Genomic DNA, 57,671 nt, shown 5'->3' with positions numbered 1-57,671 from the left:
TTATTGCCAAAACTGCTGTGGTGTTGTGGGTTTAGTGTAGTGAATTGTCAAAATTTGGTTTTTTCGCGTCATGCAATCCAACAAATGTTTCTTCGTCAAATTAGTAAACAAGAGGTAATTAGAGTGATTGCTTATGGAGAAGTGATTGAAGAAAAACCAGATGATACTCCTTTCCCCAGTTATCTCATTCTTGATTTTGTTGACGGTCAACCGATTCACGTTGTTTTTTCATATGATGAAGTTAATGATACGGGCTATGTAGTAACGGCTTATATTCCTAACCCTAATCTTTGGACAGATAATTTTAGAAAGCGGAAATAAAGGTTATGCAATGCGTTATTTGTAAACACGGTGAAACTCAACCAGGATGGGTAACGGTAACATTAGAACGAAATAATACTATTGTTATCCTTAAAGGTGTCCCAGCAGAGGTTTGTAACAATTGTGGCGAATATTATCTAAATGAATCTGTTACTGACGAAGTTTTAAAACGAGCAGAAGAAGCTGTTAATAAGGGCGCAGAGGTAGAGATTCTTAGATATGCTGCATAATTCCTTCAACAAAATTATCCTAGCGCAATCCTAAATCATAAGCCCTACGGGCACGCTGCGCGAACGTGAGAAATTTGGAAACAATTGGGCGAATGGAATTCGCTACTACACAAACAAAGTCCCTTCGGGTATCTCCTGAGCCCTGAGTCCCAAAGGGACACGCTGCGCGTTCGCCCTCTGGGCGTGCGCTTTGCGCATACGGGCACGGCTTGAGGCCGAACGGAGACGCTTCGCGTAAGTCCCAAAGGGACACGCTTACGCGTATCTCCGTAGGAGACGCTGCGCGAACGCTCGATTCGTGCGCTTGCGCTTACGCCCAAGCCGCGTGCGCTTTGCGCTTACGCAGTCGCCTAGGTCGGGAAAGCCGTCATTCGCGCTGTCTCACCACCTGCGTGGACTTAAATAAAAATAGCGATCGCCTAATTTTCCCTCATAACTTCTGCGATACGCATGATTGCGTCTGCTCTTTGGGCGATCGCTCGTGGTTTGCAGCATTGATTACCCGATAGCAGGGATTCGGATTTCCCTACCAGTTCGGTAAAAGCTGCTATCCTCGGAATCGAAGATAGGCATATACCTGCAAACTATGCGATTCACATTTACAGCAGTTGTGCCGCGCAACTTGCCAGATTCACTGCGTCTATTATATAAACTGAAGCATTTTACGGAATAAAGATACGACTTGCGCCCATGTAATCGTTAATGTACATCACAATTTCTACGATACGGTTGGCGCAGCGTTCTCTATAGTCAGATAGAGGCGATCAACCTTCCCAATCGTAAGTACAGGTAGCGAAGTCGGTGAATTTTCTTCACGCATCATTGAACATAAAGAATGAAGGCATAAGGCTTTCAGCCACGCTGCGCGAACGAATATTACAAAACAATAACGGAAGGAATCCATTACTGCTGATGAAGTCTGTATAAGAACACCTACTCGTAAGAGAAAGGGGCAACGGTCAATCAAGTCGGAAGCTTACGCCGTAGCCCGTCAGGATTGGTGTTGGGTAGTTCACAGTAATGCCCTTCGTGTGAGGGATTTTTTGGCATTTTTTTCTATTTCTACCCCAGAAGTGCATAAGTTGATTGTGCCTGCACCTATTAAGAATATACGAGAAGGGAAAAGTTTCCAAACTTATGCTCAGTCTCAAATGGGATACTTAAGCGGCAGAATGATTGATTATTCCGTAAAGCTTTAAAGTATCTTACCATTAGTCGCCACGAGTCATAAATGTGGACAAGAACACGGTTGAAATCATGCAACTTGGTAAACAAGGAGAAAAAATGATGCACACTGATTTGATTGATGCAACTTGTAAAGAAATTCTACGCCTGATTAGCAATCAGAATGATCTTCTAGATGAGTTACTGGAAATGCCTGACTTACTTAAGGAAAATAGTGAGGACGGACAGCAAAGAACCGACAGCCACACAGTGAAAGAATGGAAAAAGATTATTAATGACGAAGCACAAAAGGTTAACGAGCAAGAAATGGTTTTGGCAGTGATAGGCACTATGAAAGCCGGTAAATCAACTACCATTAATGCCATTGTAGGCTCAGAGATATTACCCAATCGTAATCATCCAATGACTTCCTTGCCAACATTAATTAGGCATAAGATAGGACAAAAAGAACCTGTTTTATATTTTCCGAAATATCAGCCTATTGAAAAGATGGTTCATGATATCAAGGAAAAATTGTCTTATTTGAAAAAGAGTAACCAATTAGACTCAGTAGAACTGTATAAAGACAAATATGGAAAAGAGCTAATTCAAAGCATTCTTGAGGAAAAATTTTATCATTTTCAAGACCGCTATAAGGGGCAAGAGAACATATTCAATTTGTTAAAGTTTTTTAATGATTTGATACGGTTAGCTATAGACTCTAAGATCTCTGTTAATATTCCCATTGAAGACTATGAAAATATATATGATTTACCGATTATTGAAGTAGAGTTTTTCCATTTAGCTGATGTAAAGCCACTAACCACAGGAAAGTTTGCTGTATTAGATACACCTGGTCCTAATGAACTGATGCTGGGTGAAAAGTTACGCAAAGTACTAAGAACTCAAATAGCAAGAGCATCAGCAGTATTAGCAGTTGTCGATTACGCTCAATTAAGATCTGAAGCGGAAGGTCAAATTCGTGAAGAACTAGTAAGCCAGATTGAGCAGACTGGAGACCGTTTGTTTGTTCTCGTCAATCAGTTTGATCGAAAAGATCGTAACGGCATGACCTTTGAGGAAGTAAAGCGTTATGCTGCAGAAAATTTTCTGCAAGGGCGAATTAGAGAGGATCGAGTGTATCCGGTATCTGCTCTTAATGCTTACCTCTCTAATCGTGCCCTAAACGAGACTGAGGGAAATAAAGACTTACCAGATTATCGAAATAAAGAAAATTTTTGGGTGGAAGATTTTGCTTTACGGGCTTTTGGTGTTTCTTGGGAAGATGATATTCGGGATGTACAGGAAGTTCGTAACAACGCAAAAACGCTACTTACTCGCAGCAACTTTAACCAACTTCTCAACGAAGTAATTTTAAAAGCAGCAAGTACAGCTGCATTGATAAGTATGCAATCTGCTAGTGCAAAATTGTTGGTTCATGGAAAAGAACTGGAGAATTTTCTAGAGTTACGCCGTGGTGCTTTGACTAAAAGTGTAGAAGAGATTGAGCAACTGATAGATGGTTTGGCACAAGATATAGAAGAAATTGAAAATGCTGAAGCAAAAGCCGATCAAGAGTTAAAACAGTTGATAAATAAATTTTTAGAAGCTGCTCAACAAGAATATGAAACGATGAAGCAGGAGTTGAAATCAGCCTTGGAAGGCTACTTTAATGAGGGAAAAAAACAAGAAAAGCAGGAGTTAGAGCAAAAAGAACAAGAAAGACTTAAACAAGAAACTGAAATAGAAAGAATTCAAAAACGACTTAATGAATTTTGGATCACTCCATTCTTCGGTAAAAAATTACGTCTGATAGAACATCTGAACAAAATCCAGAGTGATAATGTACAACAAAAATATTATACATTTAATCCGGAGAATCCAAAAATTCGATTCGATTATAAAAACGAAGCGAATGAGTTTTTAGCACAACTAAATCAAACGATTAGTTATATTATCGATGATTATCTAAAACAGCTAGAATCAGCACTAAATTATTTATCAAATAGCTTTGAACAAACAGTTACTCAAACAATGACATACAGGGTGGGAAAAATACTAGATAATGCCAAAGATCGATTAAAAGATCAAGGTTTTTTAGTTGATTTTAATGTTCCAAACTTAGATTTTGAGAGTAACGATATTGATGTTGCTGAACTTTTGCTATCGAGCATAGAAAATTCTAGTCAAAAAATATCAGAAACTAGATCTAGGAAGGTTAAAGGTTTTTGGCGGGGTCGTGTATCGCGATTTTTTGGTAGTTTTTTTAGTAAGCCTGATTGGGGATACGAGTCTTATGAACATTCACAAGATATAAATTACTACGTTGTTGATGTGGCAGATATCGGGAAAAAGGTGCTGACAAGTTTGGACAGTAGTATTCAAGAACTAAGCACAAACAACCAAGCTTTACTTAATCAAAAAATTAAACCTCTATTAGACGACTATTTCAATGATTTAAGATATTATCTTGAAAGATTCCGAGGAGACTTGAAAGATAGTATTGATAATCATCAACTGAGTGTTGAAGAAAAGAATAAGCTAAAGCAACGAATTAGTGAATTGAAAGACCGGGCAGAGTTGCATAAACAAGATGTTGAATCCATCAAGCAGAATTTGGAGTGACATGAGAGAATTTAATCAAAATGATGGAGACAACCCAACTAAACTGGATCAACTGCGAAAGCTACATCCTCAGTTAACAGAAAAAGCAATAGTCGATTATGTCAACGGTCTTGAGGTTCTTGATGATCATTTGCGATTCCGTGACCGAACTAACAATAAGTTCTTCATAAGAATCTGGGATTCCATCACTGGTAAGACAGCACAACGTCAACAAATCATTGACCATAATATAATTACTAGCCTCAACACAGTTTATGTTTGGCTACAGGATATTCAACTCCATCAAGGTGAAAGTGATATTGCTGTTACTAGCTTGGCAGGTAAGTTAGCAGAAACTCGTACAGGTCTGATGCGCTTACAAAAGCGACACAACGAGCTAGCAGAAAATGTGCAAGCGATTGAACAACGCCTTGAACAATTTGAAATTCAAGTTGAGAACCGTTGGACTAGATTAGAGTCTGAAGTTCAATACCTCTCAGCTCAAGCTCATTTGGATCAGGTATTTATCAAATGGCAAGCAAGGTACTCGAAGAAATATCCACCGCTAGCAGGACTCTATTTAATGATAGATGAACTTTACTGGGGTAAGTTTGGGATCTACTGCCGAAAAAAATTTGGAACAAGCGAAGTGTGTCAACTGATGGAACAGTTAGGTGATAAAGCTTTAATTCTGATGGAAACGGATTTAAAAGGTGATGTTTCTCAGTTAATGTTTCCAAAAGAATGGTTATCTCCCATTCAGAATTTACCTGAAGAATCGCGTGAAGCGCTGAGCTATTTGAGCAATTGGGCAGATCGACAAACTACTCCTGTTACTTGGGCGATTAGAAATGCTGCCTTACTTGAATCTGGACTTCCTGATGATTTTCCTCGCGTTTTTTCAGGAGAACACGCAATTAACCATTTAATGTATGAAAACAAAAAACGAATACAGGGCAACAATGACTACTAAACCTTATCGAGTAGGCTTGGTTTTATCTGGTGGTGGTGCTAGAGGTGCATATCATGTAGGCGTGATTAAATACCTAGCTGACATGAACATTTCAATTGATGCCGTCGCTGGTGCTAGTATTGGTGCTTTAAATGGTGCAGTTGTAGCAGCAGAACCCAATCTCAAAATAGCATTTACACATTTACAGGAAATTTGGGATTCACTTGCTGCTAATAGTCCGATCAAGATTAATAGTACAGAAACAATTAACTACATTGGTCGGATATTGCTTGGTCAAATTGCTCCACTAATAGCTGGAACAAGTGATCCATTATCAAGTGTAGCCAATCTTGAGACTCTATTTTCGGAAAACATAGGTTTGGGGGATGAAAGTTCTATCCATAGGTTGTTAGATAAATATTTAGACTTAGAAAAACTTCAGAAAGGTTTACCTTTATACGTTTCCGTATATCGAAGTCAAGGTAGCTTGAATGATTTATTTTCTGCAATTATAGCTTCAGTAAACTTAAATAATACGAAACATTCTGAGTTTTTACATATTCAATCCCTGAAGCGAACTCAACAACCCATAGCCATTCTTGCTTCAGCTGCTCTTCCCCTGTTATTTAAGGCTAAACAGATCGAGGTGAATGAAACTAACTATTTCTATTCAGATGGTGGTCAAGGAGGTATAAAAAATGTTCAAGGTAATACTCCTATTACTCCATTGCTTGAATTAGCAAATTGTACCCATATTATTGTCAATCATTTAAGTGATGGCAGTTTATGGGATCGTAATGCTTTTTCAAAGGCTTTTCCAAACACTACTGTTTTAGAAATTCGTCCAGGAAGATTTATAAAACGTCAACAAGGTCTAGCAAAAGACTTAATAGACTTTGATGCCAAAAATATTCAATCTTGGATTGAACAAGGTTATGAAGATACTCAACGTTGTTGTGAAAGCGTTGCTCGTGCCCTCCATATTCATGAAATAGCAAATCAAGCTAGGAAGCAACGAGATGACGCGATAAATGAATTAGACAATGATGATTTCCATATTGACTAAACCTAACAGGCGTTGCGACTGTTGTGTTGCAAAAATTTCTTGAGATAAACGTGCTATTTGGCAAGCTTTGATTATGCAGCGACTCCAAAAATTTGAGCAAGAAATTTCACTTGATGTGTCTTACCCCTCTGCGTGTCTTTAGACCGCAGAGGGTTCAATTTACCAACACTTGATAAAAATTTCTTGTATCGTACGTTTAATTACGATTAATTATAATGATTATGTCTAGTGATGCAATGACTCAACCAGAATTATCGACTTCCTCAGCCGATAAGCCCCACAATCCCCGCCAGATTCTGAGTGTACGAGAATTAAGTGCTTTGAATACGCGCTCTAACTACAAAGGGCTGGTTCAACTGGCTTTTCATCTAACTGTCATCGGATGCAGTGGCTACCTGTGGGTAACAAACTTTGGCAATTGGTCGCTAGCAATACCTGCACTGGCAATTTACGGCTTTAGTATTGCTGCCATGTTTGCACCTATGCATGAATGCGTTCACAGGACTGTTTTCATGAACAATTCTGTGAATGATGCTGTTGCTTGGTGTGCGGGCTTGCTCTCATTTTACAACAGTACTTTTTTCCGTCACTACCACAAATGGCACCACCTCTACACTCGCGTTCCTGACAAAGATCCGGAACTAACTGACCCCAAGCCGAGCAATCTGGGTAAATACTTGTTAATAATTAGTGGTTTACCCTGGTGGAAAGGAAAGATACGCGGGCATTTTCGCGCTGCACTTGGTCAACTTGACGATTGTCCATTTGTGCCAGAAACAGCACGAGGTGAAGTGATTCGCTCGACTCGCTGGCAATTAGCTGTTTATGCAGTGGTAATTATCCTCTCATTTGCAGTCAGACAGCCTTGGTTTATCGTTTATTGGCTACTACCGCTCGTTGTTGGTCAGCCGATTCTGCGTTTTATTCTACTGGCAGAACATACAGGTTGCACTCTTGACGCGAATTTGCTCACGAATACACGCACAACACTGACGCTTTTGCCTGTGCGATTTTTAATGTGGAATATGCCATTTCATGGGGAGCACCATTTATACCCATCAATTCCCTTCCACGCACTGCCGAAAGCCCATCAACAGTTGAGTTCACACTTTGCCCACATTGAGTCGGGCTACATCAAAGTCAACAGGGATATTATTGTTACATCCGGACGACCGGCTTGAAAAGACTACACAGTTTTCCCCTACACCCCTACACCGTTCGGCTGAGCGCTCACGGCGAAGCCCTTACACCCCTGTGTTTCTTGAGAGCATCATTAACTACATTGAGGCTGTGTGACAAATGCCAAAGAATCTTGAAGAACAATTCGCTTACCAGCATCAAGACCGTTATCGGCTGGAAAATATTCCGGAGTTTGTTAATTTTATCAAAAATGGTACAGAAGATTCACGCCTTAAAGCATTACAACAAATTGAAAAGATTCTTTTACGAATTCATAATACATATGCGATCGCCTGGGATTTTGGCGGTGTCTTGATGGATGGACATAATAAATTTTTTATTGAACTATATACACGCTCAAAAGGAGTTGATTTAAGCACTGAACAATTAACCCAACTTTGGCAGATTATCTTTAAAAGCGATCCGATTCCTGGTGTGAATTATGATGCTCTCAAAATTGGTCAGGCAACTCCGGAACAATTTGCTGCTCACTCAATTGGGCAGTTTAATACCGCGTTTGCGGCTACAGGAAAAGAACAGATTGAGATTACCAATCAAGAGATTCGGGATTTTCTAATTCTCTACTACAGTCATTACGAACCCAAGCATGAAACTGGCGAGATATTGCAGCGCCTTGAGCGACTAGGAATCCGCCAGTATGGGTTAACTAATAATTTTATGGCAAAAATAGAATATTTCTTGGAACAGGATGAGTTCGATTATTTGCAAGGACTGATTCAAATTGTATCTGAGAAGTTTGGTGTTAGCAAACCTAATCCCAAAATATATTTGTCGTTTAAACAGCACGCTTTTATTGACCGCTTTGCTCAGGACGTGTTAGAGCTAGACTTACCAAATTCGGCAATTTCTCAGTTATGGCAAGCTATCTTTCAAGAAAACAAAGAAGCTGAAAACTTTGTAGCATATGAGCAACAACGAATTAACTTAGAGCAAGTGAGCCAGTATGCTATCGCACAATATAATCAAGTATTAAAGGAACTTGGTTATGCTGCCGTTGATGTCACTTCATTTGCCAGCCGATGGCTAGATTTTTGGACGACTCAGTATGAACGAATTGGGCAGCAAACAATTTTTGTAGATGATAAAGTCAAAAACTTAAATCAAGCCTTTAAATATGAAGGAATATTAGGAGTTCATTATAATGCCAACGAAGGGCAAAAGTTAGCTGACCAACCCGTTCTGAAAGAATTCTTAGAGCAAGAACAACTCAAGCAAGTTGTCCAAACATTACGAGAACTCACAGCGATTGAGAATTCTGTAGGAGAGCGAGCAAAACTTGCCCTTGAACAGTTGATGCCGTTTCGCATTCGCCATGAAAAACTGAATTGGTCCCAAGCAAAAAAGCATCAGCCAATTATTGATGCAGTATCAGACAAGCAAATTTATACGCTGCTTCAGCAACATTATGAACAGCTTTATGCGACACATTTTCAGTTTGGTCAATTGGTAAGTTATCAGTATGCTCTCATTCATAGACTAGCCATATTACCTGAATACACTTATGATGATGCTCGTCAGATTGTACTGAAACTCTTCGAGACATCAGATCTATTTTTCAACCAAAACCGCGATTTTTCTACTTCGCAACAGGAAAGCGAAATACCGCAAGACATTGCAACTCATTTAAGTGACACAGAACAAACAGAGTCTATCCTAAAGAAAAGCTTACTGCCAGAGATTAAACGCAAGATTGTTGATTATATTGATGTCTTGGATGTGTCCCGTCAGTCCATCGTTCAAGGTTTGATAAGCCAATTGCAAACTCAAGTAGAGGATTTAGAAACACTCAAGCAATTCATGGAGCAATTACTGCGACAGCTTACTGTTTTGAAATCGATGCGAGTTGTGCCGTGGCAGCCGATTGAAGAATCATTTAAGCAGCTGCAAAAAAAGCTGACCTTAAGTTTGGAATCATCGAGTTTACAACAAACTCAATCATTTTTATTGCGTCAACTAGAAGAATGCTATCAGCAGTTAGAACTAGATGCACAAGAGATATCAATGGATTTAATGCCCTTAGAACGCATGATTGCTGAATGGGAGCAGGAGATTCATCAGTTAGAAAGTATTTATTTCCAGCAGTATCGCGATTGGAAGATTCTCAAAGAGCAGGAGAAAGTCGCCTTGTATCAAGATCCCCTGTTAGACGAGGTGCGTGAACAATTTCTAAGCGAGGATCTCTATGAATTTATGCGAACATTGATGCGACGGCTATATGATCTGCCACAGTGGAAAGACTTGACTAAGCCGACGATTATTTTGGTGAGTGGGGCATCCGGTTCGGGCAAATCAACTCTTTCAACGCAACTGGCTCAACTTTTTGGAATTCAAAAATTATTTTCTACTGATGAGGCTGGACGAGCTAATACCAAAGCGATTCTAGATTTTCTGTTTGGTGAAGAAGAAGCAGCAAACGCGTTTCCTGCTTTATACCAGTCCTCGTTTGAGGGGAGTATGCAACTATATTATAATCAGGCAATTTTGACGATGATCGGGGTGGAAGGACTCATTCAACGATTACAAAAACAAAACACATCGGCATTAATTGAAGGTGTAGGGTTAATGCCGGGGTTATTATCAGAGACAATTTTTGAACTCCTCAATGTTGATTGGCTGATTGTGCAAGTTGATCACGAACAGCATTGGCAACATTTTACCCTTCGGTCTGAGTCAGCAACGCAGCGAAGTGCCAAACGGTATCAGGCTAATTTTGATATGATTCGACAAATCCACGATCGCATCGTCGAAATGGCTTTAGCACATGGATTAACGATTGTGGAAAATAAAGGGTCGATTCAAGAAGCTGTAAGCATAGCGATCGAACGCATTAAAAGTCCCTTGGCTGACCAATTTTTCGAGATGAGCACAGATAGCATCCGAGACGCGATGAACGAGCTTTTAGCCCAGCAACGACAGCATTTGCCGGTGAAGGTTCGGTTTGATGTTAAACGTGCGGCAATGAATTTGGGAATAGAAGTAAATACAATTACTGAGCTTTTGTATCGCTTTGGATTTCAAGAAGTACCAAATCAGCGTCATCAGTGGATTCGACAACCTTTACGCAATGTGCAATTTATTCGGGGATAAGGTGCTCTATACTACATTTGGAGGGGTTCTCATCCTCCCACTGGAGGCTTGATAGTTTGAAAACACGTCCTAAAACTCAGGCAACTTGATCACGATTGAACCTTTTTCCCAGTCATCCGGTCTTATAAATACAAGCTAAAAACAAGCAACGTAACGAATAGAGAGGTACTCCTCAGGTGTTAGTTGTGCCACTTAACGTTTCAAAAGAAAGTCAATTCAACGGTAACTCAGAAAACGAATCTGATAGTTACTTGGTGCAACAATGTCTTTGTGGCAACTCTGAAAGTTTTCGTCAGCTTTACCGTCGCCATCAGCAGCGAGTGAGGTCAATCCTTTATCAGCTGTGCGATCCATCTTACCTGGATGATTTGGTGCAGGAGGTGTTTTTAAGAGCTTGGAAAGGTTTGCCCAAGTTTCGAGGAACGGCAAAATTCTCCACCTGGCTTTACCGGATTGCTTGGAATGTGGCTTCTGACCAGCGACAGAGAGTAATTCAAGGGCGGACTCAATTACAGACCCTTACTGAAAAAACTCCTATTCAAGAAGATGCCCCGGATCTAATGGATTTGCATTATCAAGATTTGGTGCAGAGGGGACTAGCAAATTTGAGCTTTGACCATCGCACGATTTTGGTTTTGCATGACTTAGAGGAAGTACCTCAAAAAGAGGTAGCTCAAATCTTAAACATTCCTTTGGGAACAGTCAAGTCACGCCTATTCCACGCCCGTGCTGCCATGCGTCAATTTCTTCAGCAACAAGGAGTGCTGTTATGAGTGAGTTTCCGAATGATGACAAAGACCTAATTCATTTTCTGCGTCAGCATCGTTCTAAAGTTCCACCTGCATCACTGGATTTGGAAAAGCGGATCTTACAACAGGTACAAGTTTCGCCCATACAACTTGTGCGCCACTTTTCACAGATGTGGTTGGTTCCACCCGTTATAGCAGCTGGATTAGTAGCTGCTGTGGTTAGTTATCGTGCCTTAATACCTATACAACCAAGCGCAGCTGAAGTTGCGACTTTAGAGACATTTATCGAAAACAACTGGCATTGTATACTTAGCCCAGAAGGCGATGTTTTTTACCAAAATGAACCAGCGACTGATTAATCTACAAGGATGAACACTTTGAACATCCGATGAATAGCGCTGTCACACTATCAAATTATAAACAAACAACTATGATTTCAACTACCTCAATATTGCAACAAACCAAGGCGATCGCTGCCATACAAATATCTGCCCTTAAAATAGTAGCAAGATTCATAGTTGTTCTTGTAGTTATTTATTATGGAACTTTCCTGGATGTCTTGTCAGGTACAAGGCAAGACTGAATCCTTGAAGTAGCAATTGGGCAAAGCCAATCATCTTTACAGCCGCTCTGCGCAGAGCGCAGATCGCGTAAGCGCAGCGTCTCGTAGAGAAGCTATCGCATGTGTGCGTAGTGAGTACGTTCTATTCATCTACTAGTTACTAAAGACAAGTTTTATGTTTCTCCATCGTACTACTTTTATAATTGCGGCTACAATGATTGCTCTTGGTACTAGTATCGCTCTTGCCAAGCCAAATTCAATGTTACCTCAAGTCCTTGCTCAAAACCCCGCACCTACAAAGCGTCCGCAACGTGGTCAAGCTGGGTGGTTGAAGGATTTAAACCTGACACCACAGCAGATACAACAAATTAAAACGATTCGTACTCAATCCAAAGACCAAACTGCCCAAAAAAGACAGGCAATTCGTCAAGCGCAGCAGGAATTGAAAGCTCTCATGGCAGCGACAGCATCCAAAGACCAAGTGCGCGATAAATATAACCAACTCAGAACGCTCAGACAGGAGCTTGCTGATATTCAGTTTGACAATACACTTGCCATCCGAGAAGTTTTGAACCCAGAACAACGGCAGAAGTTTGCTGAGCAAATGCACAACAAACGGTAGTAAATTTCCAAACCAGAACGAGTATGAAACCAAAGTACTGGGTGGTATCAACTTTTGTGTTGCTAGGAGGAATCGTACTCAACCAGTGCAGCCCCCCAACTCCAGGCAGCATTAATCTTGGGTAGCCCAGAATTTATGCGACCCTAACAGCTTTTAAGAAACACAGGGAACGCTTAACGCTTAACAGACTTGAAAATCTCTTGGTGAGCGTGTTTTCTCATTAGTTCGTGTCCTAATCTAACTGGCGACTGCAATACTATAAAAAGCCTAGATTGTCAACAATCTAGGCTTAGCAAAAACACACAAAATTGAGAATTGCGGCAATTTTCAGATAGATAGACCAAAGTCGCAGGAGTACAAAAAAATTGCACCCTTACGAACGATGTAGTTCATCTAGGTGAAAACAGCCGCATAGTATACAAGTATTATATAAACTTTTCCCAAAAGAGCAAATCCAATTTTTAATTATAGAGTCTAGTAGTTTGTCTCTGGTGGCAGTAAAAAGGCAAACAGCTCCCCCAAATAAAGTAAGCGTTCTGATTCTAATTCTAAAAGTACAGTGCGAAACCTCACCCCTTCCCCTCTCCTTAGTCTACCGTGTACACACCAGATCGCTTTTCACCCTCCGGGGATGTCCTCCGGACACGCTACGCTAACGCCAGATGCCTACTAGGTCGGGAGAGCCCTCCGGGTTCGGGGGTAGCCCCTAAGGGGCAAAGCTCGCCGGGGGGATACTCCCCCCGGCAGACTTTGGCGCTGCGCAAACGCAATCGACGGGAAACGGAGCCACTGCGGTGGTGAGGCAGTCCGGTCTTGGTGGTTTCCCCAAGGAGGAACTGCCGAAAGGGTCTCCCGGCATAAAGCAGGTGGCGTCCAAGACTGCGACCCCCTCACCGTCATTCGCACTGCAGGTCTGACCTCACCCTCGCTTGAATCGGCGCTAAAATCTTTCCCTCTGCGAGCTTTGGAGAGGGATGCCCGACAGGGTTGGGTGAGGTTCCTTTGGGAGTTTTGGGTAATTCGATGACTTGTGTGTACACTGTAGCTACTGCTAAATCTCACACCTCACGTGATGCTTCAATTAACAAGGTCTTATTCTGCACTGCTGGCACCTTCACCACCATTTTCTTATTAAACGTCAACCCATGATCTGCTTTGTCAATCACAATTGTGTCGCCAGGGACAAAAGTATTCTCCAATAGCTTAGTCGCGACGGGGTTTTCCACTTCTCGCTGCAGTGCTCGTTTAATGGGACGTGCGCCGTATACTGGGTCATATCCTGTTTCCACGAGGTAATCACAAGCGGCTGTTGATATCTCCAAAGAAATCTTCTGTTCTTGTAGAAGACTTTCCACCCGCTTGAGTTGAATGCGGATGATGTGTCGCATTTCGCTGCGGCTGAGGGTGTGGAAGAGAATGGTGTCATCAACGCGGTTGAGGAATTCTGGACGGAAGTGCGATCGCAAAGCATGCATGACTCGGTTCTGCATCTTTTCATAATTGGCGTCGTCACCAGATATGTCCAGTATGTGTTCGCTACCAATGTTACTGGTCATGACAATCACAGTGTTGCGGAAATCTACTGTTCGTCCTTGCGAGTCAGTAATTCTGCCGTCATCTAATACTTGCAACAGAATATTAAACACATCCGGGTGAGCTTTTTCCACTTCATCCAACAGCACCACCGAGTACGGACGACGACGAATGGCTTCGGAAAGTTGACCACCTTCTTCGTAACCTACGTATCCGGGAGGTGCACCTACCAAACGGGAAACGGAGTGTTTCTCCATATACTCGGACATATCCAAACGCACTAAAGCGTCATCAGAATCAAAGAGAAACTGTGCTAAAGCGCGGGCGAGTTCTGTTTTACCAACTCCTGTTGGTCCCATGAACAAGAACGAACCAATCGGGCGACTGGGGTCTTTCATTCCCGCACGCGCACGACGAATTGCTGCTGAGACAGCACAAACGGCTTCTTGTTGTCCAACAACTCGCTGGTGTAGATGTGTCTCAAGTTGCAGCAACTTTTGGCGTTCAGATTCCAACAGGCGGTTTACAGGAATTCCCGTCCATTTTGCCACAATTTCAGCAATATCGGCTTCCGTCACCTGTTCGCGTAGCAGGGTTGCACCTGTACTTTGAATTTCTAGCAACTGGACTTCTTTGGCTTCGCGATCGCGCTGCACTCCCTCCAACTTGCCATACTTCAACTGTGCGGCTTTGTTCAAATCATAAGCGCGTTCTGCTTGTTCAATTTGCACTCGCAGCTTTTCTTCTTCTTGCTTTAAGGCACTTATTGCTTCCAGTAGCTGTTTTTCACCTTGCCACTGTCCATTGAATTCTTGCTGTTTTTCCGTCAAATTGACAATTTCTTGCTCAATTCGCGCCAAACGCTCTTTTGTCTGAATCGTAGCTTTCTCTTCCCCAGCCAACGACAGCTTTTCCATTTCTAGCTGCATCAACCGTCGGTCAATATTTTCCAATTCTGTTGGTTTGGAGGTTATCTCCATTTTCAACTGTGCCGCTGCTTCATCCACCAAGTCAATAGCTTTATCTGGTAAGAAGCGGTCAGAAATGTAACGCGCAGACAGTGTTGCTGCTGCTACCAGCGCTGAATCCGAAATTTTAACATTGTGATGAACTTCGTAGCGCTCTTTCAGCCCCCGCAGAATAGAAATTGTATTTTCCACACTGGGCTGATCAACAAAAACTTGCTGAAAACGCCGTTCCAAAGCCGCATCTTTTTCTATATATTTGCGGTACTCATCCAAAGTTGTTGCACCAATGCAGCGCAGTTCTCCTCGCGCTAACATGGGTTTGAGCAAATTTCCTGCATCCATCGCCCCTTGTTGGCCAGAACCAGTCCCAACGACGGTGTGCAGTTCATCAATAAACAGCACAATTTGACCATTGGATTCTATCACTTCCTTGAGGACAGATTTCAATCGGTCTTCAAATTCACCCCGGTATTTTGCTCCAGCAATCAAGCTACCAATATCCAATGACATGAGTTGGCGGTTTTTCAAAGATTCTGGAACATCACCATTGACTATACGCTGTGCTAATGCTTCTGCGATCGCCGTCTTCCCAACTCCAGGTTCACCAATCAGTACAGGGTTATTCTTACTACGACGAGACAACACTTGTATGACTCGGCGGATTTCATCATCCCGTCCTATCACCGGGTCAAGCTTACCAGATTTTGCTTGTTCTGTCAAGTCTCTGCCAAACTTTTGCAGAGCTTCGTAACGAGATTCTGGGTTTTGATCGCTCACCTTTTGGCTACCGCGAACTGTTTTGATCGCAGCCTCTAGCTTTGCGGTGTCTAAGTTAAAGCTTTTATATATCTTTCGTCCGATGCGTTCATCTTCTGCAAAAGCTAAAAGCAAGTGTTCAATAGAAATGTAGGAATCTTTCATCCTAGCTCTTGCTTCTTCAGCTCGGTCTAGTAATGTATCTAAGCTACGACTAAGATAGAGCTGCTCAGATTTACCCACTTTCGGTTGACGTTGGGTAAATGCTTCTACTTGCTGTTGCAAGCGCAAGGCGTCAATTTCACAACGGGCGAGAATGCGTGTTGCAAGTCCAGTGGGTTCCTCTAATAACGCAATCAGTAAATGTTCAACATCAAGTTGCTGTTGTTGATATGCTCGAACAATATCCTGTGATTTGACTATTGCTTCCCAAGCTTTATCAGTAAATTTATTTGGATCTGTAGGCTGCATCTTTACAATTTTAGATTTTAGATTTTGGATTTCGGATTTTGGGTTTTAGATTTTAGATTTTGGATTTTAAAGTAGATGTTGTCAAATTAATATCCAATCATTTTTAGGGTGTATCCGCTTGTATCTGCGGTTGCAATTTGAGAATACTTTGCAATCAGCCCTTTAATCATGACTCGCCGCTGACTTTAAAAGGAAATCACCGTTCTCAAGGCACCTTGCCAGATGGTATTATTTGAGCTATCGTTGTTTGCGTTTGTGACTACTGAAAATATGGGTGTGATACTAACATTGTCGCTTAGCTCCAGATTATAAAATGCCTCAATGTTTGTCTGGGTGGTATTTCCCAAACCATCGGTGACAAAAGGTTGACCTACGGCGATACCCCCAACTGTACCGGGAATCCCGAGGTTACGAATACCAAAGCCGACTGCCCAACTAAAAGGATTGATATCCAAATTTTGGTTAATCGCGGTGTTAAACCCTTGGTAATTCCCAAATCCTAGGCGAGTAAAAATGCCTAGATTCCTGTTTAAGGCATATTCGGCATTAACCCCGAAAGCGTTAATGTCGGTGTTGTTGATTTCGGCCCTAGTATATTGTAGTCTTAATGCTAATTGATTGCTGAGTGAGTATTCCACTTCTGCACTGGCTTGATATCTATCCTTAAATAAACCACCACTGCCATTTGAGCTGACAACATTTGCATCAGCAGCGATGTAGAGAGAACGAATTGTCAATGCACTACCACCTGGATTCCAGGATATCGCCACTCCTGCACCGCCATATCGGTCAATTTGGTTTTGAACAATCAAAGGGTTATTAATAAAAAAACTGGAACTAAAATCAACCGCCTCGTTGTTAGCATATCTATTACGATCAATGAAATCTCTTGGAGACATTTTTGCTCCAACACTCACAGATAAATCTGACGCGGGACGAAAAGAGTAGTACAAACGTCTTAGCTTAAAAGCGGAGTCAACATCCACATAATCTAGTCCGCCACCACTGGCGATTAAACCACTCGTTCCCAGAAGGTTTAAGTTTTTGCTTTTTTGTGCTCGTCCTATAGCATCATCGCCATTGTTACCAGCTTCTAACTGAGTCAGGAGTAAATCATTACTGTTAAAGCTAGTTAATAAATTCAACCGCTCGCGCGAGACTATGGTAGAATTAGCACCACTACCTTGTGTAAAAGCAACAATAGCTTGACCTTGAAGTTTGGTTGTCGCGGAAAATCGATGTGCTTCCAGCCGCGTCACGCGATCGTCCATTTTGTTGAGTCTTTTTGCCAAGTCATCCAAAGCTGAACGATATTCTCTTTCTAAGCGTCGTAAAGTTATCAAGTCTTGCTGAATGAACTCATCGCGAAAACCACTGCCAATCAGGCTATCGAGTTTATCCATCGTAGCCGCCAAACCCGCAGCAAATTCATAACGAGACAGAGGACGGTTTCCACCAAACGTGTGATCCGGATAACCAGAGAGGACACCATAACGTTCCATGAGCGATCGCAACGCCTGATACGCCCAATCACTCGGTTGAACATCAGACAATTGCGAAACCGAAGGTTGTTGAGGTGACGTATTGATATTTGTGTCAGGATTACCAGACTCATTGGCTGGAGTCGGGGGATCTGGCATCTGGGCATTTTTGTTCAGATTACCAGATTTGTTTACAGATTGGGACTCTGTATCCAGGGATATTACAGATGCTTCGGGAAATTCTGCCGCTGTTGCTTCACCAGCAGACTGTTTAATATTCTCTGGTATCGCCTCATACAAGTCATTTTCTTGAGAAAAAATCGGAACAGCAGTTTCTTGCTGCTTTGGAGAAGGCAAAGAATTCGCGGCTTTTGGAAAGCAGATGATTTGGCTAGGAATTCCCCAAATGAGTAAACTCCAAGCCCATAAATTTCCAGAACGAATTCTTTGCCTGAGACATTGCTTTACGCTCAACTCCATCACACCTATACTTTTTTACTTTTGGTTATATAGCAGGGAACGCTTAACAGTGAACAGTGAACAGTAAACAGTGAACAGTAAACAGTGAACAGTAAACAGTCAAAACTGGTAACTGGTAACCCTTCGGGTTCGCAGTCGCCTAGGTCGGGAGACCCTCCTGCAGCGCTGACTCACTGGTAACTGGTAACTGCTATATTTACTGGTTTACCATTTGCGGTTCTGTTTCTTGTTTCACAGCCTCTTCTTGAGGTTTCGTCTGAATCAGTTCTACTTTATACCCATTTGGATCTTCCACAAAAGCAATGACTGTAGAACCGTGTTTCATTGGTCCTGGTTCGCGTACGACTTTACCACCAAGCTTTTTGATTTCCTCACAAGTCGTGTAAATATCATCAACTCCAATGGCAATATGTCCGTAAGCATCTCCCAAGTCGTACTTTTCCGTACCCCAGTTATAAGTAAGTTCTAGCACTGTCTTTTCACTTTCATCACCGTAACCAACAAAAGCCAGAGTAAACTCTCCCCCAGGATAGTCTTTTTGACGCAATAGCTTCATTCCCAAGAGATCACAGTAGAACTTCAGGGATTCTTCAAGGTTACCTACCCGTAGCATTGTGTGCAAGAATCGCATAATTATCTCACTTTTGCTTTGATGTTTTGTGGTTCAGCTCAATATTGTAATCTGGCAACCGTTTTCATACTGGAGAAGATGACTCAGATCTTGCATCACTTTAAATTAGCCAATTTTGACCGCCTCAGAATTAATTCCGAGGCTCACAACCCAAGTCTACTAAAGTAGACTTAAAGGCTTGTGCAGTCTACTTTAGTAGACTTTTGCTATTCGAGTGGGATTTCAATCCCAGGCGGACGAGAATGCAAGGTGTGAGAATTGTGCAAGATCTCAGATGAGGAGGATTTTACTCTCCCTCACCCCCTCACCCCCTCATTCCCTCACTGCGACAACTCCAGCCCTCCTCGGTAGCCAGTGATCAGACGACTACCGTCTTTGAAAATATGAACTTCTATTTGGTCGCTTGCCCAGGTAATTTGATCTTTCAAATCAGGATTAAAAACGTGAACACGTTGATTGCTGGAAGAAACAGGAGATAATGGTGAATTAAGTGCTAACGACTGGATATATGGACCATCAATTAAAATGTCCAATTGGTTCAAGAGATCTTGAGCGGCAGCTGGGGCATGTTGGGATTGTAACTGCTCTAGGGTAAACCCAGAAAAAGACATCACATTCAGTCCAGCTGCTTTTATCTTAGAAGCGAGAATCGCCAGTGCAGGGGCTTGCCAAAACGGTTCCCCTCCAGAAAATGTCACTCCCTGGTTGCGAGGATTACTCAAAATTTTCTCCGCAAGGCTGTCAATTGATATAAGTTGATTCATTTCAAATGACCAGGACTCAACATTAAAACAACCTGGGCACTCTCGCAAACACCCCTGCACCCAAACAACAGCACGACACCCAGGACCATTCACCTCTGATTCATCGATATAGCCCATAATGTTGAGATATCCGGCAGGAATTTCGATTAAAGCTGGGTAAGGGTCAGTTTTCTTTTGGGTCATTGTCTTTTCCTCTTGTTAAGGGATATACATATTTGCAGGGTAGATGCAAAAAAGTTTGAGGAACTTTTGAGGAGGATAAGGGAGAGAGGGAGTAATCATTGGTGTCAACTTAACATTCAAATCCTTATACTACGTCGTTGATTTGACCTCACCCCCCTTCGGGTTCACCAGTCGCCTAGGTCGGGAAAACGCCAGGTGCTACAACGGGGCGGCACGTTATGTTCCCCCGCTTCCCCCCAAAAGCTGCCTTGGGAACCCCAACGCCCTTCGGGTTCGCCAGTCGCCTAGGTCGGGAGACCCCTTCGGGTTCGCCAGATGCCTGCGGAGGGAGACCCTCCCGCAGCACTGGTCTCACCTCCTGCAGCGCTGGTCTCACCAGATGCCTGCGACGGGAAACCCGTCTATGTCCTGCGGACACGCTACGCTATCAGCACTGGCTCCGCAACGCACTGGCTCCCCTCCTGCAGCGCTGGATTCACCGTAAAGCTACGCTATGGCTAACGCCACGCTGCGCTATCACATCCCCTCTCCGCAAGTTCGGAGAGGGGCGGTTTTGGCGCAAGACAAAACCGGGGTGAGGTAAGCGGGACAATTGTGAGCGAGTAGAATAAGGCATGATGTAACGTAATGACAAGGGTTTTAGCTTAAGTTGACACCAATCGGCAGTAACTTCTCCCTCTTGATCCCCCAAATCCAGTGGAAATCTTCGTTAAACGAGAGCGCATAGAGTCCCACAAGCGCATATGCTAGATGGTCGGAGATCCGCATTTCACTTTTTGTAAACGGCAGAAAGAACGCACGCTAAACAAAGGATGGAGAACAGATGTTTGACACTGCGATCGAAGGTATTGTTGCCCGTGAAATCCTTGACTCTCGGGGTAGACCAACAATTGAAGCAGAAGTGCATTTGGTCAATGGTGCGATAGGATTGGCGCAGGTTCCCAGTGGTGCGTCTACTGGCACTTTTGAAGCGCACGAACTGAGGGATAAGGATAAAGCACGTTATGGGGGTAAGGGCGTACTCAAGGCGGTGCAAAATGTTAAAGAAGCACTTGCTCCAAAGTTGCTCAAAATGGATGCCCTCAACCAGGAACTGCTCGATCGCACGATGATTGCCTTAGATGGTTCCTCCAATAAATCCCATCTTGGTGCTAATGCGATTCTAGCGGTTTCTTTAGCAGCAGCCAAAGCCGGGGCTGAGTCTTTGGGAATTCCTCTCTATCGCTATTTAGGCGGTCCACTGGCAAATTTGTTACCCGTACCGCTGATGAACGTGATTAACGGCGGTGCACACGCAGCAAATAACGTGGATTTTCAAGAGTTTATGGTTGTCCCGATTGGGGCGTCTTCTTTCCGAGAAGCTTTGCGCTGGGGTGCGGAGGTGTTTGCTACTCTCAGTCAAGTGTTGGATGAGAAAGGTTTACTGACTGGTGTTGGCGATGAAGGCGGATTTGCCCCCAATCTGGAGTCGAATCAGGTGGCGTTGGAATTGCTGGTTGCAGCGATTGAGAAGGCTGGCTATAAACCAGGAGAACAAGTTGCTTTGGCGTTGGATGTTGCGGCGAGTGAGTTTTACAAAGATGGGCAGTATGTCTACGACGGTAAACCTCACTCTGGGGGTGAGTTTGTTGATTATCTCGGGCAACTGGTTGACCAATACCCCATTGTGTCAATTGAAGATGGCTTGCATGAGGAAGATTGGCAAAATTGGCAGTTACTCACCCAGAAGCTGGGTTCTCGCGTGCAGTTGGTAGGTGATGACTTGTTTGTCACCAACGTTACGCGCTTGCAAAAAGGAATTGAACAAAAAGCTGCTAACGCGATTTTGATTAAACTCAATCAAATTGGTTCGTTGACAGAAACTTTGCAAACAATTGACTTGGCGACTCGCAACAGTTTTCGCTCAGTCATTAGCCATCGTTCTGGCGAAACAGAAGACACAACAATTGCTGACTTAGCCGTCGCAACTCGTGCAGGTCAAATCAAGACAGGTTCTCTGTGTCGCAGCGAACGGGTAGCAAAATATAACCGTTTGCTACGCATCGAGGATGAGTTGGGTGAACTCGCCGTTTATGCTGGTGCTGTGGGATTAGGACCGAATTGATTTTTTTAATCAGTGGTGGTTCAAGCCCCCACTGATTGCCTTAATTTTTGCAAAATTTTGTGAATCTTTAGTTAGACTTGCAGGCTGGTTTTGCTTTTGGTTTATGTCGTTGACAAAAGCCCCGGTACTTTTTGTCGCATCAAATAGCACTCAATCGCGCTTTATAATTTCGGTTGTGCGGCAAGCCTTACAACTTGTTCATCCAGCAATAGCGCTTGAGCTATCTGTTCAATACTCAAACCCAAAGCCAATAACTGAGGTATGGTTAGCAATTTACGGGTTGACTTTTGACGAGTTGACATGATATCGTATAGATGATGGAAAAGGTGTGCGCAGGCGAACCCACCTCTTCAAGATTGTTACCACAGTTGTTGTAATCGAGATCTTACCCTGCCCTATCGGGAATTGCCTCGTTAAGCGCCTCTGGGCTGGGAATGTATTTCGAGAGGCTCTGCTTCGGCAAGTCTTGCCTGGTGGAGGCGGAGCCAAGGCGTGGATGGGTTCCCAGCCTGAAGGCTGAGAACCAGTCAAAAACATAATTCTGATGAGATTGCTTCCCTACACCCTTCGGGGAAGACCTTCGGTCTGGCTGCGCTAACGCCAGTCGCCTAGGTCGGAAAACCCTTCGGGTTCGCCAGATGCCTGCGGAGGGAGACCCTCCCGCAGCACTGGTCTCACCTCCTGCAGCGCTGGTCTCACTGCGTTTTGGTCGCTGCGGACATTTTACGTTTAATTTGGTTACTCTACTTAACAAACCAATTTTCAACCCTTAAGTCATTAAAAAACTCAAAATCAGAAACATTATTCGTTACCAAAATTAAATTATTACTGTAAGCAATACTCGCAATTTGAGCATCTACAAAAGCTGGAGTTTTGCCAATCTTGGATAATCTAGCCCTTTCTTGAGCGTGCCATTGTGCCGCCTTTAAATCATAATCAAAGACTGGTAAATTTAAGATCGACTCATGAATATAATTCCAAAGGGACTCTCGCCGCTTAGATTCGCTCAAGCGCAAACAACCATGTAGAATTTCATGAACAACAACACTAGAAACGACAACTTCTGACTTATGAATATCTAGTTTGTGCAAAATATTGGCATTAGGGATAGGACGTGCTGGCTCAGAGATAATATTGGTATCAAGTAAAAATTTCCATTTCATAGATCAATTTCTCTTCCCACACTCTTATCTCGTAAATCAGCGAAATCCTGATCAGTAAAGATAATCCCCTCGCTTTGGATTACCTTTCTAAATTTTTGTAATCCCTCCCAAAAATGATCTCCTCTAGATTCCTCTTTCTTTTTCCGCAGAAACTCAAATAAATAGTCCCGTTCTTCTGTAGACAAACTGTTAATAGAATTAATAATTTCTTGTAAAGTCATCAAGTGAAGCTCCTCTAAACTGAACTTCCATCTTATACCGTTTCACTTTAAAGAAAAGGCGATAAGCCTCCGGACTTCGGCGTGAGCGCTCAGTCGTTCGCGCAGCGTGCGCTTTGCGCATACGCTTGACGCTGTACGCGTATCGCGCAAAGCAAGAGACGCAATCATGCGTATCGCCAACAAGCAAGGAAAACATTTTTGCTAACTAAACACAACTTGTAAATCTAAAACAAACCCAGGTAAAACATCTTCTCCTAATAAACTTGTTGGATTATCCAACACTTCCACTGACTGATTAGCCCGATAAATTTCTACTTTTTTATTTTTTGTATCAATTAACCAACCCAAACGCAATCCATTATCGATGTATTCCTGCATCTTTTTGCGTAGCGGTTCCATGTTGTCACTTTTGGAACGTAATTCAATCGCAAAATCTGGACTCATGGGTGGAAAGGAGTCTTGTTCTTCTGGTTTTAATGTATCCCATCTGGCTTGAGTCACCCAAGCTGCATCGGGAGAACGTTCTGCACCATTGGGAAGTCGGAAAGCGGTTGAAGAGTTAAAAGCAACACCAAGTTTGGATTGGCGGTTCCAAAACCAAAGTTGTCCTTCAATATCTATATTGCGCTTACCTGTATTTCCTCCCGTAGGGGGCATAATAATTAATTCTCCTGTGGCAGTTAGTTCTAGCTGTACGTCTCGGTTAGCAGCAGCGAGGAGTACGAATTGCTCTTCGGAGACTTTCAGGTTTGCGGGGATGTTGAGAGGCAAGTTGCTCATAGACAATTAAACATTAAAAATGCCCATGATATATATTGTCAATGACGAGTGATAGCATTAATAATTTCTTGTAAAGTCATTAAGTGAAGCTCATTCGAGACGCACTCGCGCTCAAAACCTCACCCTGCCCTATCGGGCATCCCTCTCCTTGTTAAGGAGAGGGAAAGATTTTTGCGTAGCAAAAAGCGAGGGTGAGGTTTTGAGCGATCTGGTGTGTACACCGTAGTTTGTCCCCTCGTCCCCAATTACGGATAAAAGCCCAACTTTGGCAACCCCAGTGTTTCATCCCAGCCCATGATGATATTGAGACACTGGATAGCTTGACCTGCCTGCCCTTTGATTAGGTTATCAATTGCTGACATGACAATCACACGCCCAGTACGCGGGTCAACTTCTATGCCTATGTAACAAAGGTTAGTGCCACAAGCCCATTTTGTTTGGGGATAAACGCCTGGTTCACAGACTTTCACCCAAAGAGAGTTACGGTAGAATGCTTTATAAATAGTAATTAAATCATCTCGCACTAAACCGGGGTCTCGCAATGTAGCATAAACCGTTGCGAGCATACCGCGCACCATAGGAACAAGGTGTGGTGTAAATTGAATGGTGACTTCGTGTCCTGCTAAATCACTACAAATCTGCTCGATTTCTGGGGTGTGGCGGTGACGGACAACATTATAAGGTGCCAAGGAGTTGTCTGCTTCGGCAAGCAACATATTAACTTTCGCTTGACGTCCACCGCCAGAAGTGCCTGACTTGGCGTCAACAATAGCTGTTTCTGGCACGATTAGCCCTTGCTTGAGGAGTGGTGAAAGTGCCAAAAGGCTAGCGGTGGGATAGCAACCAGGACAACCAATCAGCTGCGCTTCTGCAATGCGATCGCGATACAATTCTGGTAATCCATAAACTGCTGTCGCTGCTGTTGCAAGATCTGTTCTTTGGGCACCATACCAGTTTGTATAAGTTGTCAAATTCCTAAAGCGATAGTCTGCACTCAAATCGAGTACTGTCAATCCTTTGTCCAACAATTGCGGAGCGATTTTGTAAGCCAAACCATTTGGTAGAGAAAGAAACACTACCTCACAACGCGTCGCAATGGTTTGTGGATCTATAGCTTCTATCGGTTGGTTAACTATGTGAGCCAGATGTGGGTAAAGATCCGCAAACGATTTTCCCGCGCTACTCTCCCCACCTAAATAAACGAGTTCGACTTCTGGATGATCCATGAGTAGTCTTACTAACTGCACTCCGCCGTAGCCTGACGCGCCAATAATCCCAACTTTTACGCGTCTAGAATTGCCCATAACTACTAAATCCTTTTTAAATATAGAGACTTGTCTTTAGCAAAATGCTTCTGCTAAAGACTTATTACTGTTTCGTTGTTGCTGCACACTAGCTTAAAGAATCCAACGGTATTTCGCAGGTATTTATCGGTATGTTATCGAATCTTGGCTATGATGGCTTCCTATTGTGTCCAGAGGAGCTACAATCAGAAGATAAGCATTTGTTAAAAAAAATTTACATCTCTATCGCTGGAAATCCTCTGTGTCGCAGCTTAACACGACTTCAAACCAAACCTTTGAATTTGATTCGATTGATGCCGCCTTGGCTGACTTGAAAGCTGGTCACCAGATTGTGGTGGTAGATGATGAAAATCGAGAAAATGAAGGCGATTTGATTTGTGCTGCCCAATTTGCGACTCCTGACATTATTAATTTCATGGCGGTGGAAGCCAGGGGACTGATTTGTTTGGCAATGAGTGGCGATCGCCTAGATGAATTAGACTTACCATTGATGGTAAGCAACATCACCGACACCAACCAAACGGCTTTCACAGTCAGCATTGACGCCGGGCCTCACTTAGGAGTAAGCACTGGCATTTCCGCAGAAGACCGCGCCCGCACAATCCAAGTTGCGATCAACCCAGGAACCAAACCTGTAGATTTACGCCGTCCCGGTCATATTTTCCCCATTCGCGCAAAGGTTGGAGGGGTACTCAAACGGGCAGGACATACCGAAGCCGCTGTTGATTTAGCTCGACTAGCTGGATTATACCCTGCTGGCGTTATCTGTGAGATTCAAAACCCCAACGGTTCGATGGCGCGGCTATCTCAGTTAATTGAGTATGCCAAGCAGCACAATCTAAAAATTATCAGCATCGCGGATTTAATCAGTTACCGCCTCCAGCACGACCGCCTGATCAGGCGCGAAACTATTGCTGAGTTACCCACCCAGTTTGGTCATTTCCAAATTTACGCTTATCGCCATACTCTGGATGGTACAGAACACGTTGCTGTTGTCAAGGGTAATCCTGCTGATTTTGGAGAGAACCCAGTTATGGTGCGGATGCATTCCGAATGCCTGACTGGAGATGCTTTGGGTTCTTTACGCTGCGACTGTCGGATGCAGTTACAAGCAGCACTGAAAATGCTGGAAAACGCAGGGCAAGGTGTCGTTGTTTACCTGCGGCAAGAAGGACGGGGAATTGGGCTGGTTAATAAATTGAAAGCTTACTCGTTGCAGGATATGGGACTAGATACCGTAGAAGCGAATGAGCGTTTGGGATTCCCCGCTGATTTGCGAGACTACGGTATGGGAGCACAAATGCTCATGGATTTGGGAGTCCATAAGATTCGCTTGATTACGAATAATCCCCGTAAGATTGCAGGGTTAAAAGGTTACAAGTTAGAAGTTGTGGATCGCGTGCCATTGTTGATTGAGGCAAACGACTACAATTCTTATTACCTTAAAACCAAGGCGAAAAAACTGGGTCATATGCTGTTACAGACTTTTCTATTAACAGTGGCGATAAATTGGCAAGATGATCCCGAAGCCGTGACGGAACGCTACGAACGCTTAGAGAAACTGCGACATTTAGGGAAAAGTCATGACTTATTGTTGCAGGAAGAAGCACGTCCACTGGCGATCGCCCTGTTTGATAAGCCATCCTTAATAGTACACTTAGGTTTTGACCAAGCGAACGTTGCAACAGATGATTGGTATAAGCACAAAGGTCATCCTTACGCGCAAGCAGTTAGCCAAATTTTGGATGAACTTGTCGCTTTGCCTTACATCCAAAAGCTAGAATTTTTGATTTCGCCTGGTGTTGATCCTCTGAGTAACTTACAAGTGCAATTGGATCGGCAGACGTTCCCTGTGGGGACATTACCTTCGTCTATTTGTTGTGAGCAGTTGGGGACACAGAAGATTTATAGTTTTGAAAAATAGTCAATGCCGCAACGGGTGCGGGTGTAAGGGGGTAAGGGGAGCCAGTGCACAGGCTAAGTTTCCCGACTTGTAGACGCCGGAGGCGGCTTTCCGTAGGGTAGCACCTGGCGTTGTAGGGGTGTAGGGGAGCCAGTACTGATAGCGTAGCGTGGCACTTTGTGCCATAGTCCTGGTTTCCCTCACTTGGTATCTGGCGTGTGTAGGGGAACCCCATCAATGCGAGGGAAGTCAAGCAATCCCAAACGCTTGCGATTGCTACCCTGCACCGAAGCCCTCCGGGCGTCTACGTTACACTGCGTTCCACTCGCTACGAACATAGTTACGTTTAATTATGTCCACTTACTTATTTGGTTGAATAGCTCATTTATTGCCTTGTTGAAAAAGGATTTGCACCTCTGAAGACTTCACCGCACTAAAGCCAACAACACTAAAGCCAACGATCATCAAGCCAACGGTTCCCAGTAAAATCCAAGTTTCTTTAGGAAGTGCCTTTCTCGGATTTGAAATGGTTTTTTTTATATTCCTTAAACGAAGTGTTGGTGGAGGTAATTGGCTTTGGATACTTTTCATTATTTGTGAAAGTGGGGGAGACTGTTTATCCAATTCTTGATTCACCCAATTCAAAGAAAAAACAGATTGGTAAATACGATTAGAAACCTTGAGCGTTTTTTCCTGTTTGACAACTAATCCCAAATTCAGCAGTTCTCTTTGTGCGGGATTGTTATTCACCACAACTTCTTTATGCTGCAAGATTTGCTGATATAGCTGCAACAGTGACAAAGGCTGACACTGCTGATTTTTCAGAATTCCATTGCGAATTCCCTCCAAATGCTCAGACGCCGCTTGAATTTCCCAGTTATCAATTAGGCGGGTTTGTACTAGTTGCTCTACTCTGACAGCTTCTTGATTAACGGGAATAAAACTTTGTGAATTAGCGAGTAATTGACAAAGTTTTTGGGTGAGAAACAGTTGACCACTTGTCCATAACAACACTTCTTCCAGTAAAATATAGGGGCGGCTGGCTTTTTCATCTAATTTCAAGAATTTTATTCTGCTGCGGTTGATATCTAAACGTATTATTTCCTGATTCACCCAACTTAAAGGAAAAATAGATTGGTAAATGCGATTAGAAACTTTGAGCTTGTTTCCTTGTTCCACAACCAATCCTAAATTCAGTAATTCTGTTTTGACAAAAGTGTCTTCAACAGAGATGTTTTCCTGGTGTAATATTTGCTGATAAAGTTTCAGCATTGAAAAAAAATTGCATTTTTTGTTTTGCAGAAGACCATAGCGAATCGCCTTGAGATGCTCAGACGCAACTTGAGTTTCCCAATGATCAATAAGACGAGTTTGTACGAGATGTTCGACTGTGAATCCTTCCTCACCAAAGGGAACAAAAGTTTCGGAATCAGCTAGTAATTGACATAACTTTTGGGTGAGAAACGGTTGACCACTTGTCCATGACAAAACCTCCTCCAGCAAAATATCCGGATGACTAGCTTTTTGATCTAAATTGAATAATTTGATGATGCTGCGACTAAAAGGTCTTGTATGTAGTGTGTGATCAACAACAGATGACTTGTCCTGTTCCAAAAACGTTTCTACTTGTATGAGACTGTCATCAATACTCACTGGGCTGGGCTGTGTGAAGTCTTTAATTTGGAATTTTGCATTTTGCCCAAAGTTGAGCCAGTCGCGTCGTGAGGTAGCGCGGACGCCAGAAGGAGCCAGTTTAGGGTCTTCCTCACTTGGATAAGAGCGTTCGTTTTCCGAGGGGGCAAACTTTCCAAGACGAATTTTGAATTCCCCCAAGGATCTGACTCTCCCGTTGCGGACTTCAACTGAGTGTTCTGCCTGCTGTAAAATTTTTTCAGAGCGCTGTGCAACAGGAGCAATATGCTCTAGAAAAAAGTTGATTGTAGTTGGCTTAAGCCAACCTTTGTGGACAGCCAATTCCCCGAATCTAAGTCCCATCTGTTTTTGTTCACACAGAATAGTCTTCACTTGATACTCATCCAACAGTCCTGCTTTTTTGAGATACTCACCCAAGGGTTGTTTAGGCTTTTGGTTCAGCATATCTGACCACTTCTGGGCAAAAAAATCAGCCGTTTCTTGTTTGATCCATCCTTGTAAGGCTAAAATTTCCCCTAGCCGCATATTCTTATTTTGGATCTGCTCTTGCAAAGCGAACTCTATCTGTGCAATTGAAATTAGGTCAGCCAGCTGTAAAACTTCACCTAGCGGTTTAATACAAAAGATTTCAGACATGAGTATGTGAAAGTAGGTCAGTAAATAATTACTTAACTAGGAGTTACGAGAAAATTCCGCCAACTTTGTCAAAAATTTAGCAATCAAGTTTTCATGACTAGCGTTTATAAAGTAGCGCCGTCAAGAACTAGGGGTGTAAGCGTGTAAGGGGGTAGGGGGGTAGGGGTGTAAGGGGGTAATACCATTTCACGAAATCCCTGATACAAATGATTGGTTTCTAATTCTTTCCCCCTGCTAAGAGCCCCCTGCTAAGAGCCCCCCATTTGTATCAACCTTAAAGTGAAACGGTATAAGGGGGTAGGGGAAACAAAGTCATTCACGGTTACTTTTCTCCTCACCTATACCCCCACACCCCTATACCCTTAGACCTCTAATTATTGACACTTCCGAAGTACTAAAAATTCGAGAAAATAGTATGTACAGTTAAATATTTCCAGACTAACCCAATTTTCTGTTGGAGAATATGACCTCTACCTTCTTAGAACACTTGCATAGTCCCACACGCCCAGTCATCGTCTTCGACGGTGCTATGGGGACTAACCTGCAAACGCAAAACCTGACTGCGGAAGACTTCGGTGGTCCTCAATACGAAGGTTGTAACGAGTACCTGGTTTACACCAAGCCAGAAGCAGTCGCAAAAGTTCACCGGGACTTTCTCGCTGCGGGTGCAGATGTGATTGAAACGGATACCTTTGGCGCTGCGTCGATTGTCTTAGCTGAATACGACTTGGCGCACGAGGCGTATGAACTCAACAAAACAGCGGCGGAACTCGCAAAGCGTGTGGCTGCGGAATTTTCGACTCCCGAAAAACCTCGGTTTGTTGCAGGTTCTATAGGACCTACTACTAAATTACCAACTTTGGGACATATCGACTTTGACACCCTAAAAGCTTCCTTTGCTGAACAAGCTGAAGGACTTTTTGATGGTGGAGTTGATTTATTTATCGTTGAAACTTGCCAAGATGTGCTGCAAATCAAAGCGGCGTTGAATGCAATTGAAGAAGTTTTTGTGAAGAAGGGCGATCGCCGTCCGCTCATGGTCTCTGTTACAATGGAAACAATGGGCACGATGCTGGTTGGGACGGAAATCAACGCTGTCCTAACAATTCTCGAACCCTACCCAATTGATATTCTCGGTCTGAACTGTGCCACAGGTCCAGACTTGATGAAACCACATATCAAGTATCTCTCAGAACATTCTTCCTTTGTCGTTTCCTGTATTCCCAACGCGGGTTTACCAGAGAACGTTGGCGGTCAAGCTCATTACCACTTGACACCGATGGAATTACGGATGTCATTAATGCATTTTGTTGAAGATTTGGGTGTCCAAGTGATAGGGGGTTGCTGTGGGACACGTCCAGGACACATTCAACAATTAGCAGAAATTGCCAAAGAGTTGACGCCAAAAGTTAGACATCCTGAACTTGAACCAGCAGCGGCGTCAATATACAATATTCAACCTTACGAGCAAGACAATTCATTCTTAATTATCGGCGAACGCCTCAACGCCAGTGGTTCCAAAAAATGCCGCGAGTTGCTGAATGCGGAAGATTGGGATGGACTGGTGTCAATGGCGAGGGCACAAGTTAAGGAAGGCGCACATATTTTGGATGTCAACGTTGACTATGTCGGACGTGACGGTGTGCATGATATGCACGAGGTGGTTTCACGTCTGGTCAATAATGTGACACTTCCATTGATGCTCGACTCCACCGAATGGGAGAAGATGGAAGCGGGACTAAAAGTTGCTGGTGGTAAGTGTTTGTTGAACTCCACCAACTATGAAGATGGAGAACCGCGTTTCTTGAAGGTGTTAGAACTGGCGAAGAAATACGGTGCGGGTGTTGTGATTGGTACAATTGATGAAGATGGGATGGCGCGGACGGCAGACAAAAAGTTTGCGATCGCCCAACGCGCCTACCGTCAAGCCGTCGAATACGGCATTCCACCTACCGAAATCTTTTTTGATACCTTAGCACTACCCATTTCCACAGGGATTGAAGAAGACCGCGCCAACGGTAAAGCTACAATTGAATCAATCCGCCGGATTCGTCAAGAATTGCCTGGATGTCATGTCGTCTTAGGCGTTTCCAATATCTCCTTTGGTCTTAATCCTGCATCACGTATCGTCCTCAACTCCATGTTCCTGCACGAAGCGATGACTGCTGGTATGGATGCGGCAATTGTCAGCGCTAGCAAAATTTTACCACTGTCGCGGATTGAGGAACGCCATCAAGAAGTCTGTCACCAGTTGATTTACGATGAACGGAAATTTGAGGGAGATGTCTGCATTTATGACCCCTTAGCAGAACTAACGACCTTATTTGAAGGGGTGACAACAAAACGCGACAAAGGCGTTGACGAAAATCTACCCATTGAAGAACGTCTCAAGCGTCATATCATCGACGGCGAACGCATTGGTTTAGAAGCACAACTCACTAAAGCTTTAGAAAAATATCCTCCACTGCATATTATCAACACCTTCCTGCTGGATGGTATGAAAGTCGTTGGTGAGTTGTTTGGTTCCGGACAAATGCAGCTTCCCTTCGTCTTACAGTCAGCCGAAACCATGAAAGCAGCAGTGGCTTATCTGGAACCTTTCATGGAAAAATCAGAAACTGGTAACAATGCTAAGGGGACATTCATCATTGCTACGGTGAAAGGCGATGTTCACGACATTGGTAAAAACTTAGTTGATATCATCTTGTCGAACAACGGGTACAAGGTGATTAACTTGGGAATTAAGCAGCCCGTGGAGAACATCATCAATGCATACGAACAGCACAAAGCTGATTGTATTGCTATGAGTGGTTTGTTGGTGAAATCCACTGCTTTTATGAAAGAGAATTTGGAGGTGTTCAACGAAAAGGGAATCACCGTCCCTGTGATTTTAGGTGGTGCAGCACTAACACCCAAGTTTGTTGATCAAGATTGCCAAAATACTTACAAAGGTAAAGTGGTTTACGGCAAAGATGCGTTTTCTGATTTGCACTTCATGGATAAGTTAATGCCAGCCAAGGGTGCTAGTCAATGGGATGATTTGCGGGGATTTTTGAATGAATCTCCTGAAACGACCCAAGTGTCAGGAAATGGTAACAAACAGCCTGTAGCCCAGACGGCTGAAGAAAAATCTCCTGAACCAAAAGAAGTAGATACCCGTCGTTCTGAAGCTGTGGCGGTAGATATTGAACGTCCAACCCCACCTTTCTGGGGAACGAAGATACTCCAGCCAGAAGAGATTCCTTTTGAGGAGATTTTCTGGCATTTAGATTTACAAGCTTTGATTGCAGGACAATGGCAGTTCCGTAAGCCTAAGGAGCAATCTAAGGAAGAATATCAGGCGTTTTTGGATGAGAAAGTGTATCCGATTTTGGAGGATTTGAAGCAGCGGATTATACAGGAGAATTTGCTTCATCCGCAGGTGGTTTATGGATATTTCCCTTGTCAGGCTGAGGGGAATAGTTTATGTATTTATGAGACGAACCGCCCTTCGGGTTCGCCAGTCCCCCAAACTCCTGCGGAGACGCTACGCGAACGTGACGGAAGCCGCCAAGACGGGGGCTGGACTCACCAAGACGCCAAGGACGCCAAGGAGATAGGAAAGTTTGAGTTTCCACGGCAAAGGTCGTTGAGGAGGCTGTGTATTGCAGATTTCTTTGCGCCGAAGGAGTCGGGAATTATTGACGTGTTCCCGATGCAGGCGGTAACGGTTGGGCATATTGCCACGGAGTACGCTCAAAAGTTGTTTGCAGATAATAAGTACACAGATTATCTGTATTTTCACGGTTTTGCCGTGCAGATAGCTGAGGCGCTGGCGGAGTGGACACACGCCCGTATTCGTCGCGAGTTGGGTTTTGTGGCTCAGGAACCGGATAATATTCGGGATATCTTGGCACAGAGATATCAGGGTTCGCGGTATAGTTTTGGGTATCCGGCTTGTCCGAATATTCAGGATCAATACAAGCAGCTGGAGTTGTTAGGGGCAGAACGTATTGATTTGCACATGGATGAAAGTGAACAGCTTTATCCTGAACAATCTACGACTGCGATTATCACTTATCACCCAGTAGCGAAGTACTTTAGCGCGTAACCTATTCCCCTTCCCCTCTCCTTAACAAGGAGAGGGGTGCCCGTAGGGCGGGGTGAGGTAGCTAACCAGAGGAGTACGGTGAAGCGCGGGCTGAGGTTATTATGTTGTGGCGTTTTACCTGTTCCCCTCTCCTTTATAAGGAGAGGGGTGCCCGTAGGGCGGGGTGAGGTAGCTAACCAGAGGAGTACGGTGAAGCACGGGCTGAGGTTATTATGTTGTGGCGTTTTACCTGTTCCCCTCTCCTTTATAAGGAGAGGGGTGCCCGTAGGGCGGGGTGAGGTAGCTAACCAGAGGAGTACGGTGAAGCACGGGCTGAGGTTATTATGTTGTGGCGTTTTACCTGTTCCCCTCTCCTTTATAAGGAGAGGGGTGCCCGTAGGGCGGGGTGAGGTAGCTAACCAGAGGAGTACGGTGAAGCACGGGCTGAGGTTATTATGTTGTGGCGTTTTACCTGTTCCCCTCTCCTTAATAAGGAGAGGGGTGCCCGTAGGGCGGGGTGAGGTTACCAACCAGAGGAGTACGGTGAAGCGCGGGGTGACGTTATTATATTGTGGCGTTTTACCTGTTCCCCTCTCCTTAATAAGGAGAGGGGTGCCCGTAGGGCGGGGTGAGGTAGCTAACCAGAGGAGTACGGTGAAGCACGGGCTGAGGTTATTATGTTGTGGCGTTTTACCTGTTCCCCTCTCCTTAATAAGGAGAGGGGTGCCCGTAGGGCGGGGTGAGGTTACCAACCAGAGGAGTACGGTGAAGCGCGGGGTGACGTTATTATATTGTGGCGTTTTACCTGTTCCCCTCTCCTTAATAAGGAGAGGGGTGCCCGTAGGGCGGGGTGAGGTTACCAACCAGAGGAGTACGGTGAAGCGCGGGGTGACGTTATTATATTGTGGCGTTTTACCTGTTCCCCTCTCCTTAATAAGGAGAGGGGTGCCCGTAGGGCGGGGTGAGGTTACCAACCAGAGGAGTACGGTGAAGCGCGGGGTGACGTTATTATATTGTGGCGTTTTACCTGTTCCCCTCTCCTTAATAAGGAGAGGGGTGCCCGTAGGGCGGGGTGAGGTTACCAACCAGAGGAGTACGGTGAAGCGCGGGGTGACGTTATTATATTGTGGCGTTTTACCTGTTCCCCTCTCCTTAATAAGGAGAGGGGTGCCCGTAGGGCGGGGTGAGGTTACCAACCAGAGGAGTACGGTGAAGCGCGGGGTGACGTTATTATATTGTGGCGTTTTACCTGTTCCCCTCTCCTTAATAAGGAGAGGGGTGCCCGTAGGGCGGGGTGAGGTTACCAACCAGAGGAGTACGGTGAAGCGCGGGGTGACGTTATTATATTGTGGCGTTTTACCTGTTCCCCTCTCCTTAATAAGGAGAGGGGTGCCCGTAGGGCGGGGTGAGGTTACCAACCAGAGGGTACGGTGAAGCGCGGGGTGACGTTATTATATTGTGGCGTTTTACCTCACCCTAACCCTCTCCTTATAAAGGAGAGGGAACCGGAATAAACGAGAGGGAACTGAAAAGAAATAAGCTTTTTTTGTATAAGTTTAAAAATATTGAAGTTAAAATGACTCAACTTTATAACAAAGATAGTGAAAAAGAGAAAAGGCGACTATTGCGCCAAAATATTACAAAATGTGAGACGCTTCTTTGGGAGAAACTTAGAGATAGACAACTTGAAAACTGTAAATTTCGTAGACAATATAGTGTAGATAAGTTTGTTATAGATTTCTATAGTCCTGAGTTGAGGCTGGCGATAGAAATTGACGGTGAAAGCCATTTTGAAAAGGGTGCTGTTGAATACGATAAGGCAAGACAAGAGTTTATTGAATCAGCCAAAATTACATTTATCAGATTTACCAATAATGACGTGTATGGAAATTTTTCTGGGGTGTTAGAAAGTATTGCTGAGAAGATAAGAGAGTTAAGAGAATAATATTATGTCCGCTTAATTACTCTTAATTACCCTAAAACCTCACCCCGCATTATCGGGTACCCCTCTCCTTAATAAGGAGAGGGGAAGGGGTGAGGTTTTTTATTATGGGGGTAATTAAGCAAACTTGATATAACCCATCCAACAAATCTTTATGGCTGAATCAAATGTTGCTCAGATTCCTATCTCCTTGACAAATCCTGCTTTTTCTTAACTTGTCATGAATTGCGCAGGAGTGAACACAAATGACTCATGACTAGGAGCCATCAGTCATTTGTGTCATTAATTACACTTCACCAAGAGCTTGTTCTTCTTCTGTTTCAACAAACGCCTGTACGCGAGCACGGTATTGTCTTAATGATTCATCTACCCAATCGCGATCGTTGGCGTTTGCGTACAAATGGACTACAGGCTCACTTGCATCTGGCAACACTAACACCCAACTGTCATCATACGGTTGACAAATTTTCACTCCGTCAATTAGCTCCAAGTTTTCAGCTGGGTGAGTTTCCACCAAGTAGCGCATCAGCGCTCCTTTGACAGTCCAAGGGCAACGTACTGTATATGTTTTGTGAACCACACGGGGCAATTCTGACCGCACAGAGGCAAGAGAGCGCTCTTGTATCGTCAGCATCTCAATCAGTTTGGCAGCGCAGAACATAGCATCAAATCCAGGATGCAATTGCGGCACAATAAAGCCAATGTCGCCATTACCACCCAATACTACATTGGAATTTTTCTGACAAGCCTCCATGAGTGCTGCAGGATTTGCCTTTGTGCGAATGACCTTACCATCATGGCGACGAGCAATTTGTTCTACCGCACTAGAAGCATTAACTGGCACCACGACTGTTCCTCTGGGGTGAGCAGTTAACATCATGTCTATCATCAGCGCTGTTAACATTTCCCCACGAATAGGAATGCCAGATTCATCAACCAGAATGAGTTGTTCTCCATTCGCGGAAATCTGAACACCAAAGTTCGCTTTCAACACCTCCACCACTTGACCAAGCTGAGTCAAAAGTGCTTCGCGCTCAATTGCTGACATAGCTGCTTTATTGAGACTTGCATTCAACACTACTGCGTCAGCCCCAAACTTATCTAGCATTTGGGGTAACACAGCTCCAGATACTGCATAAACGTAATCAATGACGACTTTCGCCCGACTGTTGCGAATACTTTCAATATGCAACAGCTTCTCAAAAGCGGTACAGTATCGATCCATCACCTGACTGGGGTAAGCAACATCACCAATTTCATGAATTTGCGCCCGCCGCATATCTTCTTTGAAGTACGCTCCTTCGATTTTCTTTTCTGCGGATTTGGTGATATTAATTCCCTTAGCATCCATAAACTCAATCAGGATGTAGTCGGGGCGATCTGGATGCATTCGCACATGAATTCCACCACTGACGCTCATGGTAGGTATCACTGTACGAGCTATTGGAATAGCTGTGGCATCTAGGTTCTGAATCTCGATACCTACTGACATCAAACCAGCAATTAATGAGCGAGTGACCATGCGAGAGACATTACGTTGGTCACGAGAAACTGTTACGCGAGAACCCGGTTTCAAGGTTGAACCATATGCGGCTCCCAACTTCACAGCAAATTCTGGGGTGATGTCAATATTGGCTAGCCCTTGGACGCCTCGTTGCCCAAATAAATTACGTTGTGCAGTATTACCCCAAATCAAATTAATATTTAAAATTGCCCCAGACTCAATCTTTTTACTGGGCCAAACACGCACAAATGGGCTAATTTGGGCTTCTTCTCCTACAGTAGAAAGCGAACCAACCACAGCACCTTCTAAGACATGGGCACGGCGGTCTACACGCGCACCACGGCAAATGACACAAGCAGTCAGTTGTGCCTCCTCACCAAGAATCGCTCCATTCCAAACAATCGGACGTTTGAGATTGGCGTCAGAACCAATAGTGATATTATCCCCAATGACGGTTCCGGCTTCAATATGTACTCTTGCCCCAATGCGGCAATTATCACCAATAACTGCTGGAGTATCAATCTTAGCAGCTGGGTCAATAAAAGTGTTTTGACCTACCCACAAGCCAGGAGAAACTTCGTTATAGTCAAAGTCCAGTTTGACTTTGTGATATAACCCATCGTACTGCGCTTCACGATAAGCATCTAAGTGACCGACATCAAACCAATAACCTTCGGCAATGTAACCGTACATTGGCTCATTCTTTTCCAATAGCAACGGAAACAAATCTTTAGAAAAGTCGGATTCTTGGTTTGCTGGCAGATATTCCAAAACTTCTGGTTCCAGAATGTATGTACCAGTGTTAACAGTGTCGGAGAAAATTTCACTCGTAGAGGGTTTTTCTAAAAATCTACGAATTCGACTTTCTTCATCAGTAATTACCACCCCAAACTCCATCGGGTTGGGCACACGGGTTAAAACTAAAGTTGCTTTAGACTTCTTTTGTTTATGATATTGAATTGCTGCTGTCAGGTCGAAATCTGTGATACTATCGCCGCTAATTACTAAAAAGGTGTCGTCAAGAAGTTCGGCAATATTTTTCACGCAACCCGCAGTACCTAAGGGCTGGTCTTCTTCTACGGCATAGGTCATTTGTACGCCAAAGTCACTGCCATCTTGGAAGTAATCTCGCATGACATCGGGTAAATAATGAAGTGTGGCAACCACTTCTGTTATTTGATGCCGTTTGAGAAGATTGATAATATGTTCGGCAATGGGTCGATTCAAGATAGGCACCATTGGTTTGGGCAGATCACAAGTCAGTGGACGCAGCCGCGTTCCTGAACCACCTGCCATCAGTACTGCACGCATAAATCCTCCTTATCTATTTGCACCACTTGCTGCCTTAAGATTCATAAGACCGACTTTATTTTCTCTAGTCTCCTATGAATTTTGGAGTTTAGGGAACTTTCTCAAGATGCATATGATCACGACTAAGAATATTTACTCGACACACTAGCCTGTTTCTGTGTACAAAATCAAGAAGGAAAACGGGAAGTAGGGGAAGTCAAATGTATCAGGATTTTTGTGAAAGGGTATTACACCCTTACACCCTCATACTCTTACACCCCTGGTTGTTGACTTCCCTTGTCTTCTCATCTCAACAAGCTGTTACTAAATACTCATAAAGCAGCAATCCTGTTATAGCTCTGTTAATTAGCTACTATCAATATGCGAACAATTGCGGAGATAAATCACAAAATCAGCCACAAACAGGCGGTAGTGCTAACTGCTGAAGAATTAAAGGCAAGAGTTGTAGAAGTAGGTGTAGCCAAAGTTGCCAAAGAAGTTGATGTCATTACCACTGGCACTTTTGAGCCAATGGAATCTAGTGGTGCAATTATTAACCTAGGACATACTGACCCGCCGATCAAAATTCGCCGTTGCTGGTTAGATGGTGTTCCGGCATACTCTGGTTTTGGAGCTGTAGATTTATACTTGGGTGCGAGTTGCGCGGTGGAAGTGATGGACGGCGAAGAAGTTCGCGAACGAGGCGGCGGTCATGTTATTGAAGATTTGATAGCTGGTAAAACCGTACAAGTTCGAGCACAAGGACAAGTGACAGATTGCTATCCCAGAGCCACTTTTGAAACCACTGTTACACGTGAAACAATCAATCAGTTTTATTTATTCAATCCACGCAATCTTTATCAAAATTTTATAGTAGGTGTGAATGGGGGCGATCGCCCACTCTATACATACCTCGGTCCATTACAACCGCGTTTAGGCAATGCCGTTTACTCTAACCCTGGTGCTATCTCCCCTCTATTCAATGACCCAGATCTGCAACTGGTTGGAATTGGCACACGAATTTTTTTGGGAGGCGGTGTCGGTTATATTGCTTGGGAAGGCACTCAGCACTTTCCTTTACAAAAGCGGTTACCCAATCATACACCCATTGGACCAGCGGCAACTTTAGCTTTGATTGGTGATGCCAAGCAAATGGATGCTCGTTGGGTGCGTGGCTGTTACTTTAAAAGTTACGGTCCTTCTTTGATGTTGGGAGTAGGTGTACCACTACCTGTCTTGAACGAAGAAGTTGTTGCAAGATGTGCAATTCAAGATAAAGACTTAGTAGCCCCAATAGTAGACTTTTCCATTCCCCGGCGTGTTCGTCCTACCTTTGGTTTAGTCAGCTACGCCCAACTCAAATCTGGACGCATCAGCATAGAAGGCAGAACTGTGCGCGTTGCACCCCTTGCTAGTTTATTTCTTTCTAGGCAAGTTGCCGTGGAGTTGAAACAATCCATTTTACGTGGTGATTTTACTTTAACAGAGCCTGTTGCACCAATCGAGCTACAGCGATCTTTTCTTCCGCAAGACAGGTGGACGGAATTTTAAGAGGACAAGAGGACAAGGAGAATAAGACCTCACCTCCATCCCCTCTCCTTAATAAGGAAAGCCAGTGCGTTGCGGAGCCAGTACTGCCAAGAGTTGTGCCTTGCGGAGCCAGTACTTGATGAGGGTTTCCCGACAGAGGTATCTGGTGAGACCAGCGCTGCAGGAGGGTCTCCCGACCTAGGCGACTGGCGAACCCGAAGGGCGTCGGGTTAAGCGCGTTGTGGAGCCAGCCCCGTGCCCAGAGCAGCGCCTTGCGGAGCCAGTCCTGCAGGAGGGTTTCCCGACAGAGGGATCTGGCGTTGGGGTTCCCCCAAAGTCTGCCGGGGGAAGCAACCCAAGCGGCGAGCTTTGACCGTTGTGGCGACTGGCTGTCGGGTTCCCCCCGAGCCAGGGGACTGGCGTGCAACTAGCCCCGATAGGCGTAGCCGTGCCGCAGGCATAGGGGGCGCTACGCAAACCCAGAGGGTTTCCCGACCTAGGTATCTGGTGAGACCAGCGCTGCAGGAGGGTCTCCCGACCTAGGCGACTGGCGAACCCGAAGGGCGTTGGGGTTCCCAAGGCACGTTTTCGGGGGAAGCTTCCCCCGAAAAGCTGCCGCCCCGTTGTAGCACCTGGCGTGAGGGGTGCCCGGAGGGCGGGGTGAGGTTCTTCGTTTTATAAATCCCTTCCCCCTTGTCCTCTTACTGTTCCGGTGGCTTCAGACGCTTAACGGGCTTAGGTATGGGTTTTGAGGATATCGGTGTTGACGCCGCACCTGTGTCGCCTGTTTTCCTTACTGGGCGTGGAATTTCGCCGTTGCGTGGTCTTGGAGGAAATGGTTTTTTTCCACTAGGACGACGACTTGCGCCGCCATATCTTGTTTGTGGTGGTCTGCGCCTTTTGGGCAAATCAGCGATCGCCTCAGCGGTTTCTACTACTAATGAGTCAGTTTCGCGCTTGACTTGTAAATCCCAAAACTTACCCACTGCTCTGGCTTCAAGCTTACCTTTAATTTTCAACTTGAAATACTTTGGTTTGTCATCTTGTTTGCGCGCAGCTTGCTTAATTTTGATGACTAAGTGTTCAGCTTCATAAGACTGGTAAACAACCTCGCCACGAACAGAAAAATCACCATCTGGAACTTCTGATGAGGGGAGGAGGGCGCTTGATGAATTATTCCGCTCGGGTATTGGCAAATCTTCTTGTGAAGCCGAATTTTGCTTGTCATTGGCTATTTGATGTTTAGCCAAGTTTTCCGGCTCCCAAACTCCGACAATTTGTAGATGTAGTTTGTCGTTTTCTTGCCGAGTGCGCGGATAAACAACCCACAGATGCTCTTTTTCCAAGTCCAAATGATTTTTGACTAAACTCATCATCCGACCCAGAAGGACGGCTTCGAGTTGTGTACCATCTGTAGTTACTATTGAACCTTGAGTAAATTGTTCGCTACTATTGGCAACGTAGCGACCCCGCACTAAGCCAATAGCCCGGTACTGCATTAGTTCGCTGGGATCTTGAATCGGCTGTTGCCGGTTTTCTAAGTTCTGATCATTAGCAGTCTCACTAGAGATCACAGGTGAATTTTTTTCTTGAAAAGCGGGAGTTGCTGCATCGATACTCATTGCAGCTGTGTCTTTGCTTTCTAAAGCTTGTTTAGAAGCAGTTGAATTGGACGATTCAGGTAACGGCATCAGGTCGGAATTCATAAAACTCCTTGCGGCGGAGACACATCCCAATTGTGGGATTTTACAAAGGCTGCTGAAAAGAGCGTTTGTGCGGCGCTTGTAAGTATATTTCCTTTCAAGACACCCACGTCTTAACGCTTTGTGCAATACTAAAGACGCAAAACTTTACATAGACACCCTAAATCTGTAATTTAGCGTTTTTATGTTAGTTTCGGAAGCATATCATAGCTACAATTTCAAACGGTTCCTCCTAAACTCAACAGTTACGTGAAATGCGTATATTGCTTTTTGTTATAAAATTCACAAACAATTCGTGGGTTTCCGCAAAATTTTTGAGATTTTTTACTTTCATTTTTTCTGTCAACCCTTCGGCTGCGCTCAGGGTCAACGATAATCTCATTAGAATTTAAGGATGGTTTTGTGTCTCAATCTCGCAAACACTGGATGATTAATGTAGTGTTGGTGCTGGTACTTCTTGCTTTTGTCGGAGTTTCGGTGGTGCCAATCTTTGAGGCGTTTAATCAAACGCCAAGTTCCAGCCAGAAATCCACAAGCACTAGAAGTGTTTCACCTTCCTCTGATCTAAAATCGAAACTGGAAAATGACGCACAGGGTTATGCACAAGTTTTGCAGCGGGAACCGGAAAATCAAACGGCGCTGCGAGGCTTGCTTGAGACTCGACTACAATTGCTAAGCTTGGGTGGACGTGATATCAAGGGTGTAATTGAACCTTTGGAAAAATTAACTCAGATCGAGCCAGAAGAAACAAAATACGCAGTGTTACTGGCTCAAGCCAAGCAGCAAATTGGCGACAAGGAAGGAGCCGCTCAAGCTTATCGTTCTGTTTTACAAAAGAAACCCGGCAACCTTGAGGCTTTACAAGGTATGGTAGCGTTGGATCTGTCTGAAAAACGCCCAGAAGCAGCTATCACTTTGCTACAAGATACTCTCAATACTGCAAACAAAGCAAATCAAACTCAGCCAGGAAGTGTGGATACAGTTGCTGTACAAGTGCTTTTAGGCAACGTATACGCCTCTCAAAAAAACTATACTCAAGCTAGCAGTGCTTACGACCAAGCAATAAGCAAGGATAAGCAGGATTTTCGTCCCGTTTTAGCCAAAGCAACGCTCCTGAAAGAACAGGGCAAAGCTGAGGACGCAAAAACTTTGTTTACCCAAGCTGCGGCTTTAGCGCCAAGCCAGTATAAAGACGAAATTAATAAGCGGGCAAGCGAATCTTCTACTCCCGTTCCCACGCCGACATCAACGCCTAAGCAATAACTAAGGGTGTAGGGGTGTAGGGGTGTAGGGGTGTAGGGGCAAAACAAGTTAAAAGTATCAAGTCAAAAGGAGCCAGTGCGGTGGTGAGGCAGTTCCTCCTTGGTGGTTTCCCCAAGGAGGAACTGCCGAAAGGGTCTCCCGGCATAGCCGATGACGTTGCGCCTTCAGTCGGTGCGGAGCACTTCGATGAGCTGTTCGGTAACGAGGTCGGGTCGGGACAGGAACGGGTGGTGACCGGTGCGCAGGTCGATCGAGCGGGTAGCCCGATCAGCATGGAAGCGTTGCAGGGCGAGGGAGGTGCTGCGATCCTCCGCGCAGACGAGATACGTCGAGGGTCTGCCTTGCCATGCCGCCCGGGTCGTCGGTGTCCCGAAGGCGCGTACCGACTGCGCGGTCAGGCGGTCCCACGCCCCGGCTCGGGCCTCCTCGTCTGTCAGATCCTGCCAGAAGCGGTCGCCCAACGAGGAGGCGGTGTAGCCGGCAACGCGGATTGTGCCGTCGTCGCCCGGCGCGAGCCCGACCGGATCCTGCTCGCCGCTCATGATGTCGGCTTGCGACTGCCCGATGTCTGGCAGGTACGAGGTGATGTAGACCAGATGACGAGCGGCCGGGTGGTCGGCACCCTCCGCGATGACCGTGCCGCCGTAGGAGTGCCCGACGACGACGGCCTCGTCCACGTCGTCGAGCGCGTCGCGAAGCGCCTGGGCATCTTCAAGCAAGCCGGCGCTCCCAGGTGGAGCGCCCTCTCCGCAGGACGGCAACTCGATCGCCCGGCTCGCCGTGCCGGTCTGCTCATAAATCCGCTCGGCAACCCGCCGCCACCACCAGGCACCGTCGCGGATGAGTGCGCCGTGTACAAATAGGATCTCTACCATCTTCGTGTCTCCATTCAATTAATTTCCCCAGCGAGTGGGGAGGTACCTTGAGCCAAACACAGATTTGGCTCACTCCGTTCGCAATGACATATCACAAGTAATTTACCGGACATGATATGATTTGGAATTTTGAATTGCTATCACGCTCCTTCAATGGCGGCGACGACACCAAATACTAGAAACAAAAATCCACCGAAAAAGGTGAGTGTGCGTTCAGAAATTCGCCCTGCTAACATTCTGCCGCCAATAACTGCAATAGCAGCACAAATGGCATGTCCCAAAATAGCACCCGCTGTCACCCCAATGGCGTTGCTTCCTGCTGCGAGGGCAATTGTGGCAATTTGTGTGCGATCGCCCCACTCTGCCATAAATGTCAGTACAAAGGCTTCTGTTAAAATTGCTAAAGTATTTTTATTTTTCGGCAGTTTCAAATCTCCCTGCTTCACTGCAGCTTCTGCCTCGTGCACAACTTCTGCATCGCAACTAGAAGTAGGCATTCGACTTGCATCAAAAAGTAGCTTTATACCAAAGGCAAAAAATAAAGCTATCTCCGCAAAATGAACGTAAACTTTTGGAAGATAGGAAGCTGCGTGTCCTAGGACAACAGAAAGTATTGTCATTGCAGCTAAAGCCGCTATCACACCTGCGAATACAAGCAGCCGTGAGTGACGCATCGCTAAAATCACGGCGATAAAAAACGTTTTATCTCCCAGTTCTGAAACCGTGATCAGCAACAAAGCTGCAGTAAAACCTGTTAACACTCTCTCAAGCTCCTTTAAGAATCTTTCTCTTGTGTGAGCTTGATGCGAGCAGTGAGACTCCACCAAGCTCACACTTTTGCATGTGAACTTAGTGAAGGTCTCACTTCCAAGAAGCTAATTACTTACTCGTCACCTGAACCAGGCTTAGTGCCAGTATGTTGACTCAGGTGTACTGGCCAATATCATTGCCAGCAGCTACTCCCCTTCTTCTGAGTAATTATACATCTATCCAAAGTTATAGTCAACCAATGGCTCAGTTAACAGTTATCAGTTATAGCAGGGAGCAGGGAGCAGGGAACAGGGAACAGGGAACAGGGAACAGTTTTCACTGTTTACTGTTTTGGTGGCAATATATCGGCAATTGTAATCATTAAGTTAGGAAAATTCAAAGGTGAAATAATTGCCTCTTGTGAAAAAATTACTTCACTCTGATATTTCTCTTGAGTAGGTTCTCGAAAAACATGGAGTTTACGATTATTAACATCTAGTACCCAATAATCTAGAATTCCTGATTTCGCGTAGGCTTTACCTTTAGTCTCGCAATCATATTTAAAGCTACTGTCTGCTACCTCAATAATCAAATAAACTTCTGAGGCTGTAGGATGGTGGTCAACGTAATCGAGTGGATCAAGCTTTACTACAGCAATATCAGGTTCTGGTTCGGAAAAATCATTTAATTGGACTGGATCTTGAGTATGAACATCTACCTGACCTTGTAATTTATCACGCAGAACATTAGCAATACGCCTGACAGTAGTAGTATGGACAGTTCCTTTTGCACTCATCTTAACAATCTGTCCTGCGATTAATTCCACTCGTTCTTCTGGGTGAAAAATTCCTAACTCTGCCATTTTCTGGTATTCCTTCACCGTCCAAAGCCGAAGAGTGAAAGGGGCTTCTTTTGTCTGCATAGTTTATATACTTAACGCATTGATCAACGAATATTGAAACTATCTTAGCGGGCGTTGCTTGTAAGAAATATTAGGTAATCCCCTACTGTAAGTTTTTATTTTCTCGATTTATCAAGCTGAGCTAAAACATGCTCTGACACATTACCGTTTTATTGATTTAACTTTTTCTTCAAAAAGTACCTCGTGTGGTTTACTGGAAAATCATCTAATTGACCATAAATGCTGTAGCCCACTTTCTCATAAAAAGGTAACGCTTGAAAGTCATATGTAAAAACATAAGCACTGTGGCAGCCTCTGGATATGGCTTCTTCCTCTATTGCAGTGATCAATTTCTTACCATAGCCACTACCACGAATATCATCTGTAACCCACAAGCTAGCTATATGTAACCATCCTAGACCAGTCATACCATCGATGCCACCGATAATTTGGTTATCTTGGTCGCGCATAAAAACTGTTAGTGGTTTGTACTCATACTGACCTATCTGGGAAAAGTTATATTCAGAAACTTTCTCTTGCAGGAACTTTAAATCGGAAGGACTTGAACTATTCTCACAAGTAATTTGGAATTCGCTCATAGTAGCTCATAGTGATAATATTTTAGAGTCACTTATCTTGCTTGTTACATTGACATTCTTCACCATAGCTAAAGCTAGGGATTTCAAAATAGTTTCTTTCATTCATACCGGGTGGCAATCGCCGCCCGTGGGACGCTCCGAAGAATCACATACACCCTCACGCATAATGTAGAGACGTAGCACATGCCACGTCTCTACAGCCTTTCCTAATACTTCCGTTCTTGTGGCTGAAACATGGTAATTGCTACTGGGCGATATTGAATATCAATCCCGGCTGGCGAATAATAAGCCATTGTGTGCCTTAAGAAGTTGGTGTCATCCCGTTGAGGATAATCTTCGCGGAAGTGAGCACCGCGACTTTCCTGACGATTTAAGGCTGATTCCAAAATCATACGCCCTACCACCATCAAACTCCGCGTTTCAAAGGCTTCTATGATTTCTGTATTCCAGCAACTGCCTTTGTCGTCTAAATATATCTGCGAGTACTGTTCTTCTAATTCTTGCACTTTGTTTAGACCTTCACGCATTAATTCCTCGGTGCGGAAAACGCCGCAGTACTGAGTCATGTCATCTTGGAAGGCTTGGCGGACTTGATTAATACGGTATTTTCCTGACTGATCTAGCAAAGCTTGAATCTCTTGCTGAGCTTCAGTGATGTAGCGTTGCTCGTCTACTATCGGAAGCTTGCGTTTTTGCACAAAATGTGCAAGCGAAGCGCCCGTTCTACGTCCATAAACCACACATTCCAACAAGGAATTACTACCGAGGCGATTTGCACCATGTACGGAAACACAAGCAGTTTCTCCAGCGGCAAAAAAGCCATCAATCAGACCATCGCCACTACTACGAACTTGACCTTCGGTATTCACAGGAATACCGCCCATGCAATAATGAATGGTCGGGCGGACAGGCATAGGTTGAGTGACTGCGTCAACACCTACTAGGCGATGTGCTTCTTCCCAAGAGAAGGGAACGCGACTCATGATTTTTTCTTTACCCATGTGTCGTAAGTCAAGATAGACAAAGGGACCACCCGCACTTCCATCTGAATGAACACCGCGACCAGCACGAAGTTCGTAGGCGATCGCCCGTGAAGTAATATCACGCGGAGCAAGTTCCATACGACTGGGAGCATATCTTTCCATAAACCGTTCTCCCTCAGAGTTGATCAGATACGCCCCTTCCCCACGCACTGCTTCTGAAATCAGCACCCCTACCGGATATAACCCTGTAGGATGAAATTGCACAAACTCCATATCTTGCAACGGTAAACCAGCCAGAGCAGTCATTGCCAGACCATCACCCGTGGAAGCATAATCATTAGACGTGGTGTTGTAAACTCGCCCATATCCGCCAGTCGCAAACATGACTGCTTTAGCTCGCAACACTTCTATATGACCATCTTCGATACGGTACATCACCACACCTTTGGCCTGACCTTCTTCTAAAATCAGGCGCATCACGTACCACTCTTGATAAATGTGCACACCATATCGCCGCAGGTTGTTCACCAGCTCATGCAAAATGGCGTGACCAGTTTTATCAGCAGCGTAGCAAGTACGATTGTGAGAATGTCCACCAAAAGCGCGTTGAGCTATGCGACCATCGTTTAAACGCGAGAATAAAACGCCCATGTGTTCTAAATCAATCACAACATCTGGCGCTTCACGCGTGAGAATTTCTACCGCATCTTGGTCTGCTAAATAGTCAGAACCCTTGACAGTGTCAAAAGCATGAGCTTCCCAACTGTCTGCAGAATCAACATTTTTCAGAGACGCAGCCATACCACCTTGTGCGGCGACTGAGTGGGAACGAATCGGGTGAGTTTTAGCAACCACTGCGACGTTTAAACTGGGGTCAATGCGAGCAATTTCCACTGCAGCGCGACACCCAGCCAACCCACCCCCAACAATAATCACATCGTGTTCAAGCATCACAAATCCCCAATTTCAAAAAGCGATCGCTGTTATATTGTAAAAAGCTGATACGTCGCGTGGGTCAAAAAAATTCCCCGCCAACAGACAGGGATGTGGTGTCAGTTATGAACTTTGAAGTCAGGAATGAGAATTGTTTAGTTGTAAGCTAAGCTGTTGCACTTGTTAAGTTACACATTGAGCCGTTCACGGAGTTTATATGTTTTGGTCATTAGTCTATTTGTAATAACAGGCGACGCGCTGACTAATGACAGCCAAAAAAATCAAGTAACTTAAACACGCATTAGCTTGTTCTTTACCATTTACCGTTAACAACTAATCATTTATCAGTCCTCTATCTAAAATCCATCAGCTAGTTACTTCTACAGGTTGTTGCTGCGACACATTACCCGGAATTGGTTCCATTTTTGTTCCTGGTTCTATAGGAGACACTTCAATGTGATTTAGCAAGGTAGTCACGAAGGCAAAAAGCAAGAAAGGCAAAGATAATAAAACTACGAGTCCAACAGTGGCTAAAGCATAAACAGGTTTTCTGGCACCCATCAACGCCAAGGCTGACGCCAAACTTATTGTAATGGTAATCAACCAAACAATGATTTGACCATAGATATCGCCAAATGTCAGGGTACAGACAAATCGAAACTTTTGAATGTTACTCGTCATAAATTGCCTCTAATATCTTCTTAAGTTCTACGTTAGAACCATGTTTGCTTTTGAGATTTTTTCTAAACATTTTTTTCAAAAATGTAATATCGCTTCACAATTTAGATCTTTTTTTTATAGAAACATGCCAATCTGACAGAGTAGGCATAAATTATTAAAATAATATGGTAAGAAAAAAGAAAAAAGAGTAATACAAGATTAAGAAGAAATTAAGGCAATTATCAAAAATTGCCAGTCGAGTTATATGTAACACAAAGTTAGTGAGTTTGAGAAAAATTATTTACTTATCACTTTTGCGTTCGTCCGTATACTGCGAAGCCTGTTCTTTCAGAACAGGCTTCCCCAAATCTCCGATTTGGGGCAAAGTCGCTCCGCGACTTTGAGCAGTAGGACGCGCTACGCGATCGCGAGATTCTACCTGTTTAATTTTCATCCGCAAATCAAAATCATCACGAGTTACAATTGTTTCTAAGTTAGCAATTCTTTGCTCTAACAGTTCTACATTTTGCGGAAGTAAAGAGTTCTTGGTTGATTTTTTGTCATCAGAGCGCCACACAGCAACAGTACCTATTGCTGCTGCTGTCATAGTAGCTAAAGGTAAAATAGAACCACTTTTTGTAGCAGATGAAAGTGGGATACAAATTGCTAACATTCCTACAGCGATACCCCAAATTATTGAAGTAGCAGTAACTCGCACATCTTTAGATTCGGTCGGAGATTCTTGGATTTTTTGAGTCATAAGTTTCTTGATGAGCCATTTTATAAAACCTTGACATGAGCTTCTACAAAGAAGCTTCCTACTATTGGGTTAAGTAGATTTACGACTTGAATGAACAATGTTATAAAATTGCCATATTTCCGCCGCTCTGTGCTAAACAGTACAACTACGAACTATAACGCTACGAATTTGTGAATGTTGTACTTATTGAACTATTTATGGCGTTCCTTTAACAGTTATCAGTTATCAGTTATCAGTTACCAGTTACAACATAAAATACGGCTCTGTTTCTTTTGTTAACTGTTAACTGTTTACTGACTCCGCTGTTCACTGTTCACGCTCTTCGAGCATTAGCCTTTTTGTATCGCGATTAATGGTAAAATAAAATGATATCTGACTGAAAAATGTAACTAAAGTCGAAGAAAAAATGGGTGACGGAAATGACAATTACAGTTCCAGCAACCACTACACTGAAGGAGTTTTTGGAACTTCCATACATTGATGAGTCACCAGCTTGGGAGTTTATTAATGGAGAAGCGATTCACAAACCGATTGGAGGAGGTAAACACAGCCTGTTGCAGAAACGTTTAATTGCAGTGATTGATGCAGCAGGAAGTCAGTACGAAAGCTTTCCAGAATTACGCTGTACCTTCGGTAATCGTTCAGTAGTTCCTGATGTCGTGGTTGTCGCCACTCATCAACTACCGCTGGATGATAGCGGTGATATCATTAGCAGTGGTATTGAGTTTCCTCCACCTTGGGTGATTGAAATCCTTTCCCCTGCTCAAAGTCAGACCAAGGTAACAGGCAACATCCTGCACTGTCTAAGAAATGGTACTCAGCTAGGATGGTTGATAGATCCGAGCGAACGCTCTACCTTAGTTTATCATCGTGATCGCTTGCCGGATTTGTTGACTGGAGCAGATGTTTTACCCGTGTTAGAAGGTATAAATCTGACACTATCCGTTGATGAAGTCTTTAGTTGGTTGAAGCGCAGATAAAGTTTTCAGGCGATAAGCCCGTTTGCTTGACGCTACGCGTATCGCATACTTACAAAAAAAAGTAACTGGGTATATTTCTCTGATCTCAACTACTCCCTGAGTGCACCTCCTGGACATCTACCGATAATGGTAACTTTAGACTCAGAGAAATGGGAGCGATGCAGTATTGATTTCTCAATTGTTGAGGTTTTTGTGGAGCGTATATAAAAGTTGTAGCTAATTCAAGCATTTATGGAACAATTGAGCAATTAATAGTCGCGCTGATCGCGACTATTAAAACTAATTTGGAAATATTGCCAATTCCGTTTCCGGATCGAAAAAGTGCAGTTTTTCTGGCGTCAAAGATAACCACAGTTCTTCCCCACAAGACACAAAACGCTCTGGAGGAACTCGCACTTGCACTTCCTTTATCCCAAAGGCAGATTTTTGAAAACCTGGTTGAAGAAGTTTTGTGGAAATATATGTATCATTTCCCAAATTTTCTACTAATTCCACTTGCACTTGCAGATTTTTATTTGCAGGTACGCTCAAAATTAAATGTTCTGGACGAATTCCTAAAATAAGGTTTTGATTGTCGTATTTTTGCAGAGCTTCACCGCAAACTGCTGGTAAAGTGAAGCGAAAATCACCATTGGTAATCAATTGGGGAGCATGGAACTTCACAGGGATAAAATTCATTGGTGGTGAGCCAATAAATTCTGCAACAAAGCGGTTGGCTGGACGATTATAAAGTTCCAAGGGGGATGCAACTTGTTGGAGTTGACCATGATTAAGAATAGCAATGCGATCGCCCATCGTCATAGCTTCAGTTTGATCATGGGTGACATAAATTGTCGTCACACCCAACTGACGCTGTAGTTTGACAATTTGGGCGCGGGTTTCGGCGCGGAGTTTTGCATCCAAGTTAGAAAGCGGTTCATCCATCAAAAACACTTGGGGATTACGTGCGATCGCCCTTCCCAAAGCAACCCTTTGTCTTTGTCCACCAGACAGTTGCTTGGGTAAACGATTTAACAGTGCTTCAATTTGCAACAGTTGAGCAACAGTACGCACCTGCTCATGCACAGTTCGTTCTCTATCAGAAATATACCTTAGTCCCTTAGGAAGCCCTCTTGTCATTCCTACCAACAAATTTTCTGCCCAATCACGAACATGGGATGAGGGGGATATTGCTCCCTTATCTTCGTTATCTTCCCTACCGGAGGTGGGACGGCGTCGTAGCCCAAAAGCAATGTTGTCATACACCGTCATATGGGGATAAAGGGCGTAATTTTGAAACACCATTGCGATGTCTCGTTCCTTGGGGGGCAAATCATTGATTAGGCGATCGCCCACCCAAATATTACCGCCCGTCATCGCTTCCAACCCAGCAATTAACCGCAGAAGGGTGCTTTTCCCACAACCGGAAGGTCCCACCAGCACCATAAATTCACCATCTGCGATCGTCAGGTTAATTCGCCGCAGGACATTGAGGCTTTCTGGACGGTGAACAACTGTATCGCCAACATTCCCAGATGTGAGAGAGGGTTGTATTTGGGATGCAACACCTTCTCCTTTTCGAGGGGGAAAACTTTTATAAACGTTTTCTAAAACAACTTGCGCCACGAGAATTTAAGGTAACTGTAATAGTCACTAGTCATGAGTCATTAGTTATAAATTACTAAAGACAAAGCACTAACGACAGATAACTAAGGTTTAGCGCTCATGATACACGCTAGAACAGAATACGAAAAGTTAAAAAAGTAGTTTTAGCCATAAAAAGCTAACTACCGTGGAATTGTGAATATTTTGTGGTTCTTTTTATGGTACAATTATACTAGTTAAGTGTCAAAATCAATGCTTTTTTCAGTCAGGCGGAGGTTGTAAACAGGGTATTGCTCGCTGTTTGCGACAGTCGCTTGGCTTTTATGCTAGAAATGACTGAAAAGTGAGCTTTTTCAAATAAATTTGTCAAAAAGCCAAATATTTTCATTATTGATTTATCTCCAAAAGCGCTTATGCGAATCTCCTCAGAGAGCCTTTCCCACATTCCATCAATCAGCAAGGGCGCTACATCTTTTTTTATCAATTAAAATTTCTTTTCATAAGGAGGATTTGATTTCATGAATAGTTGCATATTGTTAGCAGAAATTATTCAAGAACCACAACTGCGCTTTACAGCAGATAACCTGGAAGTGACTGAAATGCTGGTGGAGTTTCCTTCAGTCCGAGAGGGAGAACCTCCGGCAACCTTAAAAGTGGTAGGCTGGGGAAACTTAGCAAAAGAGATTCAGCAAAACTATCACCAAGGCGATCGCGTTCTTCTGGAAGGACGTTTAGCAATGAATACCATTGAGCGTCCAGAAGGGTTTAAAGAAAAACGTGCTGAATTAACAGTGCAAAAGATTCACTCTCTGGGAATAGCCATTGATACTAGCTCATCAAGCGCAGTTCCTAAAACAGAATTACCTGTAGCATCACCTCCAAAAACAACTCCTGCTTACGAGCCACCCCTACCCACACCAACTCCACTCACAAACAAGGTTAGCGTTCTTCCCCAAAATAACACAGCACAACAGGGCAGATCCCAAAGTACTAATCTTGAGCGCAAAACCTATGAAGTCACACCAACCGAAGAACCTGATCAGGACGATATTCCGTTTGTGCGATCCGTTTACTCCCGAACCAGTTGGGGACATGAGCTATGTGACTCTTATGAGTTAGAAGCTAATGCTTACTGGAAAGCAGCAGAGCGAATTAAACCCTAAAAAAGTTGAACTTGCTTAACACAGTGATGGTAGTGTGAAATTCCACCTGGAGTGGATTTCGTACTCACAGCATATTCCACACCCTAAGATGAATTATCACCCCTGTGGATGGAAATCTATACTCCAACAGGGTTTGTTTGCGATAATTTCCAAGGGGTAAGCCTCTGCGCGCTCGCGCTCCAAATTGGTTTAGTAAACAAAGATTTTATGGAGCAGGATAAATGACTCTCAAACGGTTGGGTTTAATCATACTGACGCTGGTTGCAATACTGTTTGCAGGCTCGTCTTTGTTGAGTAGTTGGCAGGAACCTCAGTTCCAAAGTCGTTTGGAACTTTACCAAACAAATATTGTGCTGCAAGCTGCTTCTTGGAAATTGCCAAATGACAACAAGGATTTGAAGCCATTGCAGGATGCACTCCTTGGCGTCAAACCTGTTGAAAGCGCTATAGAGCAATATCAACAGACGCGCCAATCTGCTCAAACTAATTTGGATAAAGCGAAAAAGCAACTCGCACAGCTTCAGTCTCAACCCGCGACGACTCCTACAACCCCAAAATCCCAATCGGAATATCCTCCTGTCAGTAACACCTCTAGTGAATTACAGCAACAACAATTGCAGCAATCACTTAAAGGACTGCAAAAATTTATTGCTGAATTAGATTTGCAGCTGGGAATTTTACAAGCAAATCAAGGAAAGACAGATCCAGCTTTGAAAACTTGGAGTCAATTGCAGCAACAATCGGATCTTAATTCTGAATTTAATAAAGCTGCTGCTGTTTTAACCGGGCTTTGGAGTGATCCCCCGCGTATTTTGCCAGATGCTGAACGATTTATTCAAAATAATTTAAAAGGTTGGTTTCGCTATACTGCTCTGGATAAACTATATCAAGTTCAACAACGTCAAGATGCTTTAGCAGAGCTTGAAACCATTCAACAAGAAACCGCTGAACAAGCTCTTTTAAAATTAGCAGTTATTGGTACTATTCCTGCCTTAACAGCATTTATTGGTGTAGGGCTAGTGATTTTTCTCATCGGTCAGCGCCTTGTTAAAGGCAAAACATCTCTATTGGCTCAAAATTCAGATGTGCGCTGGTCAACACCTTGGGATGGTGAAACTATTTTACAAGTTTTTGTCGTAGGCTTTTTCTTGATGGGACAAATCATAGTGCCCTTGGCAATCCAACTGCTTCCCATCCCCCGTCCTACCCAAAATGTCAGAATACAGGCATTATATGTCTTGATAAGTTACCTGTTAGTGGCATTTGGTGCCCTATCAGTGCTGTATTTGTCTATCAAACGCTTTTTCCCTCTAGCAGAGAACTGGTTTCGTTTTCGTTTACAGGGTAGCTGGTTTTTATGGGGGTTGGGGGGCTATTGCGTAGCTTTGCCCATAGTAGTGGTTGTGTCTTTAATTAATCAACAGCTATGGCAAGGACAAGGTGGTAGCAATCCTTTGTTGCAACTGGCGTTAGAAAGCCAAGATACTGTGGCGCTTGCTATATTCTTCTCTACCGCTGCTATTGCTGCCCCAATTTTTGAAGAACTTTTGTTTCGCGGCTTTTTGTTACCCTCCCTTACCCGTTACCTCTCTGTGTGGGGATCAATTCTTGCCAGTGGTTTTCTGTTTGCAGTTGCTCACCTCAGCTTATCCGAAATTTTACCGCTCTTCGCCCTAGGTGTTGTCTTGGGTGTGGTTTACACGCGATCGCGCAACCTCCTTGCTCCCATGCTTCTCCACAGCCTTTGGAATAGCGGCACTTTGTTAAGCTTGTATATATTGGGTAGTAGTGGTCAATAATACTTTATGTTGTGTAAATAATACTTAGAAAAAGCCCGCTTTTGTAACAAAAATTTACAAAATTATCTTGGTATTGAGTGCACATTCGTGCTATTTTTGATGCACAGAGATTGTCAAGGGTAAAACTTACTACAATTTTTTGTAAGTATAAACGTCTAAATTCTTCATAAAGGTGAAAGAAAAACTAGCAACTCCAGTTTTGATAAATCTTCAAGATGCTTATAACCTGGAGTGCAAAGACTTATCTGATTGTACAGGGCAGTTAAGCGCTTAAAAACATATCAGTGTGATATCAGTATGTCAACGAAAATTGAAAAAGTCCGGAAATAACAATGCTTAAATTGTAAAAATAAATGGCATCAGCTTAGCTTTGCTTAAATGCCCAAGGATTCTTTATGGAATTCTTTTCTGGCATGAGATTTAGTCGCAAAACTGCTGTACTGGAATTTATCGTTAAAGTAAAGAAACAGGGGTTTACCCTGAGCGGAGCCGAAGGGTTATTGAGGAGTGCAGTTTCAGATGGTATCTGAAAAGCTGCTCGATCCTAAACTTTAGTGTCCCTTGTAAACGAGTGGTACGCCACTTTTTGATGTTTTTTTGTATATTTTGCTCGTATTTCCACTGAAAGACAAAAAAGTATGAGGATCAAGTAAGCAAACAAACAGAACTTATCTGATAAAAATATAGAGCTTTCATTTTATACATCACATAGAACGTGCAGGAGCTTGATACGTATGGCAAATCTTACCCCTAGTCACGCCACCAAACAACTTTTGGCTGGATACTGCGGCATTATTTTTGGAGGCTTTGGTGCTCATAAATTTATTCTTGGGTATGCACCAGAAGGATTGATCATGCTAGTCATTTCTTTAGTTGGTGGTTATTTTACCTACGGATTGACATTGTTGATTATGCAACTTGTGGGTTTAGTTGAAGGGATGATTTATTTGAACAAATCCCATAATGAATTTGTTGATACTTACTTCCTTAAAAAGCAGGGATGGTTCTAGAAATCTTTATCTCAATATTGAATCTCTTTTTTAGATTTCTATTCTCAGTACATCAGGTCATAGTTTTACAGCAGTAGGATGGGCACTGCCTATCCTATAAATGAATATAGAATACTTATGGCTATTTACAGCAGACCGCTACTATTCCTTATTCCTTGCTCATGTGTCGCAAACCGGAAAATTCAATCTCTTTTTGATTCACTCACCTTTGAGTAAATATGTTTCTGTATTGATAAGAATTGAGTTTGGGCAGAACACAGAAGGCAGAATGAGCCCAAAAGATTTTGACGCCTGCTTTGTAACCATGGTAAGTGATTCAGCAATAGAAAATTCTGCTGTTAGCGCAACATGTCCACAGGGTATATTGTGACGGATGATTCTGAATTCTTCTTGATTCAGTATCAATTCATTATTAATACGAATAAATGAAGAGTCTATTACTGACTAATAACAGACTTTTTATTAACTTGCAAATATTTTATCTATTCTACGAATATGCTAACTATTAAACGTAAAAATGTAACTTGGACAATACTCAGCTTACTAGGATTTGTGTATTTCTGTAGCATGTCTAATATGGTAATAAATCCTTTCTGGAGAAGCGAGATGACTTTTATCTCCCTACAAGCGGTTGCACTGATATCTGTGACTTATTTTCGTTTGATTCGTCGGTGACGTGAATTCTATTTTAGTGAAAGGGTGTGGAAGTGTTACGAGAATTAAATTAGAAATTCAAAACGAAAAATGTTTGTCCATAACAGATACACAACTATACCCTAATTTACTCATAATTTAATAAAAATTCACAATTATGACAATCAGTCAAAGGTTTGGATTTCGCCTACGCTCAAATTAGAGACGCTTTTAGAGAGGCGTTAAAATTTACTAGCAAATCCAAAAACTTTCCATGCAAATTGTCTCAAAAACTAACCTTTCCCCAGAAGCAGCCTCGACGACAGAAAAAATCACTTTAGATGTCGCAGGTATGAAGTGTGCCGGTTGTGTAAGGGCAGTAGAACGTCATCTGACTCAGTATCCTGGAGTCAAAAGTGCCTGTGTGAACCTAGCGACAGAAGTAGCAGTTGTAGAATTGGAAGCTGGTGCGGTAGATGCGGATGCACTAGCTAAGCAATTGACAACAGCTGGGTTCCCAACTCAACCTCGGAAACTTGGTGGAAAAGTAGCAGGTGAGACACAATTAATACAAGATCCAGTCCAACGACAGCAGCAAGAAATGCAAGCTGTCAAACAGCAATTCGTTATTGCTGTTGTTCTGCTAGTTTTCTCATTTATTGGTCATTTTGGAAGCATTAGCGGTCACGTGATACCAGTGTTGCATAACATCTGGTTCCACTGTGGATTAGCAACGGTAGCACTTTTGTTTCCTGGTCGTCCAATTTTAGTGGATGGCTGGGTGGGTTTACGGCACAATGCGCCGAACATGAACACCTTGGTGGGATTGGGAACGCTTACAGCTTATACCGCTAGTTTGGTTGCCCTGCTATTTCCCCAACTTGGTTGGGAGTGCTTCTTTGATGAACCAGTGATGATGCTGGGCTTTATCTTACTAGGACGGACACTAGAAAAACGAGCTAGAACTCGCGCTGCAGCTGCATTTAAGGAATTACTTGCACTTCAACCACAAATGGCGCGATTAATTGCCAAGCCGTCTACGACTGAAGCGACTTCCTCATTATCTTCTGGTGCGGGAGTCGTAGAAATTCCAGCTGAGTTGGTGCGTGTTGGTGAATGGTTACAGGTTTTGCCAGGAGAGAAAATCCCAGT

The 57,671-nt window shown here is 43.8% G+C and carries 46 protein-coding genes (1 of these 46 cut by a window edge); 22 read left to right on the top strand and 24 right to left on the bottom strand.

All coding sequences use genetic code 11. The features are described 5' to 3' along the window. Positions 1 to 39 precede the first annotated feature (39 nt). The 11 genes from DP114_RS31430 to DP114_RS31380 all read left to right on the top strand — a co-directional run bounded on the left by DP114_RS31430 (position 40) and on the right by DP114_RS31380 (position 12,557). Positions 40 to 321, top strand: a complete 282-nt coding sequence (locus DP114_RS31430; protein ID WP_172195353.1) for a DUF4258 domain-containing protein — start codon at positions 40 to 42, stop codon at positions 319 to 321. Positions 322 to 326: 5 nt separating this feature from the next. After that, positions 327 to 551, top strand: a complete 225-nt coding sequence (locus DP114_RS31425; RefSeq protein ID WP_172195351.1) for a type II toxin-antitoxin system MqsA family antitoxin — start codon at positions 327 to 329, stop codon at positions 549 to 551. Between the two features lie 1,257 nt (positions 552 to 1,808). Next, on the top strand, positions 1,809 to 4,340 hold the full coding sequence (locus DP114_RS31420) for a dynamin family protein (RefSeq protein ID WP_169267894.1): 2,532 nt from the start codon (positions 1,809 to 1,811) through the stop codon (positions 4,338 to 4,340). Continuing rightward, positions 4,309 to 5,292 carry a diguanylate cyclase regulator RdcB family protein gene (locus tag DP114_RS31415; RefSeq protein ID WP_169267895.1) on the top strand — a complete coding sequence of 328 codons (984 nt, stop codon included), beginning with the start codon at positions 4,309 to 4,311 and terminating at the stop codon, positions 5,290 to 5,292. The genes DP114_RS31420 and DP114_RS31415 overlap by 32 nt, the downstream gene beginning before the upstream one ends. Then, entirely contained in the window at positions 5,282 to 6,337 is a 1,056-nt protein-coding gene (locus tag DP114_RS31410; protein WP_171977995.1) for a patatin-like phospholipase family protein, read from the top strand. Before DP114_RS31415 ends, DP114_RS31410 begins: the two co-directional genes overlap by 11 nt. A gap of 221 nt (positions 6,338 to 6,558) precedes the next feature. Next, positions 6,559 to 7,518, top strand: coding sequence for a fatty acid desaturase family protein (locus DP114_RS31405; RefSeq protein WP_171977994.1), 960 nt, complete (start codon positions 6,559 to 6,561; stop codon positions 7,516 to 7,518). Positions 7,519 to 7,636: 118 nt separating this feature from the next. After that, positions 7,637 to 10,624: an HAD family hydrolase gene (locus DP114_RS31400; RefSeq protein ID WP_171977993.1), complete on the top strand. Its 2,988-nt coding sequence runs from the start codon at positions 7,637 to 7,639 to the stop codon at positions 10,622 to 10,624. A 185-nt stretch (positions 10,625 to 10,809) separates the two neighbouring features. Further along, a complete protein-coding gene (locus DP114_RS31395; protein ID WP_246162921.1) occupies positions 10,810 to 11,397 on the top strand; it encodes a sigma-70 family RNA polymerase sigma factor in 588 nt (195 codons plus the stop codon). Continuing rightward, a complete protein-coding gene (locus DP114_RS31390) occupies positions 11,394 to 11,732 on the top strand; it encodes a hypothetical protein (RefSeq protein ID WP_169267900.1) in 339 nt (112 codons plus the stop codon). The genes DP114_RS31395 and DP114_RS31390 overlap by 4 nt, the downstream gene beginning before the upstream one ends. Before the next feature lie 71 nt (positions 11,733 to 11,803). After that, the gene (locus tag DP114_RS31385; RefSeq protein WP_169267901.1) at positions 11,804 to 11,956 is read left to right on the top strand and encodes a hypothetical protein; all 153 of its coding nucleotides are present in this window, start codon (positions 11,804 to 11,806) and stop codon (positions 11,954 to 11,956) included. A 154-nt stretch (positions 11,957 to 12,110) separates the two neighbouring features. Then, positions 12,111 to 12,557 carry a Spy/CpxP family protein refolding chaperone gene (locus DP114_RS31380; protein WP_169267902.1) on the top strand — a complete coding sequence of 149 codons (447 nt, stop codon included), beginning with the start codon at positions 12,111 to 12,113 and terminating at the stop codon, positions 12,555 to 12,557. A 1,058-nt stretch (positions 12,558 to 13,615) separates the two neighbouring features. On the opposite strand, the gene clpB is transcribed toward DP114_RS31380, so the two are convergent. From clpB to DP114_RS31360, 4 genes are all read right to left on the bottom strand, one after another. Beyond that, positions 13,616 to 16,285, bottom strand: coding sequence for an ATP-dependent chaperone ClpB (gene clpB / locus DP114_RS31375; RefSeq protein ID WP_169267903.1), 2,670 nt, complete (start codon positions 16,283 to 16,285; stop codon positions 13,616 to 13,618). Positions 16,286 to 16,470: 185 nt separating this feature from the next. Continuing rightward, a complete protein-coding gene (locus tag DP114_RS31370) occupies positions 16,471 to 18,246 on the bottom strand; it encodes an iron uptake porin (protein ID WP_171977992.1) in 1,776 nt (591 codons plus the stop codon). 196 nt (positions 18,247 to 18,442) lie between these two features. After that, complete coding sequence (gloA, locus tag DP114_RS31365) at positions 18,443 to 18,877, bottom strand: lactoylglutathione lyase (protein WP_171977991.1); 435 nt, start codon at positions 18,875 to 18,877, stop codon at positions 18,443 to 18,445. Between the two features lie 320 nt (positions 18,878 to 19,197). Next, the gene (locus DP114_RS31360) at positions 19,198 to 19,824 is read right to left on the bottom strand and encodes a 4Fe-4S single cluster domain-containing protein (protein ID WP_171977990.1); all 627 of its coding nucleotides are present in this window, start codon (positions 19,822 to 19,824) and stop codon (positions 19,198 to 19,200) included. A gap of 823 nt (positions 19,825 to 20,647) precedes the next feature. Between DP114_RS31360 and eno the strand changes: the two genes are divergently transcribed. Beyond that, the gene (gene eno, locus DP114_RS31355) at positions 20,648 to 21,928 is read left to right on the top strand and encodes a phosphopyruvate hydratase (protein ID WP_169267998.1); all 1,281 of its coding nucleotides are present in this window, start codon (positions 20,648 to 20,650) and stop codon (positions 21,926 to 21,928) included. 161 nt (positions 21,929 to 22,089) lie between these two features. On the opposite strand, the gene DP114_RS31350 is transcribed toward eno, so the two are convergent. From DP114_RS31350 to argC, 5 genes are all read right to left on the bottom strand, one after another. After that, on the bottom strand, positions 22,090 to 22,230 hold the full coding sequence (locus DP114_RS31350; protein ID WP_211178698.1) for a hypothetical protein: 141 nt from the start codon (positions 22,228 to 22,230) through the stop codon (positions 22,090 to 22,092). 441 nt (positions 22,231 to 22,671) lie between these two features. Then, a complete protein-coding gene (locus DP114_RS31345; RefSeq protein WP_169267997.1) occupies positions 22,672 to 23,091 on the bottom strand; it encodes a type II toxin-antitoxin system VapC family toxin in 420 nt (139 codons plus the stop codon). Continuing rightward, positions 23,088 to 23,315, bottom strand: a complete 228-nt coding sequence (locus DP114_RS31340) for a hypothetical protein (protein WP_370460843.1) — start codon at positions 23,313 to 23,315, stop codon at positions 23,088 to 23,090. The genes DP114_RS31345 and DP114_RS31340 overlap by 4 nt, the downstream gene beginning before the upstream one ends. Positions 23,316 to 23,513: 198 nt before the next feature. Next, on the bottom strand, positions 23,514 to 24,092 hold the full coding sequence (locus tag DP114_RS31335; protein ID WP_169267995.1) for a Uma2 family endonuclease: 579 nt from the start codon (positions 24,090 to 24,092) through the stop codon (positions 23,514 to 23,516). A gap of 245 nt (positions 24,093 to 24,337) precedes the next feature. Beyond that, positions 24,338 to 25,396: an N-acetyl-gamma-glutamyl-phosphate reductase gene (gene argC, locus DP114_RS31330; protein ID WP_171977989.1), complete on the bottom strand. Its 1,059-nt coding sequence runs from the start codon at positions 25,394 to 25,396 to the stop codon at positions 24,338 to 24,340. 241 nt (positions 25,397 to 25,637) lie between these two features. On the opposite strand from argC, the gene ribBA reads away from it, so the two are divergent. Beyond that, entirely contained in the window at positions 25,638 to 27,320 is a 1,683-nt protein-coding gene (gene ribBA, locus DP114_RS31325; protein ID WP_171977988.1) for a bifunctional 3,4-dihydroxy-2-butanone-4-phosphate synthase/GTP cyclohydrolase II, read from the top strand. Here ribBA and DP114_RS31320 read toward each other — a convergent pair whose 3' ends face one another. The 3 genes from DP114_RS31320 to DP114_RS31310 are packed head-to-tail and all read right to left on the bottom strand — an operon-like array spanning position 27,321 to position 29,588. After that, positions 27,321 to 27,485 carry a hypothetical protein gene (locus tag DP114_RS31320; RefSeq protein WP_172195349.1) on the bottom strand — a complete coding sequence of 55 codons (165 nt, stop codon included), beginning with the start codon at positions 27,483 to 27,485 and terminating at the stop codon, positions 27,321 to 27,323. It abuts the gene before it with no gap. Between the two features lie 14 nt (positions 27,486 to 27,499). Next, entirely contained in the window at positions 27,500 to 27,637 is a 138-nt protein-coding gene (locus DP114_RS31315) for a hypothetical protein (protein WP_171977987.1), read from the bottom strand. Positions 27,638 to 27,680: 43 nt separating this feature from the next. After that, positions 27,681 to 29,588, bottom strand: a complete 1,908-nt coding sequence (locus tag DP114_RS31310; RefSeq protein WP_171977986.1) for a hypothetical protein — start codon at positions 29,586 to 29,588, stop codon at positions 27,681 to 27,683. A gap of 463 nt (positions 29,589 to 30,051) precedes the next feature. Between DP114_RS31310 and metH the strand changes: the two genes are divergently transcribed. Both metH and DP114_RS31300 read left to right on the top strand, forming a co-directional pair. Next, positions 30,052 to 33,678 (top strand): methionine synthase, encoded by a 3,627-nt coding sequence (gene metH, locus DP114_RS31305; protein WP_171977985.1) that lies wholly within the window; start codon positions 30,052 to 30,054, stop codon positions 33,676 to 33,678. 1,555 nt (positions 33,679 to 35,233) lie between these two features. Continuing rightward, a complete protein-coding gene (locus DP114_RS31300; protein WP_171977984.1) occupies positions 35,234 to 35,602 on the top strand; it encodes an endonuclease domain-containing protein in 369 nt (122 codons plus the stop codon). 283 nt (positions 35,603 to 35,885) lie between these two features. On the opposite strand, the gene DP114_RS31295 is transcribed toward DP114_RS31300, so the two are convergent. Further along, complete coding sequence (locus tag DP114_RS31295; RefSeq protein WP_171977983.1) at positions 35,886 to 38,414, bottom strand: mannose-1-phosphate guanyltransferase; 2,529 nt, start codon at positions 38,412 to 38,414, stop codon at positions 35,886 to 35,888. A 360-nt stretch (positions 38,415 to 38,774) separates the two neighbouring features. On the opposite strand from DP114_RS31295, the gene DP114_RS31290 reads away from it, so the two are divergent. Next, the gene (locus DP114_RS31290; RefSeq protein WP_169267987.1) at positions 38,775 to 39,944 is read left to right on the top strand and encodes a homocysteine biosynthesis protein; all 1,170 of its coding nucleotides are present in this window, start codon (positions 38,775 to 38,777) and stop codon (positions 39,942 to 39,944) included. A 209-nt stretch (positions 39,945 to 40,153) separates the two neighbouring features. On the opposite strand, the gene DP114_RS31285 is transcribed toward DP114_RS31290, so the two are convergent. Beyond that, on the bottom strand, positions 40,154 to 40,384 hold the full coding sequence (locus tag DP114_RS31285; protein WP_171977917.1) for a hypothetical protein: 231 nt from the start codon (positions 40,382 to 40,384) through the stop codon (positions 40,154 to 40,156). Between the two features lie 240 nt (positions 40,385 to 40,624). Then, complete coding sequence (locus tag DP114_RS31280; RefSeq protein ID WP_171977982.1) at positions 40,625 to 41,629, bottom strand: hypothetical protein; 1,005 nt, start codon at positions 41,627 to 41,629, stop codon at positions 40,625 to 40,627. Between the two features lie 399 nt (positions 41,630 to 42,028). On the opposite strand from DP114_RS31280, the gene DP114_RS31275 reads away from it, so the two are divergent. After that, positions 42,029 to 42,889 carry a tetratricopeptide repeat protein gene (locus DP114_RS31275; RefSeq protein WP_169266676.1) on the top strand — a complete coding sequence of 287 codons (861 nt, stop codon included), beginning with the start codon at positions 42,029 to 42,031 and terminating at the stop codon, positions 42,887 to 42,889. 164 nt (positions 42,890 to 43,053) lie between these two features. Here DP114_RS31275 and DP114_RS31270 read toward each other — a convergent pair whose 3' ends face one another. The 7 genes from DP114_RS31270 to DP114_RS31240 all read right to left on the bottom strand — a co-directional run bounded on the left by DP114_RS31270 (position 43,054) and on the right by DP114_RS31240 (position 49,350). Beyond that, positions 43,054 to 43,764 carry an alpha/beta hydrolase gene (locus DP114_RS31270; RefSeq protein WP_171977981.1) on the bottom strand — a complete coding sequence of 237 codons (711 nt, stop codon included), beginning with the start codon at positions 43,762 to 43,764 and terminating at the stop codon, positions 43,054 to 43,056. Positions 43,765 to 43,904: 140 nt separating this feature from the next. Next, complete coding sequence (locus tag DP114_RS31265) at positions 43,905 to 44,525, bottom strand: TMEM165/GDT1 family protein (protein WP_171977980.1); 621 nt, start codon at positions 44,523 to 44,525, stop codon at positions 43,905 to 43,907. Positions 44,526 to 44,857: 332 nt separating this feature from the next. Then, positions 44,858 to 45,436 carry a Uma2 family endonuclease gene (locus DP114_RS31260; RefSeq protein ID WP_169266673.1) on the bottom strand — a complete coding sequence of 193 codons (579 nt, stop codon included), beginning with the start codon at positions 45,434 to 45,436 and terminating at the stop codon, positions 44,858 to 44,860. A gap of 149 nt (positions 45,437 to 45,585) precedes the next feature. Next, a complete protein-coding gene (locus tag DP114_RS31255) occupies positions 45,586 to 46,014 on the bottom strand; it encodes a GNAT family N-acetyltransferase (RefSeq protein ID WP_171977979.1) in 429 nt (142 codons plus the stop codon). Positions 46,015 to 46,220: 206 nt separating this feature from the next. Next, the gene (locus DP114_RS31250; protein ID WP_171977978.1) at positions 46,221 to 47,948 is read right to left on the bottom strand and encodes a succinate dehydrogenase/fumarate reductase flavoprotein subunit; all 1,728 of its coding nucleotides are present in this window, start codon (positions 47,946 to 47,948) and stop codon (positions 46,221 to 46,223) included. A gap of 348 nt (positions 47,949 to 48,296) precedes the next feature. Beyond that, positions 48,297 to 48,611, bottom strand: coding sequence for a hypothetical protein (locus DP114_RS31245; protein ID WP_169266670.1), 315 nt, complete (start codon positions 48,609 to 48,611; stop codon positions 48,297 to 48,299). A gap of 280 nt (positions 48,612 to 48,891) precedes the next feature. Further along, entirely contained in the window at positions 48,892 to 49,350 is a 459-nt protein-coding gene (locus DP114_RS31240; RefSeq protein ID WP_318284287.1) for a hypothetical protein, read from the bottom strand. Between the two features lie 419 nt (positions 49,351 to 49,769). Between DP114_RS31240 and DP114_RS31235 the strand changes: the two genes are divergently transcribed. Further along, entirely contained in the window at positions 49,770 to 50,330 is a 561-nt protein-coding gene (locus DP114_RS31235) for a Uma2 family endonuclease (RefSeq protein WP_171977977.1), read from the top strand. Between the two features lie 279 nt (positions 50,331 to 50,609). Here the strand turns inward: DP114_RS31235 and DP114_RS31230 are convergent, their stop codons facing one another. After that, on the bottom strand, positions 50,610 to 51,935 hold the full coding sequence (locus tag DP114_RS31230) for an ABC transporter ATP-binding protein (RefSeq protein ID WP_169266668.1): 1,326 nt from the start codon (positions 51,933 to 51,935) through the stop codon (positions 50,610 to 50,612). A 244-nt stretch (positions 51,936 to 52,179) separates the two neighbouring features. Continuing rightward, on the bottom strand, positions 52,180 to 52,398 hold the full coding sequence (locus DP114_RS31225; protein WP_169266667.1) for a hypothetical protein: 219 nt from the start codon (positions 52,396 to 52,398) through the stop codon (positions 52,180 to 52,182). A gap of 34 nt (positions 52,399 to 52,432) precedes the next feature. Here DP114_RS31225 and DP114_RS31220 point away from each other — a divergent pair, with 34 nt between their 5' ends. The 4 genes from DP114_RS31220 to DP114_RS31205 all read left to right on the top strand — a co-directional run. Further along, positions 52,433 to 53,077 carry a single-stranded DNA-binding protein gene (locus tag DP114_RS31220; RefSeq protein WP_169266666.1) on the top strand — a complete coding sequence of 215 codons (645 nt, stop codon included), beginning with the start codon at positions 52,433 to 52,435 and terminating at the stop codon, positions 53,075 to 53,077. A 221-nt stretch (positions 53,078 to 53,298) separates the two neighbouring features. Beyond that, a complete protein-coding gene (locus DP114_RS31215) occupies positions 53,299 to 54,876 on the top strand; it encodes a CPBP family intramembrane glutamic endopeptidase (RefSeq protein ID WP_171977976.1) in 1,578 nt (525 codons plus the stop codon). 734 nt (positions 54,877 to 55,610) lie between these two features. After that, positions 55,611 to 55,886, top strand: a complete 276-nt coding sequence (locus tag DP114_RS31210; protein ID WP_169266664.1) for a TM2 domain-containing protein — start codon at positions 55,611 to 55,613, stop codon at positions 55,884 to 55,886. 907 nt (positions 55,887 to 56,793) lie between these two features. Beyond that, positions 56,794 to 57,671 carry the beginning of a heavy metal translocating P-type ATPase gene (locus tag DP114_RS31205; protein ID WP_171977975.1) on the top strand. It continues 1,579 nt past the right edge of the window, so only the first 878 of its 2,457 coding nucleotides appear in the window; its start codon is at positions 56,794 to 56,796; the stop codon falls past the right edge of the window.

The sequence above is a fragment of the Brasilonema sennae CENA114 genome (assembly GCF_006968745.1).
Classification (GTDB): Bacteria; Cyanobacteriota; Cyanobacteriia; order Cyanobacteriales; family Nostocaceae; genus Brasilonema; species Brasilonema sennae.
The sequence above is the reverse complement of the archived record's forward strand: the minus strand, read 5'-3'. Positions and strand labels throughout refer to the sequence as shown.

Bases quoted from the DNA above. Each gene is read 5' to 3' on its own strand.
- DP114_RS31420 (WP_169267894.1), top strand. From the start codon at position 1,809: ATGCAACTTGGTAAACAAGGAGAAAAAATGATGCACACTGATTTGATT.
- DP114_RS31295 (WP_171977983.1), bottom strand. From the start codon at position 38,414: ATGCGTGCAGTACTGATGGCAGGTGGTTCAGGAACGCGGCTGCGTCCA.
- DP114_RS31250 (WP_171977978.1), bottom strand. From the start codon at position 47,948: ATGCTTGAACACGATGTGATTATTGTTGGGGGTGGGTTGGCTGGGTGT.
- DP114_RS31385 (WP_169267901.1), top strand. From the start codon at position 11,804: ATGATTTCAACTACCTCAATATTGCAACAAACCAAGGCGATCGCTGCC.
- DP114_RS31215 (WP_171977976.1), top strand. From the start codon at position 53,299: ATGACTCTCAAACGGTTGGGTTTAATCATACTGACGCTGGTTGCAATA.
- DP114_RS31380 (WP_169267902.1), top strand. From the start codon at position 12,111: ATGTTTCTCCATCGTACTACTTTTATAATTGCGGCTACAATGATTGCT.
- DP114_RS31370 (WP_171977992.1), bottom strand. From the start codon at position 18,246: ATGGAGTTGAGCGTAAAGCAATGTCTCAGGCAAAGAATTCGTTCTGGA.
- DP114_RS31310 (WP_171977986.1), bottom strand. From the start codon at position 29,588: ATGTCTGAAATCTTTTGTATTAAACCGCTAGGTGAAGTTTTACAGCTG.
- DP114_RS31390 (WP_169267900.1), top strand. From the start codon at position 11,394: ATGAGTGAGTTTCCGAATGATGACAAAGACCTAATTCATTTTCTGCGT.
- DP114_RS31400 (WP_171977993.1), top strand. From the start codon at position 7,637: ATGCCAAAGAATCTTGAAGAACAATTCGCTTACCAGCATCAAGACCGT.
- DP114_RS31290 (WP_169267987.1), top strand. From the start codon at position 38,775: ATGCGAACAATTGCGGAGATAAATCACAAAATCAGCCACAAACAGGCG.
- DP114_RS31220 (WP_169266666.1), top strand. From the start codon at position 52,433: ATGAATAGTTGCATATTGTTAGCAGAAATTATTCAAGAACCACAACTG.
- DP114_RS31280 (WP_171977982.1), bottom strand. From the start codon at position 41,629: ATGAATTCCGACCTGATGCCGTTACCTGAATCGTCCAATTCAACTGCT.
- DP114_RS31405 (WP_171977994.1), top strand. From the start codon at position 6,559: ATGTCTAGTGATGCAATGACTCAACCAGAATTATCGACTTCCTCAGCC.
- DP114_RS31345 (WP_169267997.1), bottom strand. From the start codon at position 23,091: ATGAAATGGAAATTTTTACTTGATACCAATATTATCTCTGAGCCAGCA.
- DP114_RS31255 (WP_171977979.1), bottom strand. From the start codon at position 46,014: ATGAGCGAATTCCAAATTACTTGTGAGAATAGTTCAAGTCCTTCCGAT.
- DP114_RS31260 (WP_169266673.1), bottom strand. From the start codon at position 45,436: ATGCAGACAAAAGAAGCCCCTTTCACTCTTCGGCTTTGGACGGTGAAG.
- argC (WP_171977989.1), bottom strand. From the start codon at position 25,396: ATGGGCAATTCTAGACGCGTAAAAGTTGGGATTATTGGCGCGTCAGGC.
- DP114_RS31235 (WP_171977977.1), top strand. From the start codon at position 49,770: ATGACAATTACAGTTCCAGCAACCACTACACTGAAGGAGTTTTTGGAA.
- DP114_RS31410 (WP_171977995.1), top strand. From the start codon at position 5,282: ATGACTACTAAACCTTATCGAGTAGGCTTGGTTTTATCTGGTGGTGGT.
- DP114_RS31350 (WP_211178698.1), bottom strand. From the start codon at position 22,230: ATGTCAACTCGTCAAAAGTCAACCCGTAAATTGCTAACCATACCTCAG.
- DP114_RS31360 (WP_171977990.1), bottom strand. From the start codon at position 19,824: ATGACCCAAAAGAAAACTGACCCTTACCCAGCTTTAATCGAAATTCCT.
- gloA (WP_171977991.1), bottom strand. From the start codon at position 18,877: ATGCGATTCTTGCACACAATGCTACGGGTAGGTAACCTTGAAGAATCC.
- clpB (WP_169267903.1), bottom strand. From the start codon at position 16,285: ATGCAGCCTACAGATCCAAATAAATTTACTGATAAAGCTTGGGAAGCA.
- DP114_RS31425 (WP_172195351.1), top strand. From the start codon at position 327: ATGCAATGCGTTATTTGTAAACACGGTGAAACTCAACCAGGATGGGTA.
- DP114_RS31320 (WP_172195349.1), bottom strand. From the start codon at position 27,485: ATGGCACAAAGTGCCACGCTACGCTATCAGTACTGGCTCCCCTACACC.
- DP114_RS31245 (WP_169266670.1), bottom strand. From the start codon at position 48,611: ATGACGAGTAACATTCAAAAGTTTCGATTTGTCTGTACCCTGACATTT.
- DP114_RS31315 (WP_171977987.1), bottom strand. From the start codon at position 27,637: ATGTTCGTAGCGAGTGGAACGCAGTGTAACGTAGACGCCCGGAGGGCT.
- DP114_RS31415 (WP_169267895.1), top strand. From the start codon at position 4,309: ATGTTGAATCCATCAAGCAGAATTTGGAGTGACATGAGAGAATTTAAT.
- DP114_RS31300 (WP_171977984.1), top strand. From the start codon at position 35,234: ATGACTCAACTTTATAACAAAGATAGTGAAAAAGAGAAAAGGCGACTA.
- eno (WP_169267998.1), top strand. From the start codon at position 20,648: ATGTTTGACACTGCGATCGAAGGTATTGTTGCCCGTGAAATCCTTGAC.
- DP114_RS31285 (WP_171977917.1), bottom strand. From the start codon at position 40,384: ATGCCTGCGGCACGGCTACGCCTATCGGGGCTAGTTGCACGCCAGTCC.
- metH (WP_171977985.1), top strand. From the start codon at position 30,052: ATGACCTCTACCTTCTTAGAACACTTGCATAGTCCCACACGCCCAGTC.
- DP114_RS31335 (WP_169267995.1), bottom strand. From the start codon at position 24,092: ATGAGCAACTTGCCTCTCAACATCCCCGCAAACCTGAAAGTCTCCGAA.
- DP114_RS31270 (WP_171977981.1), bottom strand. From the start codon at position 43,764: ATGGTAGAGATCCTATTTGTACACGGCGCACTCATCCGCGACGGTGCC.
- DP114_RS31240 (WP_318284287.1), bottom strand. From the start codon at position 49,350: ATGACTCAAAAAATCCAAGAATCTCCGACCGAATCTAAAGATGTGCGA.
- DP114_RS31210 (WP_169266664.1), top strand. From the start codon at position 55,611: ATGGCAAATCTTACCCCTAGTCACGCCACCAAACAACTTTTGGCTGGA.